This is a genomic window from Aeribacillus sp. FSL K6-1305 (genome assembly GCF_038050115.1).
Classification (GTDB): domain Bacteria; phylum Bacillota; class Bacilli; order Bacillales; family Aeribacillaceae; genus Aeribacillus; species Aeribacillus composti.
The window spans coordinates 288358-346028 of the sequence record NZ_JBBOQV010000001.1 but is presented as its reverse complement, the minus strand read 5'-3'; the positions used below and the strand labels follow the sequence as shown (position 1 = coordinate 346028).

Genomic DNA, 57671 nt, shown 5'->3' with positions numbered 1-57671 from the left:
AGGATTGGTCGTTTTCTTCTTCGATTCTTCCTTCGTTTCAAACAAATGTTGAGCAAAAGGAAGACTCCGTTCCCCGTTGATTTTTATATAACCATTCCAAAACTGCACTTTGCGATGGTCAAAAATCACTCTCGTATCGAGCTTCTCCGGCGACATACCTGTTGCCTGTAAATAAGTGTGAACAAGGGCCCCCCGCAACACATAACCGGGAATGTAATGGAGCGCGTGGGTAGAATCGCTAGTACCAAGAATGTGGCTAATCTTTAGCGGTTCGCAAACATCGATCGTCAAAGTCAAGTACGGATGACTGAAACCAACTTTTGAAGCGGCGCGTGCTTCTATCTTGTCCATCCCTCTATGCCAATGCAACGTGCAGCGAACGTGACCTTTGCCACGATGGCGCATTATCCCCACATATCGCACCAACTTAACGGCCACCTCTAACAACTCTTTCTCCTCGTCGTTAAGCGTTCCTTGAGTAAAAACCGGCGCATAAAATCGATAACCCGGAAAAACAGCACGAACTTGCCGCAACGAACCGTTCTTCGCTGTACCCGTTTCGTCATCAAGGCTTGTCATTGACCGTACCGTTGTCAGCGCACGCAACACTTGCTTGCGATCAATGCCATTTTCCATCACAAAATCGTATAAATGTTGGCTTAATTTCGCATCGCCAAAACGTAAACTTGAATGATTATGTCTGTGAATCGTGCGATCGGACGAATCAGGACTTCCAAATAATTTGTCTAACGCCCTTTTAGCCTTTGTTGAATCTTCAAACTGCGATAGCTTGCTTACATACCAATCAGCCTGTTCTCGCAACACTCCTTTTAACGTTCGGCCGGCATAATAAGGAAACCCATATTCATCCGTTTGCAAATCGATATCGACCGTCCCCGCTTGATTGCTATTGCCGCCAAACACGGTTTCTGACAACAATTCGATTTCCACTGTTGCAATATGATTCACCCTTCTTTCACCTCACTTAACGGGATAAAATAATCCATTACTTCCAAGGCATCATAGTAATAAGCAACAAGCTTTTCTTTTTTGTCATCTTCCGTCCCATAGACCGAAAATCCATCTTTCGGCGCTAAAAACAACTGATTGGGTCCAATGTCAAATTGTTGTTGAATTTTCCACTGCTCCACCGCTTCTACCCCTTGATGATAAACATCTAGCAGTGCTTTCCATTTGGAGCGAGGGTTTTCCATTTCGCCATTAACAATGACGTTCATGGCATTTAAAAAAGAGAATTGGTAGCTGGCATGATGGCGGATTTTATCGGTTTGTCTTTGCAAATAATAAGGGCGCTGCAACAAGTAACTGCCATCTTCGTTTTCATATAACGATCGGCGCATTAAATCAATGTCAAACTGAAAGTCACCGTCTTTGACAAGATGCCAATCAATTAAAGACGTGTCATACGGTCTTTCCTTCGTTCCCATTCCGAGTTTTTCCCAATTTTCCGAATCGGTTTTTAGCCTTTTTTTCGCATTGGAACATAATTGTTCCGACAATTCATAAGCAAGCCAAAAAGGAAACTTATGTTTGACGATAGCAACACCGGCGCAAGCTTCAAAACTTTGTTTTTCGTTTTGTTCTTGTAAGTATTGAATAAATAGACGGGCACACTCAATTCCTAACTGTCCATATGTAATAAAACAAATATCATCTCCCGCTGCGACAATGGGGCGAAGGGGGACGGTACGTTTTAAATTTTCATCATTTGAGGCATCCTCAGTTCCATAAATGACGCTTGCCCAACGATCATAATCATTCATCAGGTGATGAATCATTTTTTTAAACGCTTGTTTGTATGCATCATCAATCTCTTTTGTAAACGCCTTATATTGATTGATATAATCATCGTTGGATTCAAACGTTTGCTTTAAAAAACTTCCCACTTTGTCACCCATGGCATTTCCATCAATATGGACAATCGCCACATAACTTTTCGCCTGATCACTTTTTTGTTGATGAAAAACACTTTCTAATTTTTTTTGATCTAAAAATGAAAAAGTTTCGCTGTTTATCTGTTTATTTAAGTCTTCCAACAAATGCTTCTCAAAAATTGTGTCTCGTGTCTCTCTTCCCATTCTTTCTTTTATTACTAACTCCCTCGCACGCGGGACTTGTGTTTTCATATCTTTATCAAAACTTAATGCACTGGCCGGCAGACCACTATCCGAACAAATGAAATGAATCCCCCACGACAGTTGCTGCACCGCTTGAGAGCGCTTGTTTTTTTTATCCGCCAACGCATCGCGCATTTGAGTAAAAACGCCTTTTTTAACCAATTGACCTTGTTCATTCTTTTTGTCGTACAAGATGTCATTTTCCCAATCGATGCTTTTGGTCACTAAAAATATCTCAATTCCCGGAAAATACTTCAGCGTTCCGCAAGTCAAATGTTTCGCAAACCGCCTCGCATCTTCTTCTTGATCAAAAACGAATACCGCATTCCCGCCACCAACAATTTTTTCCTGTACATTTGGCAATTGAATTTTCACATCTTTAAATAATTGATGGGGCTCTTCCGTTAACTGACGAATGATCGTCGATGCCCCTATATTTTCGATCAATCTGTTTGTGCGAAAAATATAGTTTTGCTTCTGGGAAATTTCATACATCACCAATGTTTTTCGTCCCATGTCAACAACGACCTCCCTTTGTGTATAAAAAAACACCATCAACGATGGCGTTTTAGAGCTTTTGTCGGGCTAACACGTTCATTTCATCAAAAAACGGAGCCAAATTATCTATAAGGTCCGTTAACTCCTTGCTTAACTGATCATAATGAATATCTTCTTTATGTGCCATCTCAGCATGATTGATATTATTTCGGCGTTGGTTAATGAGATCGAGCTTCTTTATATGTTCCACATATTGTTCAAGAAACGAAACAATTCCTTCCATTTCTTTTCGTTGGCTTTCAGTCGGTTCCTTGCTGCCAACATGCCATTGACTTTGATCTATTTTTTTAGAAACAATATTGATGCAACTGCTGACCATATTTCGTTTTTCTTTATCATGGGGATCCAAGCCATTAGCCAAACAAACTGCCGTTAACATATTTTCTTGAAGCAACGTAAACGCTTGTTGCACTAACTGATGTTCCGCGCACCATTTCGTTGCTACGAACGTATCCATAATGATGTTTTGACCTTCAAATTCGGAAATTTTGTCGTGAATTTTATCCAACAATACACCCAACGGCTTAAACTTTTCGATTTCCAACCCTCTAACGTCATCCAACGTTTCTCTCAAGCGCCTAATGCTTTCGGGAATTTTTTTCCACGGCATGTTGCCATATTTTGAGAAAACTCATGCAAATGTTTGGAAAGCATTTTCATTTTTTAAGCTTCTTCATCTCTGCCTTTTGTTTCTTCTAAAATCGGTGATGCTTGATTCATTGTTAATTGCAGAATTAAAGACGTATCCCCAGCCCGCAAAAAGCTGTCCACTCCGTTCATCCAATCTAAAAGCGTCACCATGTTCGTAACGTCAACAATCGGCACAAGACGCTGTTCCGGTGGCATTTTTTCTACTTCTTGCGGTGAACCCAATTGTTCAAAGATACCATAAACGATCTTGCCGATCGTTGCATTTTTCACTAACCGAGCATAATTCAAAACGATGAGAACAATGAACGGAATTGAACGGAAGCTGTGGGTGATATCAAAATAAATTTCATCTCCTTCATGAATTTCTTGAAGTACTGCATCAAAAAGCCGCCATCTCACTGCTTCATCTTGCGAACTTTCTATTTCCACAATTCGGACTTTAGCCTGAGGGCAATTCGTCGAAAAGCAGAAGACAAACCCTCAAGAGGTTCTCCTTTTTTGTTTTTTGAATCTTCCCAATTCTTTTCTTTTGCTTTCTTGGTTAAAAAACCACCACCTCCATATCGCCGTCATCTTTCATTAACTCATAGATAGCGGTTTGCACAAAACGCGTATACGTTGAACGTTTATTTTCATACGTGTAATAACAAGGTTGATACTCCGAAAGTCCCAAAAACGTCTACAACCGTTTACTAGGCATTTTTCCCCACCTCGTTTTTTTTAGTTTTTTCATAGTTTTCTTAACGTCTAACCTGAATCCGTGACATGGCGTTTATCTTTATTCATTTTAATAAATTTTTTGTATTTGTTGTACAACTGTTTCGGTCTTTTTGGTAGGTTTGAAGTTTCGTTATTCTGTTCATCTCTACTAAAGAGTGTAAAACGGCTCCGTATATTCTTTTGAAAGTAGGATAATATGGGCTGTTATTTCCAAAATTCAAATACAACCTTCGCGAATACCAAACCATTTTAGATTTAAGCAGTATTAGATTTTGAATAACGGTTGTCGCTCTTCGACGAAAAACGTTCTTTTTCACAGTTGCATCATGTAACTTAAAGCTTTCTTGCCCAATGAACTGAAAATAACCAAGCAAGATCAATTCATTTGTCGAAAACTTACCAGACGGTCACCGTTCTAAATCTATGTCTGTTTTCAACTCACTATGAAATTGTCCACATGTTCCATATGCATGATAGAGATCCATGATTTCCTCTGGCTCAATCTCCATAGGTCCAGTAATTAATATCAGGAGCGTAAAGGATTTAGATGATTTTATCAATCGTTCGTTCCACAACTTTGTTAGCTTGCCGAAGAGACTTCTTCATTCCTTTGTCTGTTACGGGAACAGAGCTATAAAAGATACGTTTCCCATCACGCGTAGGAACTTGTTTCCCGATTTGCTCGACAATCGATAGCCATGTTTCAGGTTTTTCACGTCGTGGGTTTCGTTTCATAATATGATGGACGTTTTCTTTTTTACACTCTTTTAAAGAGTAGATGCTATCATTTCCACCATACAAACGAACAAGAAATGGAATGTCTGTCAGTTGTTTTGAAAAGTAAATAGATTCTTAGAGGAAGGTATCTGTGGTCTTTGAATGTGCTTTTTTCCATCACATAATTTAACGTTGACGACATCCCTTTCTTGTCCAAGATAGGCAAGTTTGGCACAACAGGGGAATCAAACTGTTTAAGCAACGAGACAGGTATTTTAATATAATGGACTGCCGTCCACCTACTTTCGCTGTTTGATCTAAGAGTTGTCGTAAAGTTACACTGGTGAGAACAGATTGCACGCCTAGTACACGATGGACGAATGGGGAATCTCGAAATGTCTCGATATCTTCTTTACTTTGACAGAGAATACCGATATAGGAAGTCATCACCTCTCCATTCGTCATAGAAGGTGAAGATTTTATGTTAGTAACTTTTAAGTTTGAAAAGTGCTTGGATAGTTTGGTTTTCGAGAAAAGTAAACCAATTAAACCTAACCCTGAATGAGTGGATAGGGTTTCATCAGAGTCTTCTAGTATAAATTTTACCATTGTCATAATGCACCTACCTGGTGAAGAGATTTCATGGATCCAAAAGGATGCCTAAACCTATTATAACAAGGTTAGTTAGTGCGATTTTAATCACGGATTCAGGATCTAAATTTAATAGATAAAAATAGATACATATTACTATTCCACCTTTCCTAACAAATTCCTGCATTATTATTGAAATTTCTACATTTTTTAAATTAATTACATATTTTGTCTCATCACCATATTCTGTGATGTTCACACAATTCCGGCAATAAGTTAGCAAGATTGATACTCAATCTAGAGTAGCTCCTTCGTCAGCTTGCAGACCACTAAGTGGGTAGAATGGAAGAGGTCAAGCGCTTTCCTTGACGGATTCCATTCTACCAACTACAATGCGGAAAGCTGATGAAGGGCATGGTTAAGCAACCTGATTTTTATAAGTTTTACCTGTACATTCCAAAAATACACGTAGCCGAAATCTTTCAAGGTTTCTGAAGCCAAAAGCACGTCTTTTGATGTTCTTACTCTTATGGTTTGTACCTTCAATCCGGCCATTCGTAAAAGGGGTAAGAAAATATTGTAAAATTTGTGCCTTCCAATTTTCTATCGTCTTGGCTACTTGATGAAATGAAGGAAATGGGCTGCTCCATGCGAGTTGAATCCATTCTTCTAAGAGTGAATCAGCTGTATCATAGTCATTCACTTGGTATATTTTTCTAAAGAGTTCTTTTAGAAAATAGGCATATGACAATTCTGAATGCTCTTTGAGCATCTCGTCTAATTGTTGTTTTTCATTAGCCGTTAACTTTTCAGAACCTTTCAAGAGTTTAAACCGTCCCTTTTTTAGTCCAGGAGTTTTCTTTCTAACTTGGTCAAGTGCATGTGTCACCTTTTGCACCACATGATATTTATCAATGACGATACAGGCCTCTGGGAATATAGATTTAACAGCTTTATGGAAGGGATCCCACATATCCATAACAACGGTATGAACACATTTATTAGACAGAATCTTCTTGGCAAGTAAGATCTGAGTTGAATGATAACTCCGTTGATGTTCCATACCAAGCACACTCCCGGTTTGGGTATCCATAAGAACTGTTTCATATCGGTGACCCTTTCGGACAGCGATCTCATCAAGGCTAAGGATTAATGCATCGTTTTCTAAAACACTTTCAAGAGTTTCTAAATGCTCCTTCTCTTTTTCTTTAGCAACGGAATAAAATATTCTTTCAACGGTTGTATAAGGTATTTTTTCCTTTCGACTCACTTCTTGGATAGTAGAGCCAATGCACATTTCGTACAGATATTCTCTGTACCGATTGGTCTGATGCTTATTAGGACAGATAGATTCAAATGTTTGTGAAAATACCTCATTACAGTTGTGACAACGGTATCTATACACTCTGACAAACAAGAAAAGGGGCTTACCTAATACGGACAAGTCACGAACCTTTCTTGTCCGCCAGTCATGGGCATGACTAGAAAAAAAACCGCAGTAAGAACAGCGTTCTTCTGTAGTATTTTTCTCAACATGTAACAAACTGCAATCTTCAAGAAACACTTGTTTAACAACTTCAAATTCTGGCAAATCTAGTGATACGGAAAACACTTTAGAACCTCCTGTTATGTTAAGTGACGCTAACATTATTGCCAGGAATTCGTGAGTGTTTTCCTTATTTTTTGGGTTAAATCACAAAATGTGGTGAAGAATCCATATTTTTTATGTTATACATTTTTGAATGATTCATAGGAAATTGTTGAGGGCTAAAAAAAGGCTTGCGTGGATAATGGGGAAATTGGCATATCAAACAAATAAGAGGTGTTAAGTAGATTCGGAGTAACACGATGAGCTGATCATTAGTCGCCGTTCATATTGCTCATGCTAAAAAGGAGTACGGAAAATGCTTCTGAAAAACAATCAAGGTCTGGCTTGTTAGCTTCTGACATCAATCGTGCCATGTTCAATGAAATTTCCACTATACGTCAAGATCACCATCCATATGGCAGTGTGAAGAAGAGCGATTTGAATCTAAAGAATTAGCTTTCACAGTACAAAAAATAGAGCTTAAGTTTTTAGAATATAAAGAAAAACTCGGGACGGATATACTGTTCCGAGTCAACGGTTTAAAATTGTACACGATCATAAGTGACTTAGAATTAATAGAAAGCGTTACGATGAATTTAAAATTGATGAACATAACACTTGGCTTTCATTACCTATCACCTGCTTAGATAGCTCCGGTAAGGTTCTTTTAATTCCACATCCTCGTACATGAAACTGTTCGATAGCGAGTTCGCTTCAGTTACTTATTTTTCATTCCCCATTATCGTTATATACTTTGCGTACACTTCAGGGATTGTTACTTGTTTTCCCGAAGACTGATAAGTTTTTAATCCCTTGACGGTTCCCCAAAAAGTAATCATTTCATTTTCAAGCAGATGGCTTTTTTTGTTTGCATTTCGGTAATTCACGACTATCGCATTTTTCCAAACGCCGTCTATACTTTTATCGACGTTCACTTTAAAAGTAATGTTGTTCCCATGTTCAATAATTTGAATAACTTTTCCTGTGAATACAACCTTTTTATTTTTGTAAGCACCAGGATTTTTCGCCAAATTTAAGTAATGAATTTGTACTGCTTCATCCATATACTCCTAGAAATCTTCTTTGACAGGAGCAGCCCCAGCCGGGGTCTTTTTACTTTCTTCTTTCATATTTTCATTATTAAGTGTTTCGTCCGTCCCCATAGACCAAAATATTGCTGGAATCACAACGAATAACACCAGGTGAATGAGCGAGGATATACGATTTTTTTCGATATATTTCGCATCACGGTTTTGTCTTATCTTTTCATATTTCTTCATCTGTTAACAGCTCAACACCGCGCAGCTGACCGATTTTTATTGATCTAGCCTGATAAAATCGGATATTCCAAAAGTACAAGCATAAATGACAAATATAGTAATAACAATGAGAAACGTTGAAATCTCACCTATTTGCAGATATACATACAACCCGAGCCGAGCTTCAGCTTTCAGCAAAATACTGAGTTTTGGTTTTCTAAAAAATATCGAAAGATGACTGACAACACTTCCGCTACGATAAACAGTTCCCAATGATATGCCAGAATCGCAATCCTAAGCCCATTCTCCTTTCATTCTATTTATGCTGGCCCGCACTTTTCTTTGAACTTGGCAGCTTTTAATGGATTCGATTTTCAACTTGATTTATCCAGTTTAAATCCGCCTCTAAATGCAATAAAATACCGGTGATCAATAAATATTTGCTTTCGTCACCTTGAAGGAGCAGCTCTGTTTTTAATTTGGTCAATTCCATCACTTCTTTAATCACCACCGCTTTTTGCTGTTCAAGCATTTTCTTTTCCTGAGCAAAATTAATTTTGCGGGCACAGCTCCATTTAAAGAAAAAATCTTCTTTTGTCGTGGTGTATGGCACCGGTTCCAGCAACCATTTTTCCAACTCATCTTTACCTTTTGGTGTTAACTCGTATAATTTTCTTTCCTGATCGTCCATTCCTGCGGACGAGACAAGTTGATCACGAATCAGGCGATCAAGCGTAGTATAGATCTGACCGGGATTAATTTTGCCTTTAATGCCAAAAAGGGAATCCAATTCTAATTTCAATTCGTATCCATGATGTTTTTTTTGGTATAACAATGTCAAAATTCCATATTTAACTGACAAGTTGTCAACCTTCTTTCAGTGATGATTGGATATCTATTTTGCTGGCACTTTGGCTTGCCATCCAAGCGGCGCATAGACTCAACACAACACCGGATATCACTGCCATTATCATATTGCTATATGGCAGCCGGAAAGACATAAATCCGTCCATGAGTTCTGACTGACTTGTTACATAGATTAAGATCAACCCAGCTGCTATTCCTCCGATAACTCCGGATAACCCAACGAGCAAGCCTTCGGCGATAATCATATTTCTAACCTGTTGTTTAGTAAACCCAAGAGCACGCATCGTTCCGATCTCGAAAACGCGTTCCAGCGTGTTCATCAAAAGGGTGTTGGCTGTGCCGATACTGGCTAACCCGATGATCATAAACAGCAACATCAAGATCAGTTCATTCATACCGGAAATTGTTGAAGTAGTGGACTCAATTTCATCTTCAACCGTTTGAACCTTTGACAGATGATCGCGGAAATCAGACCATACCCGATCTCGGATGGAACTGGTCGCTTCGTTGTCAACAGTAAGCAGCAAATCAAAGCCTTTTGTCCATCCAAATTCCTCCTTGAGACGTTCCTCATCCATAAACGCGACATAACCGGAATAATGCGATGTTTTGACAACTCCAACCACCTCATAAGATTGTTCACCATTTGGCGTATTCATCCGAATGCTCTGCCCGATCTCCCCGCCCCATTCATCAAATGCGCGTTCACCAAGAAGCACAGCATTTTGCTGTTTTAACCGGTTATACAGTTTTTCCTCATGTTGATCGGCAAATAACGACGGACCATCTTCACTTACGGCAAAAACAGAAAATTGTCTGCTTACGCCGTCAACCGTTTCCCACGTAATCGGGGTCGCTTCCATTAATGGCTCAACGCCTAGAACTCCATCATAAGAACGCAGTTTCGTTATATCTTCTGTAGACCAAGGCGCTTCAGACGTAAGTCTCATATCTCCCCCATACGTATTCCTGATTTCTTGTTCATATCCTTCCGGAGCTGATTCCACCACCGCACCTAGCAATAAAATAACCGAAATTCCGATGCCGAGTATCGCGGCCGTATTTGCATTTCGATTGATTTGTTGAAAGAGGCTTTTGGCAGCCAAACTCCCCGCATAATGAAAAAGAAAATTTAAAACAGGCTTTATAATTCTGCTTAAACCGGCCAACAACAAAGGAAACAAAAGAATGACACCTGCCAAAACGGCTGCATAAGTTACAGAGTGGTCGATAAACACAAAGCATAGAAGCACCAAGCCAACTACAGCTCTAATCAGCAGAGGTCTTGATGATTCCTTCGATTGGCTGGCCATTTTTAACGTCAATAAAATCGATGTTTTGCCTGCATGATAAATAGGGAAAAGCGAAAACAGAACGGGGAACAGCACTCCAACAATCACCGCCATAATCGCCGGCAATCTCCAATTTAAAGTATAAACTATATCAAATTGGAGCATGCTGAGCAGTTCCTGCATAAACAGATCACCGAGCCATATACCAAGAGGAACACCGATGACTGTACCGATCAATGACAAAAGTACGATTTCAATGAGCACAAGCTTAGACACAGAACGTTGTGTGTAGCCGAAGCTTTTCATTATAGCAAATTCTTTTTTTCTTTCGATCACGCTTGTATAAATTGTGTTAAAGACAATAAAACCGCTGACTAACATCGATAAACCGGCAACAATATAAAAGAAGGTATAGAGGCCGCTAATATCGTTGTTCTGAAGGTCATCTGCTACAACAGGCTGTATGAACACACCTGACCCACGGAACTGCTGCTGTAAGGAATGAAAGAGGTCCTTGCCATCGCCGTTGACCTGAAACCGCATATAAGAAATCTCATCATGTTTGCCTGTCCATTCTCTTAACATATCGAGTGGAACTAAAACCCGAAAACTAGTTGATTCAGCACTGTCCCAATCACTAGGACTTGCAAGCAGCTGCGTATACTCAACAATAGCAGAAACTTTTGCCTCTCCCAAACCTTCAAACCGAACCGTATCCCCAACCTTTTTTCCTAAAAGGGTTGCAACAGTTTTCGGCAATATGACCCCTTTATTATCCAAACTGCCTTTAATCACAGGAAGAACCAGTAACGGGCTGTTTTGGTCACTGACTCCGATAATTCGTACAGATCTTTGACTTAAAGAGTGATCGTCTTCAAGTTCAAAGAACGCTTGCTTTTGGAGAACAAGCAGCATATTCGTAACATCGGGATCATCTTGAACAGGCTCAATCATTTTTTCCGGATAAGTATGCTTATCGCTTAAAACCCAATAATCTGCATTGGCTACATACATATCTGTGTAGTAATTAAAAACGTCTCTAGTTGTTCTATCGGCTACCAGCATAGCGGTGATAAAAGATGTTCCCAGTATAATCGCAAACAAGGTAAAGAAAAAACGCTTTTTGTTATGAGTGATATTACGCCATGAAATTCGCCAAATATTTAGCATAGTCGCCCTCCTCCCTCGATACCACCTGATCGATGCCTCCGTCCCTGAAAAGAATAATCCGGTCCGCAAATCCGGCTGCAAAAATATCATGAGTAACCATCACGATCGTTTGTCTGTTTTCACGATGGAAGACTGTCAATAGCCGCAGAATTTCTTCTGCATTCGCTCTGTCCAAATTCCCTGTCGGTTCATCCGCTAATAAAACAGTCGGGCTATTTACGAGTGCCCTGGCGATAGCAACACGCTGCTGCTGACCGCCACTGAGCAAGTTGGCGCGTTTGCGATGAAGTCCTTCCAATCCTACCGCCTGAATCAATTCTTGGATCACCCGACTCTTCTCCTTTGTCAGTTTGCCGTCGGCATGAAGTGGAAACGCAATATTTTCTTCTACAGTTAAAGTCGGAAGCAGTTGATAATTTTGAAAAACGAACCCCAGTTTTTGTCTTCTGAATATCGTTCTTTCTTTTTCGCTCATCTTATTTAAATATTTCCCGTCAATTTGTATATCTCCAGCGGTCGGTACGTCAAGGCCTCCCATCAGCTGCAGCAAAGTGCTTTTTCCGGAGCCACTGGGTCCCATTATTGCTACGAATTCGCCTTTTTTAATATTCAAATCGACGCCTTTCAACACCCGTGTTCTCTCTTGCCCCTGCAAAAATTCTTTAGTGAGATTGCTAACTTTAATCATAGCGTTCGCTCCATTCTATTATTCGTATTGTCAAAAATTTTCATATAAAATCACTATATTTCATTATCGTCAGTGCCTCGCTCTATCAATTGTCCACAGCGCGACGCTCCCTCCGATTTTCTGTATGCCACCAGCACCGAAAATAGTGTGTAATCGTCTTAATGGCTGATAGAACAAATGACCTACCTTTTGGTTTAGGTTAGCCCTTAAAACCCTCCACAGATGAAGTGAACTCTGAATTCGACAATGGTTTTAAAAACTTTTTGGCATGCTTTTCTGTTCCCTTTGCCCTTGACGTCAATGTCAAAACTATTGGCGCTTTTGCCAATAGTAATTGCATGGCATTTCCACCTAATTAATGGAAATAACTATGAACATCTACTGAGTTTTCAAGGACTTTTGACACTACCTCAATTATTTCATCTGCTTTTATACACTCATTATATACTAAGTATATATTATAAACAAGCGGATTTATTGTAAAATCATTATTGAAAGTTATTTTAAAGGCTAAAATAATATATATCTAGTATATATAATTTCAATATATGATTAAGTTCATACGAATGTGAAAATTCATTTTCGGTCAAAAAATCAAGTTGACAGTCTACAGGTTCATTACTGGGATTGTGTGTCAATCACAGAAAATGGTGAAGAGACAAAATCAGAAGTATAGTCATAGAGGATAATCAAAATATCGTGACTAAAAATAAAAACACATGTGTAGCTGAAGAGTAAAGTCCATATCATTGTGTAAAAAAAGAAAAAGAGTCATGCTGCTTCCCCTTTGACAGATAAAAACAGTACCACCAAGAGATATGCAAACATGACTCAATATCATATTACCGCAAATAATGAACTTTTGCACGGGTTATTGATGCGAGACAAAGGATTACCAAGCTGCTTAAGCAAGTCGTGAAGCAACTTCTCTAAATATTCGTAACTTTTTCTTCCGTTTCCAAAATTCCATACCGTTCTTTTTCAATTTCCCGCTTGCGTGTTCGGTGCCAAGGCAATCCCGAACCGAACAATCCTAAGGGCACTAAAAATACGGCCAGTATAAATGTAATGGTCGGTCCGATTGACCAAGCGAGTTGGGTTGCTCCCACTCTGAATGCCTGTTTATCTTTTTCAGAAATTCGATCAAAACAGAAAAGCAGATGGCAAAGAAACTGTCGTTTACTCTTTTTTTCGGGACTTTTCAGACAGCTCTTACTATGTTAGTATGTTTTGGTCTTTATTGACATGGAGTTTTAAGTTAGTTCAAAAAACAGATAGTCGAAAAAAGCTGCTGCAGAACATGTTATAATATGATATTCATGTACAAATATGAACAATAAAGGTGGGATTCGTCATGAGATTTGGCATTATAGGAACAAACTGGATTACCGACCATTTTATAAAAGCTGCAAGCGCACACCCAGAATTCTCCCTCGGCGCTGTTTATTCGAGAACAATGGAAAAAGCAAAAATGTTTGCCGAAAAATATCAGATAAAACACGTGTACACCAACCTTGAAGAAATGTTTCAAAGCGGCAATATTGACGCCGTTTATATTGCATCCCCCAACAAATTCCATGCCGAACAAAGTATTTTGGCCATGAAAAATAGAATTCACGTTCTTTGCGAAAAGCCGGCAGTAACGTCCGTGCAAGAAATGGATGAGGTCATTCAAACGGCCAAAACTTACAATGCCATGTTTATGGAAGCGATGAAATCAACCGTTACACCGACCTTTTTAAATTTAAAAAAACATCTTGACGAAATCGCTCCGATCAGACGATTTGTTTTCCATTACAATCAATATTCTTCACGATATGATAAATATAAAGAAGGAATTATTGAAAATGCCTTTAAACCGGAATTAGGAAACGGTTCGAAAATGGATTTGGGTGTATACTGCTTAGCACCGATTGTTCATCTAGTCGGCGAACCAAAATCCATAGTAAAAAATCACTATTACTTATCCACCGGTGCAGACGGTCAAGGAAGTATGATTTTAAATTATGATAATTTTGAAGCAGTCGTAATGTATTCCAAAATAACAGACTCCTTTTTCCCTAGTGAAATCCAAGGAGAAAAAGGTGTTATTGAAATTGACAAAATCAGTGATCCGAAGAAAGTTGTCATCAAATATCGAAACGGTGAAATAAAAGATTTGACCGTGGAACATAAATTTGAAACGATGTATTATGAAGTAGAAGAATTTATAAACTGCGTGAAAAACGGCAAAATTGAATCCGATATAAATAGTCATGAACGGACAAAACAAGTTGTGAAGCTGTTGACGATGTAGTGAAATTCCTAACGCCAGAGGAAAAATGCTAATGAAATGAATCGCAATCGACTTAGACGTCACAATTTTAACAAATGATCATATGATTAGCGAAAAAAACCGTGAAGCAATTGTAAATGCACAAACAAAGACAAAGCCTCTTTACCCATTTAAAGGCAGAAGAGGCTTTCTGTTTTTCTTTCCGCTATTTTCTTTTCCGCACGTTCAATCATTGTTGGCACGTCTCTTTTGAAACATAAATAATTGGCAATTTGGCTGTATGATAAATAATGGCCTCCAGACGTCAAACAAACTTCTCTCTTTCGTCTTGCTTGCAATTCCTCATAGTGAAGATAAAAACGGATACGGGCATCACGTCATTATTGGTCATGGAGACTTGCAATTCCTCATAGTGAAGATAAAAACCCCAAAAAAGTGTTATATACGCATTTCATTTTTAATGCTTGATTGATTATTTCCAGGGAAACTTTGCCAATCCTTTGATTTGCATCGGTTCAACAGAGATTTTTGCACGATTGGGGGAGACGACAGTTGGCATATTCAAATCACTGAGACCGTCTTCTGTAAAATAACCACCATCTCGGAATATGAACTGATTTTTGTCGCGATTGACGGAGAAAAATATTGAAAAAAATGGCTTGACTTAAACATCCAATTCGGTAGAATAGAAAAAATATTGAATCTTTAAAATTTTGAAGTTAGGAGACTAAACTAAAATGATGTTACGATTTCACTATGCTTGGGTGATTTTATTTGTCACGTTTTTATCTCTTTTAGCTGTTCAAGGTGTTCGTCTTTCTTTCGGGGCTTTTGTTGAACCTTGGGAAAGGGAATTTTCAATGGACAGAGGGACAGTATCGCTAATTTCGACATTAAGCTTTATCGTTTATGGACTTTCCCAACCATTTATAGGAAGGTTAGTTGATAAATTTGGGCCTCGTATAATCCTTTCTGTCAGTACTTTTTTGGTGGCAGTTAGTATTCTATTAACAGCTTTTGTCCATCATCCATGGCAATTGTTTATTCTATATGCCATATTTGTATCACTTGGGGTTGGCGGAGCGTCAAACGTGGCTGCAACAGTAGTCGTTACAAACTGGTTTAATGAAAGACAAGGATTTGCTTTAGGGATTGTCGAAGCAGGGTTTGGAGCCGGACAAATGCTGTTGGTACCAGGATCTCTATTATTAATTCAATGGTTGAATTGGAAAGCAACGGTCATCATCTTGGGATGTTTTTTAATGATTGTTGTGTTTCCAATTGTCCTGTTAATTTTACGAAACCATCCTAATGAAAAAGGTATGTTGCCAATTGGCGGAATGGATCAAGAAGAAAGCACAACTGAACAGCCAAGTAAATTCAATGATTTTTCAATTTGGGATGCTTTCGTAAAAAACAATTTTGGTTCTTGATTTTACCATTTAGCGTTTGCGGTTTTACCACTACAGGTTTAATGGATACACATCTTATCCCTTATGCCCAGTTGTGTGGAGTTCCAACAAGTGCGACTAGTGCAGCAGTAACTATATTGGCTGCTTTTAATATTATAGGAATACTATTTTCTGGTGTGTTAGCAGATCGCTGGAGCAGTCGAAAAATGCTCATCTGTCTATATGTTATACGGGCATTATCGTTGTTTATTCTATTCTATAGCTATAACCCTCTGCTTTTAATTATTTTCGCTATCGTTTTTGGATTGGTTGATTTTTCCACTGTTGCTCCTACGCAATTGTTGGTCACGCAATACTTTAAACAACACTCTGTTGGTTTTATCATTGGTTGGCTATCTTTCAGCCACCAAATTGGATCAGCACTAGGAGCCTATGTGCCGGGTTTACTATACAGTTACCACGGGAATTATAATGTTGCTTTTTATTTTTCAATAATCATATTAGTCATTTCAGCAATCCTCACCTTCTTTCTTCCTGAATTTTCTAAAGAAAAGGTAACGATTTAGGAGAAGGCATCTATGCGATTTTTTGGAGACCTCGAACCTGTTGTCACTCGGCAAAAAAGCTGAACAAATTCGTAAGACTGACCTATTCATTTATTTATTGGGCCAACCTCAATATTCGCAGATCCCCTGTTCACATTTTTATTTGCCTAACCAAACTTCCTGTTTCGGTTTTCCGACAAGTCCTTTAAGGCTGCAGATAACGTGCTAAAAAATTTTTTGAAAACTTTTCACGGAACATGATTGCAAAATGGAGGATACGGAAAACGTTCAAAAAAAAGCTGTCCAGAAAGTCAAAATCCATTGAAAACGAAACATTATAAACATTGATATATCAACGTTTCTAAAACATTAAAGGGGCGTTTATAAGCCGGAAAATCGACTTATTAGACAGCCCCCTTACCCTTTCCATCATAACTTCAGCCATTGGCCAAGAGCCTTGGAAGCCCGTATGCGCCCGTTGTCAAATACCAATTTCCCCCGTTGAAATGTCGCAAGGATTTTGCAAGGAAATGTATGATTGACATATAAACTATGCTTGTGTTTTTGAAGCAAACTGTTTTTCTCGACTGTGAAGGAATCTTTTAAACTTATAATCACAAAATCTGCGTCTTTTCCTTTTGCAATTTCCCCTTTTTTCCCGTCCAATCCAAATCGTTTGGCGGGTCTAGCAGATGTCCAATGAATCAGCTTCGGAAAAGGAATGCGATAGCGAACCGCTAGTTCGATCATCGCCATCAATGTAAATTGCCCCCCGCTGATTCCTCCCCAAACATTGAAAAAATTCGTTTCATCTTCTTTCAAGCTCCATGGCGACGGGGAATGGTCGGATGCGACAAAGTCAATCTGATCTTTTAAAAACAAATCAACCAATTTTTTTTGGTCGCTTAATTCGCGCAATGGGGGAGCGCATTTTGCAACCGCTCCAAGCTTTTTCGTATGTTCATGGTCAAACAAAAGATAATGCGGGCACGTTTCCAATGTGACATCAAGTCCTCTTTTCTTCGCTTGCTGGATTTCTTCAACGGCTTCTGCACTGCTGATATGAACGAAATGCAAAGAACAGCCGGTCTGTTCCGCAAATGTAATGGCTTTTCTGACAGCTAGCCATTCCGCAGCAATCGGTCTTGATTGCAAATAATCGTCCGGACCGAATTTTTCTTGCCGCTCTTTTTCTCTCTGCAAAAATTGCACCATTGCACCGTCTTCTGCATGAAGAGCCAAAATTTTACGCAAGCCGGCGATCGTTTTCATTCCATTCAAGAGCGTATTATCATCAACCGCTGCGAACTCTTTATTGCCGCTCGGAGACATGAAAGCTTTAAATCCGACAACTCCTTTTTCGGCAAGAGGCGCTAAATCATTTTCATTGCCCGGAACAAGCCCGCCCCACAATCCAAAGTCAACGAATGACTTTTCCTCGCCTATTTTTCCTTTTTGTCGAAGAGCTTCAAGATCAGTTGTAGAAGGGACACCGTTCAGCGGCATATCAAAAAACGTTGTACAGCCGCCCGCTGCAAGCATAGATGAACCTGTTGAAAAACCTTCCCAATCCTCTCTGCCCGGTTCATTGAAATGAACATGGACATCAATCAATCCGGGAAAAACGTAATGGCCTTCCGCATCCCAAACGACATCGGCTTCCCCGTCAATGTCATCGCCAATTTCAACAACAATGCCGTCTTTAACAGCTAAATTTGTTTTTTTCACTTCGTCATGAAACACAACGCTGCCGTTTTTGACTATAAGATCGTAGATCATTTTTATCAAACTCCATTTAAAATAAAAATTTTTCCATCAGTGCTTTTTTCATGTTATTTGTTATTCATAAGTTCCGGTTCAACTTCTTCTAATAATGAAAAATCAATATAATCTTTCTTATTTGGGATATTTTTGATATTTCCTACACTCAATAAATATTCTCCTACTTCAGAACCATTGCTTTTGTTCATAAAGGAATCGTCGACTTGCATTGTATAAACATTTCTATTCATAATTTCCTTTAACTCGCTTTCTTCTAAATGAAGTTCAGGCGCTAAAATTTTAATTGCTTCTTCTCTATTCTTATTAATGTAATCTGTAGCTTTTATTAAAGCCCTAATGATTGCTTTTACCGTATTCGGATTTTCTTTTAGGAAATCATCCGTTACTTGCAGTGTTGTATGAACACTCATCCAATCAACAGATTTTTCTTTTCCATCAAAATTGTCAACCGTACCGCTAAATAGTAGTTTTCCTCCGCTATTGATAGCCTTCGTTATAAACGGTTCCCAAGCAGCCATTGCATCAATATCACCTTTTTCAAGAGCAGTTAAAGCATCGCTAGGAGCTAGGTTCACAAAATTTATCTTTTTTATGTCAACATTATAATCGTTGGCCATATTTTGAATGGCAATCATTACATCAGCACCACTAGGAATACCTATTGATTTTCCTTCCAAATCTTTTGGAGAATTAATTTCAGCATGCTTGCCCGCTACGACCGCTTGTGTTCCTGCAATTTGTGCAAGCGGAGCTACGATTTTCACCTTAACGCCTGAGGAAGCTAAAATAATATCCATAAAATTTGTTTGTAAACTAACCGGAGCACTTCCACCAGCAATCATAGGTCCAATATCTGGTCCGCTTTCAATTAATTGGTTTGTTACGTTTAGCCCTTCTTCCTTAAAAAATCCTAACTTATCTGCAATGATTTGTTGTGAAGAAATTTGCGCATCTCTTACCCCTACTAATGTTATATCCTTCACTTCTAGTTCATCACTCGCTTTATTACTATTTTCACTAGTTGTTGTCGAACTGTTTGAACCGCACGCAACGATTGCAAACATTGTCAAAAAAACTAGGCAAAAAAGAAAAATTTTTCTCATTTATAATTCCTCCCTTATTATTTTTCTACAGCATTTTCAAATCCGCCTGTTCTCCATTTCAATAGTTTTTTCTCAATCACTTTTAATAACAAGGAAAAAAGACTATATTCAATACCTATTAAAATAATAGCTACATACATATTTAAAATTTTCATATAGTTTCGAGCGTCCACAATAATATACCCTAAACCACTTTTTGCACCCATCATTTCTGAAACCACTAATGCTGAAAAAGCCAATCCTAAACTTATTTGACATCCAGTAAAAATATTTGGTAATGTTGACGGAATAATAATTTTCTTAAATATTTGTCTATCATTTGCGCCTAAGCTTAATGCAGAACGAATATAAGAAGAATGAACACTTTTAATTCCATCAATTGTATTCGTCATAACTGGAAAAAATGTTGTCCAAGCAATTAATATAATTTTTGGAATTTCGCCAATTCCGAACCAAATAATAAATAAAGGCAGCAACGCTAAAGCTGGAATAGGACCGATCATGTTAAAGACAGGCATAAACCAAAATTCAATCTTCTCTACCCTTCCTATCAATAATGCGGCAATCACCCCGAGAAGAACTCCGATTGCAAAGCCAATTACTATTCGGATCGTACTCGACACAATACTGTCTATAATTAATCCTGAATGAAATAGTTCTACACCATTTAGAAATATAAGTGAAGGCGGTGGAAAAAAAACGGGATTTACTATGGAAAAATTTATATTTAATCTTGTAATGACTTCCCATAAAACAAAAAAAGCAATTATTGGAATAGCATGTAAATATTTTTTATTTCTAACCTTGCCCACTTTTTTCGTATAGACAGAAACTGCTTCTTGTCTGGCCGCCATATTTTTCATAAGCTTCCTCCTAACTAGCTGACAAAATGCTCTTCTAAATTCTCCATCAAAATACTAAATTCAGGATCACGATAATTTCGAGGACGGGGTAAATGAATCTCTAATTCTGTAGCAATCATTCCATTTTTCATGACAATCACTCTATCTGCAAGATAGACAGCTTCAGCTAAATCATGGGTAATAAATATAATAGTAGGCTTTACTTCTTTCCATATACGAATTAGTTCAGTTCTCATATTTTCACGGGTAAACATATCTAACGCTCCAAAAGGCTCGTCCATTAACAAAATTTCAGGTTCTCCGGCTAAAGCTCTTGCAATGCCGACGCGTTGTTTCATACCTCCTGAAAGTTGTTCAGGATAATGGTTTGCATAGTCTGATAAACCAATTAATTCTATATAACGTAATGCTTTTTCCAATGCTTTCTTTTTTGGCATCCCTTGCACGATTGGTCCAAAAGCGATATTTTCTAAAACAGTGAACCAAGGGTATAGTGCATGATCTTGAAAAACGACTCCTCTTTCCTTGGAAGGTTTTGTTACAAAAGATCCGTTTACCTTAATCACTCCTTCATCTGGTTTAATAAATCCCGCAATCAAATTTAATAGAGTTGATTTTCCGCCGCCACTGCTTCCCAATACACAAATAAATTCATGCGGTTGAACAGTAAGGTTTATCCCTTTTAAAACAAGATGATCATTATAAAACTTTTTTACATTTTCAACTATCAATGTCATATTTCTCATCCCTTTATGTAACTTTTATTAACGCAAAATGAAACTATATTGGTATATTATACGTAATTCTTTGATTTATCCACTGTCAAAATAAATAAAAATTAAAAAAGATTTTGTGTAAAATATCAAAAATTAAAAAAATCGAACAACTGTTTTTGGTAACAATTGTTCGATCAACATGTTAAAAAGTATCATAAATATCTAAGATGATACTTTACTTTTTTGTTTCCCATACATATTCAGCGCTGCTTGTGCTCCTTCACCTCTGTTTATGCGAACACCGTGATAGATGAGAACTGCCTCCAATGCTGTCAGCAGCTTGAGAATATTTTCTTTGCGGCAGCTGTAGCCCATTGTACCGATCCTCCAGATTTTTCCGTGGAGCGGGCCAAACGAGCTGGCAATTTCAATCCCGAATTCATCCAGCAGCATGCGGCGCACGGATTCTCCATCGACGCCCTGCGGTATGTTGACGCATGTGACGGTCGGCAGTTTAAAGCGTTTATCGCCGAACAATGTGAGCCCCATTGCTTCCAGCCCGGCCATTAATGCCCGTTCATGGAGGCGGTGGCGTGCAAATCGATTATCCAATCCTTCCTCCATAATAAGCCTCAAGCCTTCACGCAATGCGTAAAGCATTGATGTAGCTTCCGTATGATGATTTAATCGCCGCGGGCTCCAATAATCTTGAAGCTGGCTTAAATCAAAATAGTTGCTAATAATTGTTTGACCTGTGGCCATTTGCTGATCCAATTCCGTCCGAATTCCTCTTTCTACCTTTTTACGCGACAAAACGATTTTTTCAATTCTGTCATTATATGTGATGGGAGCCATCCCTGATGGAACCGATAAGCATTTTTGCGTCCCGCCGATCACGCCGTCAAGCTGCCATTCGTCGACATTCACGTCCGTTCCTCCAATTGTCGCAACCGCATCGACTACAAGAATTACATCCATCTCCCGGCAAGCTTTCCCGATCTCCTCAAGCGGCTGCATGCACCCCGTTGAGGTTTCCCCATGGACGATCGCGACTATTTTCGGCTGAACCTTCTTTATTTCTCTAATTACATCCTCCGGGTCAAACACCGTTCCCCATTCACGCTCAATTGTAGTGACATCAGCCCCGTAACGTTCGCATATTTCGGTTAATAAATAGCCGAACCGGCCGTATATCGGGATCAGCACTTTATCGCCCTGTTCGATAATGCTCGCCAGCATCGCTTCAATGCCCGATCTGGAGGTTCCATCGATAGGGAACGCCCATTGGTTGTCCGTACGAAATAAATAGCGAAGCATTTCCATTACTTCATTCATGATCGAAGTAAATGCAGGATCAAATTGGCCTAAAATCGGCGTACTCATCGCCTGCAAAACTCTCGGATCGACTTCAACAGGCCCCGGTGTCATGATCGTTCTATTAGGTGTCTGTAGAGGCAGAAATTTCATTTCGTCCACAATCCTTTCTTTTAATATGCCAATCTATATAAATAATGGATTAAAAACTTAACGCCGCTTTCTAAATGAGCCGCTGCGGTATATTCCTTCGGCGAGTGGCTGATTCCGTTATGACTCGGGACAAAAAAAAGCGCAGTCGGACAATAGGTTCCGAACATTTGCGAATCATGTCCCGCTCCGCTAACCAAGATTTCATGAGACAGATTTTGCTCTTCTGCAATTTCTTTTGACAGTCTCAGCAATTGTTGATCCATTTTGACCGGCTTGACGTTCAGCCATTCATTTAACAAAATATCGACATTGTATTGTGCGCTCACATTTTTAAAATGACGTGAAAATGTTGAACAAAATTGCTCCAATAGTTCTTCTTCGTGATGACGGATATCGATCGTAAAAACGACTTCACCTGCAATCACATTCGGAACGTTAGGTTCAACCTTTATTTTGCCGACGGTCACTCTTAGTTGGTCGCACACCTGTTTGGCTTGTTTCATTAAATAGGTAATCAGTTCAGAGGCAATGGCCACCGCATCTTTCCGGCAGGACATCGGGGTTGTTCCTGCATGGTTGCTTTCACCGACAACCTTTACTTGATAGCGGCGCTGTCCAACAATGTCGCTGACAATGCCCAACGATTTTTTCTTTTTTTCTAACACAGAGCCCTGTTCGATGTGCAGCTCAATAAAGCATTGAATATCGTTTCGAAATGGCTGGCGAAATCTTTCCTGTCCAAAACCGCATTCATTCATTGCTTGCACAAACGAAATCCCTTTAGAATCAACAATTTTTTGTATATGTTTAAAAGAGCGCCTCCCCGTTACAGAGCCTGACCCCCAAAATGTAAGCGGAAACCGGCTGCCTTCCTCTTCACATAAGGATACGACCTCAATCGTTTTTTTTGGTGTTCCAAAACGCTTTAATAAATAATGAGTCGCCAACAAGCCGGCAATAATGCCGTATGCGCCGTCATATTTTCCTCCTTCAATAACCGTATCGATATGCGAACCAGTTAAGATTGTTTTGGAGGATGGAGATGATCCTTCTGCTCGGCCGAACAAGTTGCCGACGTCATCAAAATATGGAGCTAATCCGCATTCCTCCATTTTCTCCTTCAACGCTTCCTGCGCTGACAGCCATTGTTCGCTATATAACAGCCGGGTAACTCCGCCTTTTTCCGTTTTACCGAATGTTGCAAGCCATTCGATCAGCCTTTCAACTTCCTCTTCAAGCTGAATGGGCCCAAGTAAATGAACTGTCATATCTCTTCCCTCTTTTCTATTCAAAATGAGCAAATATCCTTGTTACATTTTGTTCCATAAAATGTGAATTTACTTTATTTTATCGTTATTCTTTTTCATATACATTGGCAATTTTGATATAAATTTCACCATCTTTTGTGCATGTTCACTAAAATTTGAAGACAAAGGGGCTGAAAAAATGAAAATTTCCGAAATATTAAAAATTCCCGTTATGAAAAATGCCAAGCTCATCGCCGGCCATAACGGAAAAGATCGAGAAGTTTTCAGCGTCAATATGATGGATGCACCGGATATCATCGATTTCCTTAAAGCGAATGAACTGCTTGTAACAACTGCCTTTCATTTAAAAGACAATCCGAATGATCTGCTCGCACTCATCAAAAATATGGCGGATCAGCAATGTGCAGGGTTGGCAATTAAAATGAAGCGATTTTTGGAAGAAATTCCGGAGGCTTGCCTGAAGTATGCAAATGAAAAAAATTTCCCAATTATTGAATTGCCGATTGAGGTTACGTTAGGGGAAGTTGTGAACCAGACATTAAGCTATATATTGGACAAACGGACAAACGAATTGCTCAATGCGATTGAAATCCATCAGCAATTTACAAACCATATTTTAAGAGGAAAAGGGCTCGTCTCATTACTGGAAAATTTGGCAAACTTGATCGGCTGTCCAATTTTACTGTTGGATCAGCACTTTCAAATGATTGCTTCTTCATCTTCCGTTACATCGAGTCTGCCGGAAATCGAGGAAATGTACACAGACGGATTTCGCTTTTTCTTACAGCCAAGCTCTTACACTTGTTTTTCCATTATTTCTAGTAAACGAACTGTTTCCGTTTTTCCCATTTACACTCATGAAAGCAACAGCGGATGTTTAATTGTTTTTGATGCCATTCCTTTTCACAGTCCTTCGCTTGTGTTGACGATTGAACAAGCGACAAATGTCATTTCATTTGAATTGATGAAAAAAAATGCTCTTAAACAACATAAACGAAAAGTTCAAAATGAATTTTTTATCAATTTTACAGATGGCGCCTTTCAATCAAAAGAAGAGATTGTCATTAAAGCAAAAGAATTTAAAATTCGCAATGATCAATCGTATTTTTGTGCAGCAGGAAAATTGGATGAAAGAAAAAAATCATTAACGTTTACACAATTCCATAAAGAAAATGAACGGATTTTTGAATTTATGGAAAAAGAAGCTGATGCGTTCCCAAATCCTGTTCATTTTTTTGTGAAGGGGAACGTAGGCATTTTGCTCTTCCCGATTCAAAAATCATGGCTGGAGCTTCATTCTTCCATCATGCCGTTTTTAAAGGAATTGCAAGCGAAAATTAGAAGCAGGTTCCAACGGACTGTCTCATTCGGCATCGGCAGTCTTTGCCAACAATTTTTAGATGTAAAAAAAGGCTATAAAGAAGCGTTGGAAGTGCTGGAAGAAGAACAGTATTCCGGAAATCAAGAATTCATTCAAATTCATAAGAAAAAAGATATTTATACGTTATTGAAAATGATTCCAAAAGAAGAGCTGATTGATTTTTACGAACAGATTTTGACAAACCTTTCAGACCCGGCAGACACTGAAAAACAGGCTCTGCTGCAAACGTTGTTTTTATTTTTGGAAAATCATTGTCAAATTTCTGAAACAGCCAAAAAGCTTTTCGTTCATCGCAATACGGTGATCTATCGATTAGAAAAATGCGAGGAGCTCATCGGAAAAAGCTTAAAGGATCCAGAAGCCACTATTAGCCTCCGCTTGGCATTCCGCATAAAAAATTTGCTTCAATTATAAAAAAATTGAGGCAAGAGCTTTAGTAAATGAAAATGTAATTTGTCTATAAAGTTTTAGATACATTAACTAAATTTTGCAAAAACGATTATGTAATTCAACCAATGACTTCACTACATCGTTCTTTTATTATGAAAAACAAATAACATCTAATGTTAGATTTTTTTACATAAGAGGAGGAGAGGTCACTTGACAAATAAAAATGGAGGAATTCATCTTTTTTCACTTGGTTTGCAGCATGTACTGGCGATGTATGCAGGCGCCATTGTTGTTCCTCTTGTTGTCGGAGGAGCGTTAAACCTTTCGACGCAGGAGCTGTCATATCTAGTTGCGATTGATTTATTGACATGCGGAATCGCCACCCTGCTGCAGGCGTTCAAAACAAAATATTTCGGCATTGGTTTACCTGCCATATTAGGTGCTTCATTTGTTGCTGTTACACCGATGATCGGGATCGGAAAAGAGTACGGCATCAATGCAATCTATGGATCGATCATTGCCGCAGGAATATTCATTATTCTTTTTGCTCCGCTCTTTGGCAAAATAACAAGATTATTGTTCCCGCCGGTCGTGACAGGTACAGTTGTCACCCTTATAGGGCTGTCCTTAATACCGGTCGGGATTAAAAACATGGCGGGCGGTGCAGGAAGTCCGAAATTTGGCGATCCGGAAAATTTGCTCCTTTCATTTGGGGTTTTTCTTTTGATTTTGTTTATGAATCGATTTTTCACAGGCTTTTTTCGGGCAATCTCTGTGCTTATCGGGATTATCGCGGGTACGATCGCCGCGGCTTTTATGGGAGAGGTTGATGTGAAAGAAGTAATGCAAGCTTCATGGATTCATTCTCCGAAATTTTTGTATTTCGGTCCACCTACTTTTGAGCTTGTGCCGATCTTAACAATGACATTAGTGGGCATTGTCATCATGATTGAATCGACTGGCGCTTTTTTAGCCCTAAGCAAAATTTGCGGAAAAGATCTTAGCGACCAAGATCTTGCGCGCGGATATCGTGCCGAAGGATTGGCTTTCATCATCGGCGGTTTTTTGAACGCTTTCCCGTACAACACGTTCGCTCAAAACGTCGGACTTGTGCAGCTGACAAATATAAAAACGAGAAGCGTTGCGATCGTTGCCGGCTTTATACTTGTCACCCTTGGATTTATTCCGAAAATTGCTGCTTTTGCTACGATGATCCCAACATCTGTATTAGGGGGAGCAATGGTGATCATGTTTGGCATGGTCGTTTCTTCAGGCATTAAAATGTTAAGCACTGTTGATTTTCAACAGCAAAGCAATTTGTTAGTAATTGCCTGCTCCATTTCCCTCGGATTGGGTTCCACAGTTGTTCCTGATTTGTTTGCACAGCTGCCGCCTATGCTGCGAATTCTTTTTAGTGATGGGATTATAACAGGCAGTCTTACAGCCATCTTTTTAAACTTATTTTTTCACCATTTCTCACTGAAAAAATCTTCTGCTGCCGAACAGTTAAAACCGACAACGATCAAATTTTAAAAACGAAAGGAGAAAGCCGAATGGACATAGAACAAGTTAACCAACTCAGTGCGGCTGAATTTATTGAGAAGCTAGGCGGGATATTTGAAGATTCAACATGGGTGGCAGAAAAAGCAGAAAAATTCCGCCCGTTTTCTTCCGTGCAATCGCTTTTTTCCAAAATGGCTGAGATCGTGGATCAAGCTGACGAACACGAAAAATTGGCGCTTATTCGCAATCACCCTGCTTTAGGCGCAAGAACAAAAATGACCCGATTTTCGCAAACAGAACAACAAAAAGCGGGGCTGCAAAAACTGACAGATGAAGAATTCGATCGATTGTTAAAATTAAACGAAACGTATATGGAAAAATTTCAATTCCCGTTTATTTTGGCTGTGCGCGGCAAAACAAAGCAGGAAATATTTGCATCGATTGAACAGCGAATCAAAAACAATGCGGAAGCAGAGATAGAGCAAGCAATAGCAGAAATTAAAAAAATTGCCTATTTTCGACTGAAGGATATAGTGAAAGAAGAGAGAAACCTATGCTGACACGTACATTCCATTTTGATAGAACAAATTGACTTTCGTTATTTTTGATCTTTTGCACAGTACGAAGCCATATTCTTTTTAAGCGCCATAAATGGCGGTACAACTGAATCTGCTGAGAAATAATAACCAAAGAAATTACACGCTTGTTAAATAGTGAAAGAAAGCCGTGATTCAAATGCCATGCCCCGTCAGACAAGCGCTTCCAAAGTAACAAAACGGGCTTCCAAAATGAAAAACGAGGCAAATAAAAAGGTCAATAAGGAGATGGAATATGAAAGGATTAACAACACATATTTTAGATTTAACTCACGGTACGCCTGCACAAAACGTCAAAATCGAGCTATTTTCTGTTACAGATCAAAACGAAACGGAAAAACAGCTGCTCAAAACCGCATTCACAAACGAAAACGGTCGGGTTGACGAACCGCTCATCACTGAGCAGCAATTAACACCGGGAACTTATGAACTTCTGTTTTACATTGGAGATTATTTTAAAAACAAAGGTTTATCCTTGAAGGAGCCGCTGTTTCTTAATCACGTCGTCGTCCGCTTCGGCATTTCTGATGCAAATGCCCATTATCATGTTCCATTGCTTATTTCACCGTGGGGGTATCAAGTGTATCGGGGAAGTTAATCGGATACAAATACTTTCTTCAACAACGTCATGAAAAAACGGGGCCTTCCAAAAGTCAGCGTTACTGACTTTTGGGAGGCTCCCTTTATTTAAAAAAGCAAAAAAAATCGTCCCTTCTAGTAAAAGAAAGTTGCCTCACAATATTTCAGAAAGGACGATTTTATGAGCAACAATTGGAAGCTGGAGCGAAACAAAAGAAAAACAATCAAAACAGATAAAGATGAGAACCAAACCTAGAGGAAGCCGCTAAGAAATTAGAAGAAAAAGTGGAAAAGTTATCAGAAGAAATCGAAAAGGAAACAGATACAAACATACATAAGGACAAGCAACATAAGCGCAGTCAATGAAAGAAATTTGTGAAGCAAATTCGAGAAGATTTTATCCTACGGCAGGTTAAATACAAGGAACAAAAAGAAATCTTTGGCAACCGTAACAGCTATTCTAAAACGGATAAAGACGCAACCTTCATGCGCATGAAAGAAGACCATATGAAAAACGTGAAAAAACGGAACTCATCAATATATATTCAAATTTACTATTTACGTTCATCTCCTCTATAAAATACATCAGGCTATCAGCAAACAGGCTTACGCCCATAATAATGCGGTTCGCTACTTTTATTTTACATTCAACAAACACTTTGGATATGAGGATAAATTTTTTAATATTGTAAAAAGACTAGTAAATGTGTTAATATTTTAAAAAATCAGAAATAAGTAGGATTTTAAAATGCTTAAGAAAATAGGTTTATGTAATTGCATTTTTATTTTCCCTAAATTTAGTAGAATTTGCTGCAGAAAACGATGCAAATGTTAATGAAGAAAGTCTTACACAAGAAGAATTAAACTATCTGTAAATGAAGTTGGCAACACTCAAGAAGAAGCTGATGCTCTGCCCATTGAAGTTGCTAGACAATTAATTGAAGAGGAAGCTAAAGTTATAGATTCTGGATCAGAAATTATTACTATATATGAACCAAAAGATGTTAAACCAGGACAAATTAGTACTATGGGAACTATTGCTTCTTCAACTTTAAAATTAGGTGGAACAGTATATAAAGTAACTAGTGATCGTTCAAAAGAAGATAAATTTTATATATATGGTAACTTTCAATGGTTAAAAACACCTTCTTTTCATTTAGTTGATAAAATGACTATTGGTTTCCCTTCAAATTCAGGATTATATCTACCAACTAGCGGAGGAACAGTAAAACAGCACCAACATAGATATTCTCAAGATCCTCAAGGAAATGGACGTTCGATTGATTATTCAATTAAGTATTCTCCGAGTAATTGGGAGCCAAGTGCTGGTGTGGCTGGCTCATATGATTTAAAACCTTCTACTAGTCATACAAAACACAAAGGGTACATTGGTCAATATGTATATGTTCCTAAATCAAAAAATGCTAAAAACGGAATATGGTCATCAAAGAATTGCTGGAACACCTAGTATATCAATTTATCCAGCAGGTTTATCAATCACGTCAACTCCAAAAACAGATACAAAATCATACGCATTAACTTTATCTTATTAATCTAGTTGGAGTGGTAAATCTATGATACAAACGATTGCCAACTTTATTCTTATTCTAGTTGTATCGGTCATTTTATTTTATATACTTAATTATGATACTTCTTTAGATAGTGAATTAATACTATCTCTTTTAATTATCATTTCTCTACAAACATCATTGATATTAGCTATTTTATTAAAAAGAAAATAACTTTCTTAAAGGGATTGTCCAAAAGTTGAACTGTCCCCTGTCAAGCAGACAATGGAAATCATAAAATTGCTTTAAACGGCTTGAGCTCTAAATTCTAATGGGCTTAAGCCGTTTAATTTTTCTTGATAGCGTTTGTTATTATAAAACTCTTAATCGCTTGTTGTAACGCTTTAAACGTTTCATATCGCTTCAGATCATACCTTTCACACGTTCAGGTTGCCCAAAAAGATTCCATTGGGTCGTTTTCCATGCAGCGTCCCACTCTTGACATACTATGTGTTCGCTTTGCTTCGATTATTCGCTTCTCAAGCCCATGAGATGTACTATAAATCAAAAGTTGTTTATGTTCTTTTAAACTTGTGATAGATTAAGTCCTGAATGTTGTGTAAAAAAAGCAGCGGTTTGATTTGCCAGGAATCTAGGGCAGGGTTGGACTTGACCCTTGCGATAGCGTGATCAACTGTTTGAAACACAAGTTGATGATTGTTCGAATGCCCTAATACATAACTATACAGATCTAGAATTGCACTCAAATACGCTTTTTTACCGTTTCCTTTCTTGAATTCCGTGACATCCGTCAGCCATTTTTCATTTGGCTTACTTGCTGTAAATTTGCGATTTAATACATTCTCAGCCACATGCACCGCTGATGATGAAACGTAACGGTTCTTTTTACAACGAATCACAGATTGAATACCGTCTGTTTTCATCAGGCATATATTCGTTTATGAGCCACTTATTTTCGATGTATGACGAATTTCATTCGGCGATAGCCATAAATTTTTAACGCTGCAGACAAGGAAACAAGCCGAAAAACGCTAAAATCTATAATTTCTTTCAACTGATCATGTTAAAAAAAATCGCCGAACTGCTCCGCCTTCTTAACATTTGCTGTCTAAGCGAGAAGTTTCTTTTTCAGCAAGCTTTTGAACTGCTCTAATAATACCGGAGTAGCCTGTGCATCGGCAAAGATTTCCTGATAAACCGTCAACTATTTGCTGACTAGTTGGATTCGGATATTGATCCAAAATCGCTTTGACAGCCATAATCATTCCTGGGGTGCAATATCCGCATTGGAAACCTCCCTCTTCCAAAAACGCCTGCTGAATCGGATGAAGCCCTTTTTCCGCAAGTCCTTCAATTGTAACAATTTCTTTTTCATTTGCTTGATAAGCTCTAACTAAACAGGCATTCACTAGCCTGCCGTTCATGATGACAGAGCAGGCGCCGCAGCGGCCAATTCCGCAGGAAATCTTTGTGCCAGTCAGATGCAGCTGCTCTCTTAAAATGTCAACTAGCCGAGCGGCCGGATGAATCTCAAGCTCTTTCTTTTTGCCATTCACAAAAATCGACATGCGCATTCGTTCTTCAGACGGTAATTTTATGCTTGCGCTCATTTGCTTGTCAGCCATTTGCTCATCTCCGTTTCCATCATCTTATTGACGATTTCTTCCCTTGATACCGGCAGCCTATTCACCCAGATGCCAGTCGCATCATAAATGGCCATTGCGATGGCAGGGGCAACAGCAACCGTGCCAATTTCCCCGACGCCTCTTGGCCCATATTCATCCTCTTCGCACAACTCCTCGATTGCGGTGATGTCAATCGAAAGGGGGACATCTTTTATCGTCGGAATTAAATACGTATCAAAATTTTCCGTTACATATGTTCCGTTTTCTATCAGCGCTTCTTCCGATAATGTATAGCCTAACGCCATCACGGATCCGCCTTCAATTTGTCCCAAATATCCTTGCGGAAAAATAACAGGACCAGCGGCAACGGCTTGCTCTAAATGTTTTACACGAACAAATCCAGTTGCCAGATCCACTTCCACCTTAACGGCACAAGCTGCAAACGAATATAAAAAATGTCCGCCTGGTATGGAGCAAGGGGTTGCAGGAAAGTCAAATCGAGTTTCAATGATCAGCGGCTTGTCTATCGTTTGTTTTGCCAGTTCTTTGTATGAAATCAGCAGCTCATCTTGGTGCCAAACACCTTTTTCGCCTATTTTTAATTGACTGACGGGCACATCCGTACATTGCGAGGCTCTTTCCAACAAGTTGTTTTGAAACGGAGCTTTCATCCGTTGAATGGCTTGCCAAACCATGCTCGTACCCCTTGAAGCAGTTGATGAGCCTGAACGCGGGACTTTGTCCGTATCGCCGATGACAATGTGTAAATCCTCTCGGGAGCAGCCTATTGCTTGAATGGCAATTTGTTCAATCACTGCGAGCAAGCCTTGGCCAAATTCTTCAAACCCAAAAGCAATTTCGATTTTTCCTTCCTCGTTCAATGAAATTCTCCCGCCAGCCGGATCTAAACGTCCATAGCCCAGCCCTCCGCCGTGCATGGTGATTGCCACCCCCACGCCTGTCTTAATCAAGCCGTTATGATCTTGTTTTCGGCGGCTGTTTAATAGTTTCGATTGGCTGATCTGTTTTAAAACTTGTTGAGCGCCGTCAGTTGGGGCGATTTTTTGCCCGACAGGCCCGGGATCATGTGCCTTGCGCAGATTTTTTTGTCTGAGTTCAAGCGGACTCATTCCAAGCGTGACCGCCAAGCGATCGATTTGCCCTTCCAATGCGAAGGTTACTTGGTTTCCACCAAAGCCTCTAAATTCACCGGCAACGCCGTTATTCGTAAAAACCGAATAGCCTTCAACTTGAATATTCGGGATCATGTATGGGCCTGCTGCATGTTCAACCGCAAAATCCAATACTGCGGGGCCTAACGTTGCATATGCGCCGGTATCCGCTATAATTCGCACTTGATGGGCGATGATTTTGCCGTTTTTTTTCGCACCTGTTTTCATTTTAATTTTCATCGGATGCCTTTTGATACCTGACCGCACCGATTCCCTTCTCGTTTGATGAATTTTTACAGGAAATCCCGTTTTCAGCGCCAATAAGGCTCCGTACGGCTGGATGTTTAATTCGTCTTTTCCGCCAAAAGAGCCGCCAAGCGGGCTTGAGACGACGCGGATGTCTTCTTCCGGCATATTTAAAATGCGGGCTAATTGATATCGGTCTTTATATCCATGCTGAGTGCCGGCATACACCGTCAAAGTGCCGTCTTTTTCCGGAACAAACACCCCGCCCTCTGTTTCCATGTACGCATGCATTTGCCTTGGAAGTTGATACGTTTCCTCTACAATACAGTCGCATGATTGAAATGCTTCTTCCACATTGCCGCTTTGATAAGATGCTTGGTGTAGGATATTCCCGTTCGGATGGAGCTGCGGAGAAGAAGGGAGCATAGCCTGTTCCGGATCATCAACAACCGGCAGCGGCTCATATTCCACTTCGATCAGCTGAAGCGCCGCTTCGGCGATTTCCTCTGTTTCCGCAGCAACAGCCGCGACAGCATCGCCGACAAAACGAACTTTATCTTTGCATAAAACAGGCTGATCAGGAAAGATTAAGCCAAACCCGTTTAAACCTGGAACATCCTTGCTAGTAATGACAGCCCGAACTCCCGGCAATTCCTCCGCTTTTTCCGTTGAGATCGAAACGATATTGGCATGCGGATATTCGCTTCGCAAAATTTTTGCAAACAGCATATTCGGAAACGAAAGATCTGTTAAAAACTTTAAATGTCCAGTTACTTTTTCTACTCCGTCAGGTCTGATGCACACTTGTTTCAATCTCAATCCCTTCCCTTCTTCATAATCCAAATTGAAAAAGCTCGTATCTGAATATATTAATCTTTCTCCTCTAATTTTTTTAATTCTGCTATGACTATGTTGGCGGCGACCCGCCTGCGGTAATCCGCTGAAAAAAATGCATCGCCGGCAGGTTGAAATTCAGAAAAGACCGCCTCATGCACCTTTTTTAGCAAAGCGGACTCAACCTTGCGTCCGGCCAGCAATTGCTCCGTTATTCTTAATCGCCTTGGACGATTCTCGCCTCCGCCTGCTGCCAACCGCGCAAAGTCAATTGTTCCGTTGTCATTTTGGCCGATTATCCCTGCAATGGTGACGACAGAGCCTGAAAACGCCTCTCTCCTCCCAATTTTTTGATAAAAATGGACATATGATGGCGGAGCTGAAATTTCCGGCACCACTATTTCCGTTATAAGATCATCCTTGAATTCTTCATTCAACCAATGGTCTAAATCGATTTTTTTTATGTCGTCCCCATCAAAACAACCGATTTTCGCTTCCATCACTAACAGGGCGGGGATGGCATCACCAATTGTTGAGGCGACGTTTCCGCCAATCGTTCCAAGATTGCGCACGGCTGGTGCAGCAATGGTCTTGACAGCTTTGGTCAATAAAGGCCATTTCGCTTTTATAATGGGATAGCGGAGGCAGTCAGCCAATCGGATAAGCGCCCCCAAGTGAAGAAAGTTTTGGCCGCCATCTTCTTTTTCATATATCGCTTCTAAAATTTTTATGTTCTCAAGGCTGATTAAATGAGATGGCTGCGGTGCTCCTTTTTCCCATTTTGTTTGCCATAATGTTCCGCCGGCTATAAAGTGTGATTCTAATTGCAATAGCTGCCGCAATCGCCATGCTTCTCTTAAATCTGTTGGCATCCATATTTTTGAGGACAATGTTTTCAACTTCATCCCCCTTCCTTTGATAGTAAAATAACGTGCTTTTGCAACCATATTGCGATAGGAAACGGAAATGCCTTGTGGACGTCCGCATTTGACCGATTGTGCACCATTATCGCCTGTCCGCTTCCTTAAATAGGGATAACAAAATCGGCGGACTCGGCAAGCGATCCAGCTTGGCAGCATCCTCATCAAACAACTTATTGCTGCGTATCAAGTTTCGTATTGAAAAATGAGATCGTTGATGATTTCCAGTTGAATAAACGGCTGTTTTGTGCAATTGCACCGCTTGCTCTGCTATCGACTTTTCCAAGCCGCCTTTAAAAGAACTCTAAAAAGGGGCTTGACAAGTTTAGATACCGCGTCGGTACATAACCATCGGTTCGTCTATTGGTCAAGTGACTTTGGCATTCCGATTAGCGCCTGGTTTTTTGTGAAATGTGATTGCGGCTTCATTATGCACGCACCTTCTGAGGAGATCGAAGCTTTGTCAATTGAATTAATTCTGCTAAAATGCTGATCGCGATTTCTTCAGGGCCTTCTGCCCCAATAGACAAGCCGACAGGTGAATGAACGTTTCGGGGAATTTCCTGATCTCCCAGCAAGCGTTTTGTCCGTTCTTTTGAACCGATGACCCCGATATATCGCAGGTTTTGCTGCAACAACAGCTTTAAAAGCTCTTGATCCTGTTGAAATTGGTGAGTCAGCAGCACAACAAAATCGCGGGGGGAAAAAGATATTTTCGTTGCCGCTTCCCGCGGGAAAGCGATGATAAGCTGATCGGCATCAGGAAAACGCCATCTATTGCACAACGCTTCTCTCCAATCACTAACGATAACCGAAAAACCGGTCCGCGAAGCGAAATGCGACAGTGGTACAGCATCCGAACCGGCACCGAAAATAATCAATCTCGGTTTAGGCTCAAATCGCTGAACATATACATATGAGGACAGTTCATTGACCCAAACTAATCCGCTTTTCTCTTGCGCAGCTATGGCATCGATTTGTTTCGGCACCGCACCAGCCCATTCCCCGAACGTTTCCGTGTCTTCTGTAAAAAATAAATAATTGCTTACGGAAAAATTTTTGCCGAGTTGTTTTAGGATGAAAACGTCCTTGCCGTTTTGAAGCAAATCATGCAGCCGGGATAAATGCTTTCGCAAACGGTCATCGATGCACTCCAACAGGATGCGTATGACGCCGTTGCAGCCGGCGCCTTTTCCCCACGACAAGTCATCTTCGCTTTTCAAGTCATATACGATACATTGCGACTCGCCCTCAAGCAAAAGCTTCGCCCTTTCTTGCAGGTCATTTTCAAGGCAACCGCCGCTTATTACGCCGATTGTTTCCCCATCCTCCTGAATCAGCATTGCTGCTCCTTCTTTTCGGTAAGAGGAGCCTTCCACATCAATAATAGTGGCAAGCACAGCTTTTTTTGGCTCAGTTGTTGCAATCTTTAAAATTTCATGGATATAGTCCATAACAATTCCCCTCTTATGAAAGAAAAGTAATGAGAATGATTGTTTTGTTCAAACGCAATCATCAACTGTTTCTTTCTCTTTGCATACACAATGCGTTGGCAATATACGCCACGTTTCTCCCCAGGCGACCGGCCATTTTTAATTCTTCATCAGACGGCTTTCGCGAACCATCAGGGCCGGCTAAAACTGTTGGTCCATACGGAGTTCCGCCAATGGGGGCGTCCGTTAAATATTCCGGATTTTGAGTATAAGGTAATCCGATAATGATCATTCCGAAATGGAGAAGCGGTACGATGGATGTTAAGATGGCCGCTTCATGCCCGGAATGAATGGAACCAGCGCTTGTAAAGATGCCCGCGGGCTTTCCCTCCAGTACGCCTTCCACACAAAGGTCGCCGATAGTTTCTAAAAAATATTTAACTTGGGACGGCATCGATCCAAAATACGTCGGAAATCCCCATATCACTCCATCTGCCCAGTGGAAATCTTCTATTTCCGCTGTTTTAAATATTTTCTGCTTTTCGCTTTCACGCTCATAATTTTCTTTTCTCTTTCCAATTTGAAATGTTGCGGAAATTCCTTTTTTATCAATCATCAACGGATTTTCTCTAATAGCCGGAATTAAACGATCAGTAAATTCGGGAATTTTTACACATCGTACATCTGTTTTCTCAATCGCCTTTGCTCCTTCGCAAACTGATTGCGCCATTTGTCTTATATGTCCGAAAGCACTATAAAAAACAACTAAAATATTTGCCATAAAGCTTTCTGCTCCTAACCTTTTAAAATTACAAATAAAAACCGATTTGAATATTTCTATATCAGTATTGGGACAGAATCAAAGCCTTTTAAATTACATATAAAAAACGGTTTCCATCGGATTGGTGTGAAGCAAAACTCTGCCCTTCTTTATCACATAGCGGCAATGGGGCTGAAGGCGAATCAAATCTATAGCATGATCAACCGGGAACGTAATGATATTTGCTTCATTTCCTACCTTTATTCCGTAATCGTTAATTTGCAGAGCTTTGGCTCCGTTTATCGATATCATGTTAATCAATTCCTCCAATTCCTTCATTCCCGTTAAATGACCTGCATGAGCAGCCATATGTGCAGCCTGCAATATATTCCCGTTACCTAACGGATAAAACGGGGTCATGATATCGTCATGGGCGATGCAAACATTGATATTTTTTTGCAGCATCTCTTTTATTCTCGTAATCCCTCGCCCTTTAGGATAGGAATCATATCTTCCTTGCATTGCCGTGTTGATCAGAGGACAAGCTACAATATGAATTTTGGAACTCGCAATCAAATCTAATAATTTGGCAGCATAATTATCCGGATAATAGGCCATTGCACACGCATGACTTGCAGTCACTTTGTCTTCCAGTCCTGATGAAATCGCCAATGATGCAACTGTTTCAATAAACCTCGATTGCGGATCATCGATTTCGTCACAAAAGAAATGAAGAAATAGGCCGTATTTTTCAGCCAAAGAAAAGCAGAATTGAATGGATTCGATCCCTTCCTCCCTCGTTCTTTCCAAGTGAGGAACAGCACTGACCCCGTCAGCGCCCAGCTTGATTGCTTCAAGCATCCGTTCCTGATTTTCCGGACAAGAGAGTAAACCATTTTGAGGAAAAGCAATGATTTGCAAATGGATGATGTCCTGCAAGTCTGATTTCAGCTTCAGCAATGTTTTTAAAGCAACGAGGCGTTCATCGGAAATATCCGCGATCGCTCTTACATATAAAACACCGAATTTCATCAATTGATTCAGCGCCTTCCTGGCTCGCTCGTAGACATCTTCCATCGTCAAAGTTTGCTTCCGTTCGTTCCATAATAAAATTCCTTCTAATATCGAGCCGCTTTGATTCCAGCTCGGCTCTCCGGCAGTAAATGCCGTATCAAGATGAATATGTGTTTCGACAAATGGCGGCATGGCTAAATCTCCACAGCCGTCTATCACTGCTTTTCCTTGCAGGGGATAAGGGGAAATTTCAGCAATGATCCCGTTTTGAATCCCGATAAAATGATGCCTTTCTTGATTGGGCAGTCTGATATTTTCTAATACAAGGTCATACATATTGTAAATTCCTTTCAAATTTTACATATTGGCTTTCCGTCTCGTGCTGATACATCAACAACTGGCGATCGTTCCAATGTTCAGCTTTTTTAGATTGATAGAGCAGTTTTCCGTTTCGGAACACATATCTTTCAACAGGCAGATTCGTAAAGATGTCTTCTACTGATCTAGCTTTTAATAGAACGAAGCTTGCCTTCGCTCCGCATCTTACACCGTAATTATTTAAATTTAATAATTTGGCCGGATATTCGGTAATCATCCGAATAATTTGTTTTAGGCCTTCACCGCTTCCTAAATGGGCAACATATGCAGTTAGCAAACCGATTTGCAGCAAATCCGCCTTCCCGAATGGATGAAATGGATCATGAACATTATCGGAAGCAGTTGCAAGCGTCGCCCCGCTTTGCAAAATTTCATGAATTCTTGTGACGCCGCGGCGGACAATCCCTTGATCAAATCGACCTTGCAAGTACATATTGGCACCCGGCAGCGTCACCGCTCCAATTTGTGCCGCCGCCATCCGTTTAATTAAAGAAAGAGCTTTTTCTTGTTCCATTGGTGCCAAAGAGCAAAGGTGGCCGGCTACAACGCGATTGTGATATTGCCGCTCCATTGTTTTTTGGATAATATAATCCAGTGTGCATACGTTCGGATCATCACTTTCATCTACATGCAAATCAATCGGTTTGTCGTACTTTTCCGCCAATGAAAATAAACCGTCAATTTGCTTCTCAGGGTTTTCAGCTAAATGAGGAGCTCCGCCAATTCCATCAGCCCCCATTTTGATCGCTTGTTCAATCCATTCCAGCTCTCGTTTCGAATCGTCGTCAGGCAGTAAAAACATTGGAATGACTTGAATCGTAATGTATTGTTTTAATTTTTCTTTTACGTTTAAAACAGCTGTCAACGCCCGGAACACGACGTCTTCCCCTAAAGGCAATTCAAAATTGACATGTGTGCGAATGGCTGTTGTACCATGGCTTAGTGCATTCAGTGCAGTTTTCATCGCCCGATACTCAATTTCTTCCACCGTGAAATGGGGAGATTGCTTCCGGTAATTTATTACTGCTTCTTGAAGCGTCCCGCTTGCGTTCGGAACTTTCCTGAGAGAATAGGCTTTATCTAAATGCATATGAGCATCAACAAAGCCGGGCAGCAACACATATCCTTGACAATCAATGAATGAATCGGAGGATGAGTTAAGGGCCTCTAAAGTTTTAAAGTCTTCGCGCTGAAGATAAGAAGGCTGCTTTGTGATTTTTTCATATCGATCATCGTTAATGATGATTTCAAAGAGAGAACCAGGATCTTCAAGCGGCAGACAAACATTCAGCAAATGCAGTTGACTCATAGCTTTCTCCCCTTTTTGCCCAACTTGCTCCGAGGCGCATTTTTAATTTTTCGCCAAAAACTCGTTTGTGTAGGCATTGGCGATATCTTCTTTCTTTTTAATTAAACCTAGTTCATAGAGTTGATTTTGCAAGGTGTTCCACCGTTCTTGAGACATATAGCCGAAGCCGTGGTCTTTCGCATCGTGCCCGAAAATTAAGTTCAGCTGCTGTTCAGCCCCATATTCGAGCGCCTCCATTGATAAATCAGGATTATATTCATGTATAAATGGATTTACTTCATCCGAATGATCTTTATAATACTCCCACCCTTTCGTTGTCGCTTCCATAAACCGTTTGACGAGTTCAGGTTTTTCTTTGACCATTTTTTCGGTTGTAAATATTACATTGCCATAAGGCTGGTAGCCGGAATCGTGAATCAGTAAATATTTCGTTTCGATTCCTTGCTGCTTTAAAGCGAAAGGCTCCGCCGTAATGTAGCATTGGGTAACTGACTCTTTATTCTCTATAAATGGAGTCAACTGTCCGCTATATGCCATTTCTTTCGCATTGTCGAGCTGATAAGCCTTTTTTATATATGCCCAGTACCCTGTTCCAGGTGCCGTGTACACCGTTCGCCCATTCAAATCGGAAAAATCTTTAATATTTTGATCAGCCTGGTACAACAACGCCTGCGGATTCACTTGAAAAATGGCTCCGATCGCCACAATGGGTATTCCTTTATCGCGAGCTAATAAAATATCGTCAGCTTGAGTGATTCCAAAATCGGCTTCCCCAGATGCCACTATTTGAATGGGGGAAACTTGCGGCCCGCCTGGCTCTATTGTCATATCAATGCCTGCTTCTTTATAAAAGCCTTTCATCAAAGCTGCATAGTTGCCTCCATGTTCCGGTTCGGCAAACCAGTTCGTGACTTGCTTCACTTTTTCCAATTTTTCTGAGTCCTCTTTGACTTCTTCGTTATTAGTTGAAGCTGATTGGCTGCCGCATCCAGCTAAAAGAACGAGTAGAAATAAAATGAAGATTTTTGTATATCCCTTCCCTTTTGCCTGCATACGAATCCTCCTACCATTTTTGATATTTTTCTAGTTACATTTCTGCTTCATGCCAAGAACCTAGTGCCGATAATAAGAACTTTTTTCGGTATATTTCAGCCGTTTCAATTCATTTTCCCATCGTTACACTTGTGCATAAGAGGTGACGTCCGCTATTTTTCCTGGATTCAGCAAATGAAACGGATCATTTTTTTGCTTGATTTTTATGATTTCATCCATTCGTAAACTCCAACCGCCGAATCCCAACAAATAAGTATGCGGATCATGCACTTTAGCTCCTATATTCAGGAAAAATTGTATGATTTCATACAGCCGTTTCTCGCTTGTAAAGCGAACGACCGGCAAGGCCGTTGGAATAATTGCTCCGTTTCTTTTTATAAATTCAAAATGAAGAAGAACTTCTTCACCAAATTCCTTTTTTAACAAATGGACTTGATGATAAAGGTGTTGAATATCAAACTCAACTTGCAAGTAAGTAATATTGTCTTCATTTTTGCAGGCCCACAGCGTGGAGTGGTTCCAAGTAAAATCCGAAAGGCGGACCCCTTTTCGATACTGCTTGGCAGGAATGGTATGTGCCAATATTCCTTTATGTTCGGCAACGAGTTCGACAAATTCACTTTTTGCTTTTTCATCGACCTCAATCATCGTTAACGTTTTTTCAGGCAAAATATATTGTTTTAAAGGAGCGAAATGCTTTGTCAAAGCTCCTTCACATACTGATAAGAGCCTTTTTTTCATAGTTTCTATGCCCGAAAATTGATGGGCGAAATTTATCGCTTCATCTAAATGGTCATGAAAAACCATTGCTTGCATCCAATCTGTTTTCTCCTCGATCGGCAATTGCAGCTCTGTCATGACACCTAAAGTTCCGTAATTGTGAATATATTGCTCGAGTTTATCGCCTGAAACAACAATTTTTCTCGGCTTTTCCTCAATTGTGTAAACCGAAGCGCTGTGCACATTGCCATCCCACAAATTGCCCCATGTAATGGAGCCGATTCCTCCCGATCCTCCCGCCACAAAACCGCCAATCGTTGCTTGAATATATGTGCTCGGCATAATTCGCAGCTCTTTTCCGTTTCGCTCTAATATCCGTTCAAGCTTGCCGATTCTTATTCCCGCTTGTACCGTTACAGCGTTTTCGCCGATTTCAAGTACTTGATGAAACCTCGTCATGTCGATCACAATACCGCCTTGAAGAGGTACGGCCTGACCATAATTTCCTGTTCCAGCACCTCTGACCGTAATCGGAATTTTTCTTTTTACGGCGAATGATATTAACGAAACTAATTCCTCTTCTGACTCCGGAAAGGCGATGCAATCGGCCAGTTTATCCTTTAGCTTTTGTGTGAGAATGGGTGAATACCAATAATAATCTTTAGAAAATTTTCCTCTTGAAGCTGCATCGAACAGAACTTTTTCCTTCCCTAAAAGCTGCTGTATTTCTTTTTTCCAAGCCATACTTCCACACCTCCAAAGTTTTCTTTTTGTTTGAAACAATTGATCATCCTTTCTATGTCAAAGGACTGTACTGCTTTTCGGTAGAAATGTTGATGAGATCATCCATTTCGAATTCCGCCATTTCCCGCAAAACAACCGCCAGCTTTTCACCCAAACGGTTGGCGATGATTTCTCCCGTTTCTTTTGAAGCTTTTTTTGCATTTCCTAAAACCCCGGATTTCGAAATATCTTCCATCCTCCAAGCAACATAATGGCTGCCTTTTAATTGAAGATGCTTTGCGCTTTCCGGAAACTGGATGAACTCATCGGGACAAAGCTCTTTTTTCACCCAATCGGTTTTGAAGGAAAGAATGAAGGATGTTTCGATTTCTCCCCCGTGGATTCCGTATGCAGCCTCTTTTTCCTCAATGAGATCCTCTGAGACATTGAAGTCATAGCTGTTCAACCGGAAAGTCATCAAACCTGTTTCAATGCGGATATCGCGGGCAACGGAATTGAGTAAATCATGGTTTCCTCCATGTGAATTAAATAAGACGAATTTTCTAAATCCACTTTTTTTCAGACTTGCGGCAATATCCTTGATCATTGCCTCTAAAGTGCTCCCAGATAATGAGATGGTTCCTGCATATCCGAGATGTTCGATGCTTTTGCTGTACGCAATTGGAGGCAAAATCCAAATATTATCTTCTTCTTTTAAATGTTTGCAAGCTGAATGCAAAATCCCCTCCGCTATTAAAGAATCAGTAAATACCGGTAAATGAGGCCCATGTTGTTCAACTGCGCCAACCGGCAAAATGATTAAAGCATTTTGCTTTGGCAATTCAGCAATTTCCTTACTCGTTAGTCTTGCAAAAAATTTCTGTTCAAATGCTTCTCCCCGGTAGCGAAATTCCATGCCGTTTCCCCTCCGAACAAATGATTACTTTTGTGAAAAAAGAAAAGCCGCAGGAAAAGAAAAACAATAAGTTTTTTCTTTCCTACGGCTTGTTTCCATCCCGTAAACAGGATCAAAACAATACCGAATGATCTATGGATAGCCTAAAGGACGGAAAACGTCCTTCAAGCTAACTCATTTTTTTTAAGAATAATTGTCATGCATGCTGAGCCAGTGGAAGGATCATAATCTTTTAAAACCGAAAAAACGTTAAGTCCGACAATTGTTTCCATTTTATATTTAAATCGCTTTTTAAATTCATCAATTAATAACGAATCTGCCCACATCGTCAAAGCCCCATCTACTTTTTCAAGAATTTGCAAAGCAGGATCCCGTTTATGCAACCCGAAAATTAAAATTTTTTCATCCGTTACTTCAACTCGCAGTTGAATCACACCTGTTTGAAAAATTTCTTTATTTACTTCGTTGTAAATTCTCGCAATATCTTTTTTTAATGATTGCCTCTGTTCTGTCAAAAGGCTTTTGTCTTTCAAAAAACCACCTCTTTTCTTAAAAATGATTTTACAATTTTTCAAAATGTTTGATTATTTCTTTGTTAACTTTTTTTCCACATTTTTTTATTTTTGTCATAAATTCTTACATTTTTATTGAATTTACCTGCATACATTCTTAGAATGAATTTCAATACTTATAGCAAGGAGAAAGGAATATGAAGAGCCTGTTGATCAAAAACGCACAAATTATTACGATGAATCATGCGGATGAAATTTTCACGGGAGATATTTTCATAGAAAATGGCATCATAAGCAACATAGGGAAAAATCTTGCATGCGACGCCGATCAAATCATCAATGCAGAAAATCGGACCGTCATTCCGGGCTTCATTCAAACCCATGTTCACTTATGCCAGACACTTTTCCGCTCACGGGCGGATGACTTAGAATTGTTAGATTGGCTGAAAAAACGAATTTGGCCATTGGAAGCAGCACATGATGAGGAATCGATCTATTATTCCGCATTGCTCGGCATTGGAGAATTGATTGAAAGCGGGACCACAACGATTGTCGATATGGAAACCGTTCACCATACAGAAGCAGCGTTTCAAGCGATTGCAGGAAGCGGAATCAGAGCTTTATCAGGCAAGGTGATGATGGATCGTGGCGACGATGTGCCAATGGAGCTTCGCGAAAAAACAACTGATTCTCTCCAAGAAAGCGTTGATTTGCTTGAAAAATGGCATATGTTTGCAAACGGAAGAATTCAATATGCCTTTTCTCCCCGATTTGTCCTTTCATGTACAGAAGAACTGTTAAAAGAAGTTCAACGGCTTTCTGAAATATATCAAGTAAAAGTTCATACTCATGCAGCGGAAAATCAGGAAGAAATCAGGCTGGTTGAACAGCAGACAGGGATGCGAAATATCGAATATCTTGACTATCTTGGACTTGCCAATAAACGATTGATTTTGGCGCACTGCATCTGGCTGGATGAAAAAGAAAAGAAAATCATTAAAGACAGAGGAGTAAATGTTAGCCATTGCCCCGGGTCTAATCTAAAATTAGCTTCAGGAATTGCGGATATTCCCGGGCTGATGGAAATGGGAGTTTCGTTAAGCTTAGGCGCAGACGGAGCGCCTTGCAACAATAATTTAAATATGTTTCAGGAAATGAAGCTTGCAGCCCTCATCCAAAAGCCGAAGCACGGCCCTTCCGCAATGAAAGCAAAAGAGGTATTTAAAATGGCGACCATCGGCGGGGCAAAAGCGGTCGGATTGGAAAAAGAGATTGGCAGTATTGAAATCGGCAAAAAAGCAGATTTAGTGATTCTAAATTTACATCATTTTCATACTTTCCCTTCCTTTGAAGCTGATCCGATTTCGCGGATCGTTTATTCTGCTTCAAGGGATAATGTAGAAACAACCATTATAAATGGGGAGATTGTAATGGAAAACAAAAAAATAAAAACACTCGACAAGGAAATTGTTTTAAGAGAAGCAGACCGCTCGATCAAAAGAATGCTCAAAAAAGAAAAAGCAGTTTTCCACTGAAATCCGAAAAAGGGGGTGTCTAATAAGTCGTTTTTACGGATTATTGACGCCCCCATTAATGTGTTAGAAACGTTGATATATCGGTGTTTATGATTTTTTGTTTTCAATGGGGATTTGACTTTCTGGACAGCCCCACTCTCCCTATGACAATCTATTATGATTGTTTTGCAAAAGCTTCGCATAATATCGGCCATGAAAATTTTCCACCTCGATGCCTGCTTCAAAAAAGTCTGACAATCGTTCACTTGAAAGCAGCTCTTCTGTTCTTCCCTCAGCAAAAACCTTTCCTTCCTTTAATAACAGGGAATTGGTGAAGCAAGGCAAAATTTCTTCAACATGATGCGTCACGTACAGGATCGTTGGCGCATTTGGCCTTTTGGCAATTGTTTCAATCAGCCCTAAAAGTTCTTCTCTCGCCAATATATCAAGACCATTGCACGGCTCATCTAAAATAAGGAGCTTCGGCTGAGGCATAAGCGCCCGCAAAATCAGCACTTTTTGCTTTTCACCTTGGGAAAGGCTGTCATATGTACGCCCGCTTAGTTTTTCCACCCCGAATAGCGTCATCAATGACCCCATCTCTTCTAAATCGTGTTCATCCGGTGTTTCATATAAGCCGATTGACGCGAATTTTCCGCTCAAAATAACTTCTTCAACAAGATCATGTCCGTAAATTTTTTCTTGGAGCGATGAGCTGACAAGGCCGATTTTTTTTCGAACCTCGCGAAAATCTGCCTTTCCAAAAGTAAATCCAATGACGGAAACCGTTCCTTTTGAAGGAAACAAATAGCCGTTTAACAAATTGAGCAATGCTGTTTTCCCCGCTCCATTTCTTCCTAAAATACACCAATGCTCGCCTTCATCAACATTCCAATTTATATTCTCCAAAATATATTTTTTGTTGCGAATGAGCGAAACATTTTCAAGTGCAATCACCATACGCTTGCTCCTCTCCATACGTTACATTATAATTATTATTCCAAAAATTTCTGTTGAAGGGAAGAGAGGATCATTGAAAAATCTGATTTTTCCATCAAAAGTGTTTTCTTCTTTCTTCAGATTGGTTTAGTTCCATTAGGTATTTATGCGAGTGAAACATTTGTAAGATAAAACCGTAGAAATAATCAAAATGTTTTGTAAAGCGTAAGGGGGAACCATTGTGTCAACAGATACGATCGTTTTTTTAATCACTATGGGGTTCACACTTATCATACACGGGGGCCTGACGTATTTAGTCGTAAAGAAGCAAGATTACAGCTTAATATCGGGCTTCTACAACAGACCAGAAGAAGAACAGCAGCAATTAATTGAAAATGGTTATCCGCAGGCAATTGGTAGATTGCTGTTTTATACGTTCATCATTTTGTTCATTTCGGTCATTTTAGCACTTTTTCAAATCCCATATGGATTTGAAATAGGCATGCTGCTGTTTCTCATCGTACTGCTCGGCGGTTCGATCTATGTACAAAAATATGAACTAAAGCATAAACGGAAAAAATATTATTGGATTACCGGAATTGTTGCGGCTATTGTGATCACATTCGTTATCGTTTTAGGCTATTTGGGACTTAAGGAGCATGATGTGATCATAAATGACCGACAGTTGAAGGTAACGGGTTTATATGGGGTGGAATGGCCGATTGATGAGATTGACCGTGTGAAGCTGTTGGATGAACTTCCCGAGGTCGTTGCCAAAAGTAATGGCTTTGCGGCTTTTGATCGTTTGAAAGGATCTTTTCGGCTAAAAGAGCCATACGGTGGAGGAGGAAAATTGTTTGTTTACAAAGGGCGTGCACCGTATGTATATATCGAAAAAGATGATGATTATATCATTTTGAATCAAAAAGACAGGGACGAAACGCAAAAGCTGTATGACCAATTACTGGAAAAGATAAGCGAATGATAATAGTGCACATGGAACCCTGATCTATAAATATATAACTGGAAACTTTACAGCAATTCTCTTTTTCATGCCCGATATCCGAATATTCATTAACAGTGCATTGGAACATGTATTTAGAGGCTCCCCATTCAGGAAGCCTCTTAAATTTTCAATCATTGCTCAATCCTATCGGAAAACCTATTAATCTACTACTTTTAAAACAATTTGACCATCCTCTACTACCGCGATTTTTCGTTTCACTTCCAATCTTCCGTCATCACCGATTGATGGAATCTCGTATACGCGTTTGTCTTTTGGCAGATTATCCAGTCCATCTTGCATATGTTTGCGAATAGCTTCCGCATCGTCAACAGTTTTTGCCGCTTTCATCGCTTCAACGAAAATATACGTAGCGATATAGTTGAGCCCTGATTCAGAGCTAGGTTCATCTTTAAACTTTGCTCGATAGTTTTCGGCAAATGCCGGCGCTCCCGGATCATTAGATTTTACGAGCGGCAGCACTCCAACAGAACCTTCTAATACGTCATAGGAACCTGTTATTTTTTCCATAAAATCCAGTTTTGCCTGATCCATGATAATGAATCCGCCTTTAAATCCTAGCTCTCTAGCTTGCTTTGCCACTTTTGCGGTAGGTTCTGAAGCTCCGCCTATAAATAGAACATCCGTTTTTTCTTTAAGAGCATTTGTGACAATGGTGAAAAAGTCGGTTTCCTTTGAAAAATCAATGGATGAATGATATACAACCTTTCCGCCCTTCTTTTCCCATTGTGGAAGCAAAGTTTTTGCCCAGTCTTTCCCATATTGTGTAGACGGCGGAAGAGCGGCTAATTTTTTGCCAAACCGTTTCATAGCATAATCTGTAAAAGGTTCCACGTAGCCGTCATAACGCGGCGGTATGCCGATCGTAAGGGAGTTCCCGGCATCAGTTACATCCGGTTCACTCGTATAGGCACCAATCAAAAACTTTTCAGTCTCATTAAATACTTGAAGCGCCATCACTCCACCGCTGTGCGGCGTAAAAATAATAGGTGTTTTAATAATACTTTAATAATTTTGTAAATAATCCCAATACACATGAAAAAACCCCATTTGGATGGAGTGATCCAAACGAGGTTTTAAGCAATTAATCGATTTATATAAACAATCCGTCTTTAAAGCCGATTTCATAAATATAAAAGATGCCGTATAATATACTAATTGCTCCGGCAAGCGAGCAAATGAACGGAACATATTTTTTCACTTTGCTTCCGAGAATAAACGGCAGGCCGAGAATGGTTGTAAAACAAAACATGCCGATGATCGTCCCGACTCCGAAAATGCAGATGTATAAAAACGCTTGAAAATAGCTTTCAACAGTTGTCATCGTTAACAGCACCATTGCCGCGCTTCCTGCCAAACCGTGAATAAAACCGATGATCAATGATTTAATATTTGTAAATTCCGTTTCATCGTTTCGCGCCAGTTTGTGCCTGCCATCGCGAAGACTTAAAATTCCTAAAATCACTAACATAATCCCGACGAATAATTCCAATGTCAATGAAACCTTCTCCGGAATAGCTGTTTTTAATCCGATCACGATCATCCCGATCAACAAAAGGGTAGCGGTGTGTCCAATTCCCCAATATACTCCTGTTAAACTGGATTTCTTTAAAGTTTTTGTCCTGCTGGCAATTGTGGACACAGCAATCACATGATCCGGTTCAGTTGCATGTTTCATCCCGAGAATCAATCCGAAAAAAAGCACGGATAAAAAATTGACTGACACATTTTTCACCTCTTCTATTTATCTCTTTAATATTTTCGTAATAGGATTGGAGGTTCTTTTAATAGATAAGCTCTCGCCAATCGGTGAACTTCCAAAAACAGCCCCTCAATGTGATCGGTATGGTTTCCTAAAATTCTAATCATAAAGGCAGATGGCAAAAATCTTGAAATGCCGATCCGTCCATCAAACGGTCCTCCCTGCAAATGGCATGAAATCTTTTCCATTAATTTATCATCCACTTCGTCAGAAATAACGAGGAACGAACCGTAATGTGTATAGCCTTCCATATTCAATAATTGATCAATTCCCCGATCCCCTTGTTGATAAAAATGATCGAACAAAATCAATCGATTTTCCTTATAAACTTTTAATTTTAGCCGAATTGCATCGAAACAGAACGGCTGCCCGGTTTCAGACCAGCCCGGCGTAATAATTTCTTTGTACAAAAAGGCTGCACCCTTTTCCATATGGACGATGGTTTCCTGCTCAAAGCGAGCCTGTTCATAAACGATCAACGGATCTGACAAACATTCCAGCACGCTGTCTTTTTGCAATGTAAACAAGAATTTCTGCTTGACAGGTTTTTTCGGTGTTTTATAAATTTTCGTTGAAGATTGTGACGTCACCGCAAGCCTTGCCTTTTCACCTAAGGAAATTTCTTGTGCGTATTCATCCCCGTCTACACATCCGCCGCCGACATGAATCACATAAACGATCGGTATCGACGATTCCGTATAGACCGGCTTTGTCATTTTCAAAGCTCCCTGAAAAAAGTGATCCGTAATTACGGTCCGCTCCCCTTTTTGCTCCGCGCGAATCTGCAAAATTCCTTCCATTTCTACAACCCTGCCAGCAGCGCATTTCGTTTAATCCAATTGATCACATTATCTAAACCAATTTCTTCCTTTAAATTAGTAAAAAAGAACGGTCGCTCCCCCCGCATCATTTTCGTATCTTGTTCCATGATTTCAAGACTTGCACCGACATAAGGAGCGAGGTCGATTTTATTGATGATAAACAAATCAGACTTAATCATCCCTTGTCCCCCTTTTCTTGGGATTTTTTCCCCTTGGGCAACATCAATGATATAAATGGAGAAATCGACTAATTCCGGGCTGAAGGTTGCCGCTAAGTTATCTCCGCCGCTTTCAACAAAAATCATATCTAAATCCTCGTGTCTTTCTTTTAACTCATCAATTGCCGCAAAATTCATCGATGCATCCTCACGAATGGCCGTATGGGGACAGCCGCCTGTTTCGACGCCGATAATCCGATCCTCCGGAAGAACGCTGTTTTTTATTAAAAATAAGGCATCCTCTTTTGTATAAATATCATTAGTGACAACGGCAACACTGAATTCCTTTGACAAATAGCGAGTCAATTTTTCCACTAGCAGCGTTTTGCCGGCTCCTACCGGCCCTCCAATTCCGATTCGTATAGGTTCCATTATGACTGATTCGGGATTAGCCCCAAATCTTTCCCCCCTTATCTTTTGATCAAGCTTTGCAGTTTTTTTTGAAAAGAAGCAGATCGCTTCTTTCGCTTTCCAGCCTTTTCGCTTCAGCCAAGCAAGCAGAGAGTTTGTAAAAATAATGAAACTCTGAAAACAGTCTGTTAAGACATAAAAAGTCTTACATGCAATTGCTCATGCCTCATTTGTGCAATTTCAAGGCCAGGTGATTGCGCACCTAAATCGTCGATCGATAGTTTGCCAATTTTTAAAACAGCTCTCCTCACATCCTCCTGCAAATCTTTTAATAGCAGCTGCCCTTCTTTTTGACCGATCGGAATGCCGCGGACTCCGTTTTGTACAAGCGTTTGAATAGTGGAATACAAATACGTTACAAGCGTTGTTTTTTCATCCGCTCCTATTTTTATCCCGACAATGGCAAAAACGAGAGCCGCATGTCCGTAAAGCTCCTTCGCTTTTATTTTTTGAGCATATTGTTGCAGTGTTGGATGAGGGTAAATATTTAAACAAAGCTTCAGCATTTGCTCGCCAATTCTTCGGTTCCCTTCTTTCGTTTCTTTAGCCATTGAGCTGGCGTAAAGAATCTCATCCAGCTTCCAAAGCTCCTCTTGTTTCCCTTCTTTTTCAAATTGATATGCAAGCCGGCAAGCCAGTCCGTCCGTATAGACGAGCTGCTTGTCAATGTACGTTTTTAAAAAACTTTTAAATGTACTTGCATCTTTTATTTTCTGCTCAACAATATATGTTTCGAATCCGAACGAGTGGGAGAAGGCTCCGGAAGGAAAGTTTGAATCGCTTATCTGCAATAAAGGCAGCCAATCAATCATGGTGATGATGTCCGACATATCGAAAGGGTTGTTTTATTTTTCGTTTCTCCCGTTTGCAAGGAATGTTCAGCTCGTTTGCAAGTTGTTCTACAAGATGATCGTATTGCACGATCATTTCATTTCCTTCAAACTGAGCCGGCAAATGTCTGTTGCCGATTTGATGTGCAATTTCTCCCATCTCTTTCAGCGTAGCCGGACAAATGACAAGGACATCTTCAGGCAGGACAGAAATAATGATCATATTGTTTTCATCTTCATATAAAATGTCACCATCTGCCAGCTTCTTTTCCTCCTTTAAACGAATCCCTATTTCGTTCCCGTGGTCTGTTTTCACTCGTTGAATTCTTTTGAGCAGATCATCGCTTCTTAAATAGACGCGCTCCACATGTTTTTCCTTTACTGCTTTTGCATAAATATTTCCAAGTGTTTCTTTAATAATCATCCGTCTTCACCTCAAAACAGAAAATATCTTTGCGCCATCGGAACAACTTCAACCGGCTCACAATTGATCAATTCACCGTCCACCTTTACCTCATACGTTTGTGGATCGACTTCGATAGAAGGAGTTTCACCATTAAAAACCATGTCCTTTTTCGTCAATGTACGAACTCCTTTGACGGGTTTCACGATTTTTTGCAACTTTAACTTTTCGGGAATGCCGGCTTTTATTGCTGCTTTTGACAAAAATGTGATCGATGTTTGTGAGACAGCTTTGCCAAATGATCCGAACATCGGACGGTAATAAACAGGCTGCGGAGTTGGAATGGATGCATTTGGGTCTCCCATCAAACTATAGGCAATCATTCCGCCCTTGATGATCATTTCCGGCTTCACCCCAAAAAAGGCCGGATTCCAAACAACTAAATCCGCCAATTTGCCGACTTCTACAGAGCCGACATATTCAGATATTCCGTGGGCAATCGCAGGATTGATCGTATATTTTGCCACATATCTTTTCACTCTGAAATTGTCATGATCTTGGCCGTCTCCCTTTAAGGAGCCCCGCTGCTTTTTCATTTTATCTGCGGTTTGCCATGTCCGCGTAATCACTTCGCCGACCCTTCCCATCGCTTGCGAGTCGGAACTGATCATGCTGAATACGCCAAGGTCATGAAGAATATCTTCCGCCGCAATCGTTTCTTTGCGAATGCGGGAATCGGCGAAGGCGATATCTTCAGGAATAGCCGGATCCAAATGATGGCAAACCATCAGCATATCTAAATGTTCCTCGAGCGTGTTGACTGTAAACGGTCTTGTCGGATTTGTCGAAGAAGGCAAAACGTTTGGCAGGCTGGCCATTTTCATAATGTCCGGGGCGTGTCCCCCGCCTGCGCCTTCTGTATGGTATGTATGAATGACCCGGTCTTTAATCGCTGCAATGGTGTCTTCTACAAAACCGGCTTCATTTAACGTATCTGTATGGATGGCAACTTGCACATCATACTCGTCAGCTACGGATAAACACTGATCGATCGCCGCCGGTGTTGAACCCCAGTCCTCATGCAGTTTTAAACCAACTGCACCTGCTTTGATTTGCTCCTCTAACGCTTTTTTTCCGGATGAATTTCCTTTCCCTAAAAAGCCGAAATTCATAGGAAAATGTTCAACTGACTCCAGCATTCTATAAATATTCCATTCACCCGGTGTGCAAGTCGTTGCATTTGTCCCTGTTGCAGGCCCCGTTCCTCCTCCTATCATTGTTGTAATTCCAGATGTCAAAGCTGTTTCAATTTGCTGAGGGCATATAAAATGAATATGGGTATCGATTCCGCCTGCCGTAACAATCATTCCTTCTGCCGCAACGATTTCGGTTGAAGCTCCGATTACCATTGTGACGCCATCCATTAATAATGGATTTCCCGCCTTTCCGATCGCGGCTATTTTCCCATCCTTTATGCCGATATCCGCTTTATAAATACCTGTATAATCAATAATAATGGAGTTTGTGAGAACAAGATCCATCACGTCTTTCCTTTCGGCAAATGGATGCTGTCCCATTCCGTCGCGAATCACTTTCCCACCGCCGAATTTTACTTCATCTCCGTATACGGTAAAATCTTTTTCGATTTGAATGAAGAGTTCCGTATCAGCCAATCTAATGCTGTCTCCAGTTGTCGGGCCGAACATATCGGCATATTGTTTGCGCGGCATTTGAAAACTCATTTGTCCGCCTCCTTTGTCAACGGTCCGTTCGTCAAATTATTTAAACCGTACACTTCTTTTTTTCCCGAAAATTCAACGAGCTCTACGATTTTCGCATCGCCCGGCTCAAACCTTACCGCCGTTCCGGACGGAATGTTTAAATGCCTGCCGAACGCCAGCTGCCGGTCAAATTCGAGCGCCCTGTTTACTTCAAAAAAATGAAAATGCGAACCGACTTGTACTGGACGGTCCCCTCTATTGACAACATTGAGCTTGATCGCCTCTTTCCCTTTATTGCAAACAATCGGAGCTGATTTTAATCGATATTCCCCTGGAATCATTTTTTCACCTCTTTTACCGGATCGGATCATGGACGGTTACAAGCTTCGTTCCGTCTGGAAATGTTGCCTCCACCTGGATATTTTCGATCATTTCCGGAACGCCTTCCATCACATCATCTCTAGTTAAAATTTTTGTGCCATATTGCATCAACTCCGAAACCGTCCGTCCTTCCCTTGCGCCCTCCATAATCTCATATGTGATGATGGCCACTGCTTCCGCATAGTTCAGCTTCAAGCCTTTTCTCTGCCTTCTGCGCGCTAAATCTGCAGCAACAACGACCATCAATTTTTCCTGCTCTCGGGCTGTCAGCTTCATAACACCCTTCCTTTCTAACAGACAATCAAAAATAACACGATTTTCTTACATTCCATTTCCCTCAATGGGTTGAAGATAAAAGGTGTTTTTATGTTATTTTTTATTACAAATATAATTCACACTATGTGAAACACCAAGTGTTATGTTATATTTTTTAACATGGAAAATTTAAAAAAATTTTTCTAGGGGGAGGAGGAAGTTTTAAATTAAACTACTAAATATTGTTGAATGTCTTCAATATTTGTGTTTTTTACTACACCCTTTGATACAACAGTTCTTTTGTCCAAAATATAGTATTCATCAGAACAGGCAAATGCTGAATCTATGCTGTGCTCAACTAAAACGACGCCAATTCCTTTTTTGGACGCAATTTTTACAATGACCTCCTGTATTTGCTCTACTATAGATGGTTGAATCCCTTCCATCGGTTCGTCCAGCAATAATAGCTCGGGCTGCCCGGCAAGAGCCCTCGCAATGGCCAATTGCTGCTGCTGCCCGCCGCTTAAATCTCCTCCTTTTCTCTTCAACATTTCCTTTAAAACAGGAAAAAGCTCGAAAATTTCCTCTAAAACAAGCGTTTTTTCTATCTTTTTCGAAACAGCTTCAAAGCCTAAAATGAGATTTTCTTCCACAGTCAGCGAAGAGAAAATCTCCCTGCCTTGGGGAACATATCCGATTCCTTTTTTTGCCCTCCTTTCCGGAAGCTCATGTGTAATTTCCTGATCATTCCAATAAATAGTCCCGTCCATCGGCTTTAACAATCCAATAATCGTTTTGATCAATGTTGTTTTTCCCGCCCCGTTTCTTCCAAGAATGGAAACGACCTTTCCTTTTTCAACTTCAAGATGGACATTATTCAACACCATCGTTTCATCATATCCTGCTTTCAAACTAGATATTTTTAGCACACCTTTGCCTCCCTTCCTAAATAAACCTCTGCAACAAGCTCATTTTGCTGCACTTCCTCCATGGAACCTTCACACAAAATTTTCCCTTCATGCATAACTGTTACCTGTTCAGCAAAATTCCGAACAAAATCCATATCATGTTCAACAATCAGCACTGCGCATTTCTCAGCTATTTCTTGAATAAACAAGCCGGTTTTTTCCCTTTCCGCCCCAGTCATGCCGGCAATCGGTTCATCAAGAAGTAAAACTTCCGGTTTTTGCAGCAGCTGCATGCCGATTTCAAGCCATTGTTTCTGGCCGTGGGACAGCAAGCCTGCTGGGTCATAAGCTCGATCTAAAAGATCGGTTCTCTCAAGCATTGCCGTAATTTCGTCTTTTTCATCCGCGGTTAATTTCGCCTTCATAACGGAAAAAAGATTTCTATTTTGTTTGATCGATAACTCCATGTTTTCAAATACGGTTAATTCAGTAAAAACGGACGGATTTTGAAATTTTCTAGCGATTCCATGCCGAACGATTTCGTGCTCTCTCCGCTTTGTCAAATCTACTCCTTGAAACATCACTTTTCCATCTGCTGCTTTTGTTTTGCCGCAGATGACATCAAGAAGAGTCGTTTTGCCCGCACCATTCGGACCAATTAAAAAACGAATTTCTCCGTGATGAACATCTAAATTGACACCTTGAAGCGCTTTAAAGCCGTCAAAATCAACAATAATATCATGACACGACAGAATCGGATTCACCTTTTTTCACACCTTTTTCAAAAAATTTCGCAATACGCTTTGGAAAAGCTTCGAACAACCCGGCAATTCCTTTCGGGAAAAAAACAACGATCAAAATGAATAGAATGCCTAAGCAGAAAAGCCAAACATCCGGATATGTTTCACTGAAAAAGCTTTTGGCTCCGTTTGTTAAAATCGCTCCGATTATGGCGCCGAATAACGAATGACGGCCGCCGATGGCTACCCATAAAACCATTTCAATTGAAGGGATAATATCCATCATCGAAGGAGAAATGAGACCGACCTGCAAAACAAACAACGCGCCAGCTATTCCGGCAAACGAAGCCGATAAACTGTAAATAAACACTTTAAAAACAGCCGGATCAAATCCTAAAAACCGAAGGCGGTTTTCGCCGTCCCGAATGGCAATTAATACATGGCCAAGTCTGCTTTTGGTAATCCAAACAGATAACATAAAAATGGCAAACAAAGCGAAAACGGTAATAGCATATAAAACAATTTGTACTATTGGTGAGGATAAAGAAAACCCAAAAACGGTGCTAAAATTGGTTAATCCGTTTGTACCGCCTGTCAAATCCTGTTTGGCAATTAAAAGTGTGACGACGACAACAACGACTGCCTGTGACAAAAGAGAAAAATAGACGCCTTTGATCCGGTTTTTAAACGTAAGCATGCCCAAAACCGCTGCCAGCATAGCTGGTATGAAAATTGCTGCCATTATGGAAAAGAAAGGATTAAAGAAGGGCTTCCAAAACCACGGGAGCTCCTGCACCCCGTTCCATTCCATAAAATCCGGCAACGCTCCTTTTGAAGCCTCCAATTTTAAATACATCGCCATGCAATAAGCTCCAATCCCAAAATACACGCCGTGACCTAAGCTTAATATCCCAGTGTACCCCCAAATAAGACAGATTCCTACTGCAATGATCGCATAGCAAAGAAACTTTCCGAGCAACGCTAAGCGGAATTCGGTTAAATAAAACGGGGCCAGAAGTAAAATCAGGAAAAATAACAGATAAATCATTTGTTTTCTGCGCATAATCCGTCCTCCTAATCCAATGCCCTTGTGCGATAAGAGAAAATACCTAACGGTTTCCACTGCAAAAATAAAATGATCACTGCAAATACAATGACTTTTGCCATCGTGGCGCCGAAGGAATATTCAACAACAGTGCTAAGCATTCCAATGCCAAATGCGCCGATAATCGTCCCTTTCAATCCGCCAATTCCTCCTAAAATGACAACCATAAACGCATCGACAATATAGTACGTTCCAATTGTAGGGCCGATCGGTCCTAATAAAGTTAAGCTACAGCCAGCGATTCCGGCTAATCCAGCTCCGAGAGCAAAGCCTAGAGAATCTATTTTTCTTGTAAAAATTCCTAAACAAGAGGCCATATTTCTATTCATCGTGACCGCTCTTATTCTCAAACCGGTAGACGTTTTGTTTAAATAATAATAAAGCAAAGCGATACAAACGATTGACAGAGATAAAATCAACAACCTTTTATAAGGCAATGTAATGCCAAATATTTGCCAGCCTCCATCCATCCAAGCAGGTGCAACAACCGCAACATTCGGAGCGCCAAATATGGATCTGGCAATCTGCTGCAAAATCAAACTAATTCCCCAAGTGGCCAAAAGACTGTCTGTTGGTCGATTATATAGAAAACGAATGATTCCTTTTTCAAGCAGATAACCGATAAACGAAGCAACGAGAAATGAAATCGGTATAGCAATAAAGTAGTAATAATTAAACAAGCTTTCCGGCAAATATTTAGAAAAAATGAGCTGCATTACATAGGTTGCATACGCACCGACCATAATTAATTCACCGTGGGCCATGTTGATGACATTCATTAAGCCAAACGTTATAGCTAAGCCAAGGGCGATCAATAACATGATCGACCCAAGGCTCAACCCGTTAAACAGTTGACTGATGAAAATTGACAAGCTGTTCACTCCTATCAATTTAGATTATTCATTATTTTTAGATAATTTTTCCGCCCAAGAATAGCTTTTTAAATACGGATCCGGCTTCACCGGCTCACCAGAATTCCAAATTTCTTTAAATTGGCCGTCCGGTTGAATTTCGCCGATTCTTACTGTTTTCCACAGATGCTGATTCTCACCTTCTATTTTTACCGTGCCGCCCGGAGCTTTGTACTCGATTCCCTTCGCAGCTTCCTTGACCTTTTCAACCTCAAAAGATCCCGCTTTTTTTACTGCTTCTGCCCATAAATGAACAGCTATGTAAGCCGCCTCAATCGGATCATCCGTTACACGCTCTTCACCATAAGCTTCTTTATATTTTTCAACAAACGCTTTGTTTTCTGGTGTATCCGTTGTCTGGAAATAATTCCATACCGCTAAGTGGCCAGCTAATACTTCACCGCCGATTCCTCGAATTTCTTCTTCAGCAATGCTGACCGACATCACAGTAACATCCTTCGATGT

53 protein-coding genes and 3 pseudogenes (2 of these 56 only partly in view) are annotated in these 57671 nt (G+C 40.1%); 10 read left to right on the top strand and 46 right to left on the bottom strand.

What is annotated here, in order from left to right; genetic code table 11:
- From NST97_RS01560 to NST97_RS01510, 11 genes are all read right to left on the bottom strand, one after another.
- Positions 1 to 969 carry the 5' portion of an RAMP superfamily CRISPR-associated protein gene (locus NST97_RS01560; protein WP_339229133.1) on the bottom strand. Its footprint begins 1290 nt before the window's first position, so the window shows 969 of its 2259 coding nt (coding positions 1–969); the start codon lies at positions 967 to 969; its stop codon lies off the left edge, out of view.
- On the bottom strand, positions 966 to 2654 hold the full coding sequence (locus tag NST97_RS01555) for a Cas10/Cmr2 second palm domain-containing protein (protein ID WP_341342824.1): 1689 nt from the start codon (positions 2652 to 2654) through the stop codon (positions 966 to 968). Before NST97_RS01555 ends, NST97_RS01560 begins: the two co-directional genes overlap by 4 nt.
- A 52-nt stretch (positions 2655 to 2706) precedes the next feature.
- Positions 2707 to 3258, bottom strand: coding sequence for a hypothetical protein (locus tag NST97_RS01550; RefSeq protein ID WP_445684573.1), 552 nt, complete (start codon positions 3256 to 3258; stop codon positions 2707 to 2709).
- A 101-nt stretch (positions 3259 to 3359) separates the two neighbouring features.
- Positions 3360 to 3776, bottom strand: a complete 417-nt coding sequence (gene csx2, locus NST97_RS01545) for a TIGR02221 family CRISPR-associated protein (protein WP_341342822.1) — start codon at positions 3774 to 3776, stop codon at positions 3360 to 3362.
- 2017 nt (positions 3777 to 5793) lie between these two features.
- A complete protein-coding gene (locus NST97_RS01540; protein ID WP_340807229.1) occupies positions 5794 to 6987 on the bottom strand; it encodes an ISL3 family transposase in 1194 nt (397 codons plus the stop codon).
- Between the two features lie 698 nt (positions 6988 to 7685).
- Entirely contained in the window at positions 7686 to 8027 is a 342-nt protein-coding gene (locus NST97_RS01535; RefSeq protein WP_339212509.1) for a hypothetical protein, read from the bottom strand.
- Positions 8028 to 8033: 6 nt separating this feature from the next.
- Positions 8034 to 8243, bottom strand: a complete 210-nt coding sequence (locus tag NST97_RS01530) for a hypothetical protein (RefSeq protein WP_339212506.1) — start codon at positions 8241 to 8243, stop codon at positions 8034 to 8036.
- A gap of 337 nt (positions 8244 to 8580) precedes the next feature.
- Entirely contained in the window at positions 8581 to 9084 is a 504-nt protein-coding gene (locus NST97_RS01525) for a PadR family transcriptional regulator (RefSeq protein WP_063386906.1), read from the bottom strand.
- 4 nt (positions 9085 to 9088) lie between these two features.
- A complete protein-coding gene (locus NST97_RS01520) occupies positions 9089 to 11551 on the bottom strand; it encodes an FtsX-like permease family protein (protein ID WP_341342821.1) in 2463 nt (820 codons plus the stop codon).
- Positions 11520 to 12239 (bottom strand): ABC transporter ATP-binding protein, encoded by a 720-nt coding sequence (locus NST97_RS01515; protein ID WP_066249014.1) that lies wholly within the window; start codon positions 12237 to 12239, stop codon positions 11520 to 11522. The genes NST97_RS01520 and NST97_RS01515 overlap by 32 nt, the downstream gene beginning before the upstream one ends.
- 929 nt (positions 12240 to 13168) lie before the next feature.
- Entirely contained in the window at positions 13169 to 13348 is a 180-nt protein-coding gene (locus NST97_RS01510; protein WP_340881292.1) for a hypothetical protein, read from the bottom strand.
- A gap of 245 nt (positions 13349 to 13593) precedes the next feature.
- Between NST97_RS01510 and NST97_RS01505 the strand changes: the two genes are divergently transcribed.
- The 3 genes and pseudogenes from NST97_RS01505 (at position 13594) to NST97_RS01500 (ending at position 16492) form a co-directional block, all read left to right on the top strand.
- The gene (locus NST97_RS01505) at positions 13594 to 14535 is read left to right on the top strand and encodes a Gfo/Idh/MocA family protein (RefSeq protein ID WP_063386903.1); all 942 of its coding nucleotides are present in this window, start codon (positions 13594 to 13596) and stop codon (positions 14533 to 14535) included.
- A 40-nt stretch (positions 14536 to 14575) separates the two neighbouring features.
- On the top strand, positions 14576 to 14767 hold the full coding sequence (locus NST97_RS19165; protein ID WP_445684587.1) for an HAD hydrolase family protein: 192 nt from the start codon (positions 14576 to 14578) through the stop codon (positions 14765 to 14767).
- Positions 14768 to 15251: 484 nt separating this feature from the next.
- A pseudogene (locus NST97_RS01500) lies at positions 15252 to 16492 on the top strand (MFS transporter).
- A 408-nt stretch (positions 16493 to 16900) separates the two neighbouring features.
- On the opposite strand, the gene NST97_RS01495 reads toward NST97_RS01500, so the two are convergent.
- From NST97_RS01495 to allC, 6 genes are all read right to left on the bottom strand, one after another.
- The gene (locus tag NST97_RS01495) at positions 16901 to 18250 is read right to left on the bottom strand and encodes an allantoinase (protein WP_341342820.1); all 1350 of its coding nucleotides are present in this window, start codon (positions 18248 to 18250) and stop codon (positions 16901 to 16903) included.
- Positions 18251 to 18303: 53 nt separating this feature from the next.
- Positions 18304 to 19356, bottom strand: coding sequence for an ABC transporter substrate-binding protein (locus NST97_RS01490; protein WP_144597876.1), 1053 nt, complete (start codon positions 19354 to 19356; stop codon positions 18304 to 18306).
- Between the two features lie 17 nt (positions 19357 to 19373).
- On the bottom strand, positions 19374 to 20219 hold the full coding sequence (locus NST97_RS01485; RefSeq protein ID WP_339195139.1) for an ABC transporter permease: 846 nt from the start codon (positions 20217 to 20219) through the stop codon (positions 19374 to 19376).
- A 14-nt stretch (positions 20220 to 20233) separates the two neighbouring features.
- Complete coding sequence (locus NST97_RS01480; RefSeq protein WP_066249032.1) at positions 20234 to 20956, bottom strand: ABC transporter ATP-binding protein; 723 nt, start codon at positions 20954 to 20956, stop codon at positions 20234 to 20236.
- Positions 20957 to 21157: 201 nt separating this feature from the next.
- Entirely contained in the window at positions 21158 to 22402 is a 1245-nt protein-coding gene (locus tag NST97_RS01475; RefSeq protein WP_339195136.1) for a pyridoxal-phosphate-dependent aminotransferase family protein, read from the bottom strand.
- A gap of 20 nt (positions 22403 to 22422) precedes the next feature.
- Positions 22423 to 23670 carry an allantoate deiminase gene (gene allC / locus NST97_RS01470; protein ID WP_066249038.1) on the bottom strand — a complete coding sequence of 416 codons (1248 nt, stop codon included), beginning with the start codon at positions 23668 to 23670 and terminating at the stop codon, positions 22423 to 22425.
- A gap of 178 nt (positions 23671 to 23848) precedes the next feature.
- On the opposite strand from allC, the gene NST97_RS01465 reads away from it, so the two are divergent.
- The 5 genes from NST97_RS01465 to NST97_RS01445 all read left to right on the top strand — a co-directional run bounded on the left by NST97_RS01465 (position 23849) and on the right by NST97_RS01445 (position 29587).
- The gene (locus tag NST97_RS01465) at positions 23849 to 25465 is read left to right on the top strand and encodes a PucR family transcriptional regulator (protein WP_094245587.1); all 1617 of its coding nucleotides are present in this window, start codon (positions 23849 to 23851) and stop codon (positions 25463 to 25465) included.
- 186 nt (positions 25466 to 25651) lie between these two features.
- Positions 25652 to 26974, top strand: a complete 1323-nt coding sequence (locus NST97_RS01460; protein WP_341342819.1) for a nucleobase:cation symporter-2 family protein — start codon at positions 25652 to 25654, stop codon at positions 26972 to 26974.
- 20 nt (positions 26975 to 26994) lie between these two features.
- Positions 26995 to 27504 carry a 2-oxo-4-hydroxy-4-carboxy-5-ureidoimidazoline decarboxylase gene (uraD, locus tag NST97_RS01455; RefSeq protein ID WP_094245586.1) on the top strand — a complete coding sequence of 170 codons (510 nt, stop codon included), beginning with the start codon at positions 26995 to 26997 and terminating at the stop codon, positions 27502 to 27504.
- A gap of 271 nt (positions 27505 to 27775) precedes the next feature.
- Positions 27776 to 28138 (top strand): hydroxyisourate hydrolase, encoded by a 363-nt coding sequence (gene uraH, locus NST97_RS01450; protein WP_094245585.1) that lies wholly within the window; start codon positions 27776 to 27778, stop codon positions 28136 to 28138.
- A 1008-nt stretch (positions 28139 to 29146) separates the two neighbouring features.
- Entirely contained in the window at positions 29147 to 29587 is a 441-nt protein-coding gene (locus tag NST97_RS01445; protein WP_117016829.1) for a hypothetical protein, read from the top strand.
- 345 nt (positions 29588 to 29932) lie between these two features.
- Here NST97_RS01445 and NST97_RS19160 read toward each other — a convergent pair.
- The 14 genes and pseudogenes from NST97_RS19160 to NST97_RS01380 all read right to left on the bottom strand — a co-directional run.
- A pseudogene (locus tag NST97_RS19160) lies at positions 29933 to 30004 on the bottom strand (IS3 family transposase); the annotation flags it as partial.
- 198 nt (positions 30005 to 30202) lie between these two features.
- Entirely contained in the window at positions 30203 to 30571 is a 369-nt protein-coding gene (locus tag NST97_RS01440) for a hypothetical protein (RefSeq protein WP_339211675.1), read from the bottom strand.
- Between the two features lie 171 nt (positions 30572 to 30742).
- Entirely contained in the window at positions 30743 to 31273 is a 531-nt protein-coding gene (locus tag NST97_RS01435; RefSeq protein ID WP_082829479.1) for a (2Fe-2S)-binding protein, read from the bottom strand.
- On the bottom strand, positions 31255 to 33510 hold the full coding sequence (gene pucD, locus NST97_RS01430; protein ID WP_341342818.1) for a xanthine dehydrogenase subunit D: 2256 nt from the start codon (positions 33508 to 33510) through the stop codon (positions 31255 to 31257). Before pucD ends, NST97_RS01435 begins: the two co-directional genes overlap by 19 nt.
- Before the next feature lie 50 nt (positions 33511 to 33560).
- Positions 33561 to 34430, bottom strand: coding sequence for an FAD binding domain-containing protein (locus NST97_RS01425; protein ID WP_340881279.1), 870 nt, complete (start codon positions 34428 to 34430; stop codon positions 33561 to 33563).
- Between the two features lie 100 nt (positions 34431 to 34530).
- Complete coding sequence (locus tag NST97_RS01420; RefSeq protein ID WP_341342817.1) at positions 34531 to 34731, bottom strand: hypothetical protein; 201 nt, start codon at positions 34729 to 34731, stop codon at positions 34531 to 34533.
- Positions 34732 to 34873: 142 nt separating this feature from the next.
- On the bottom strand, positions 34874 to 35899 hold the full coding sequence (locus NST97_RS01415) for an XdhC family protein (protein WP_340881277.1): 1026 nt from the start codon (positions 35897 to 35899) through the stop codon (positions 34874 to 34876).
- 61 nt (positions 35900 to 35960) lie between these two features.
- A complete protein-coding gene (gene wrbA, locus NST97_RS01410) occupies positions 35961 to 36659 on the bottom strand; it encodes an NAD(P)H:quinone oxidoreductase (protein WP_063386893.1) in 699 nt (232 codons plus the stop codon).
- 93 nt (positions 36660 to 36752) lie between these two features.
- Entirely contained in the window at positions 36753 to 37988 is a 1236-nt protein-coding gene (locus NST97_RS01405) for an amidohydrolase family protein (protein WP_066248770.1), read from the bottom strand.
- Positions 37981 to 39339 (bottom strand): amidohydrolase family protein, encoded by a 1359-nt coding sequence (locus NST97_RS01400; RefSeq protein ID WP_340733541.1) that lies wholly within the window; start codon positions 39337 to 39339, stop codon positions 37981 to 37983. Before NST97_RS01400 ends, NST97_RS01405 begins: the two co-directional genes overlap by 8 nt.
- 42 nt (positions 39340 to 39381) lie before the next feature.
- On the bottom strand, positions 39382 to 40392 hold the full coding sequence (locus tag NST97_RS01395) for an ABC transporter substrate-binding protein (protein ID WP_327848060.1): 1011 nt from the start codon (positions 40390 to 40392) through the stop codon (positions 39382 to 39384).
- Positions 40393 to 40515: 123 nt separating this feature from the next.
- Positions 40516 to 41856, bottom strand: coding sequence for an FAD-binding oxidoreductase (locus NST97_RS01390; RefSeq protein WP_339211318.1), 1341 nt, complete (start codon positions 41854 to 41856; stop codon positions 40516 to 40518).
- A gap of 52 nt (positions 41857 to 41908) precedes the next feature.
- The gene (locus NST97_RS01385; protein ID WP_144597859.1) at positions 41909 to 42751 is read right to left on the bottom strand and encodes a creatininase family protein; all 843 of its coding nucleotides are present in this window, start codon (positions 42749 to 42751) and stop codon (positions 41909 to 41911) included.
- A gap of 164 nt (positions 42752 to 42915) precedes the next feature.
- Positions 42916 to 43284 (bottom strand): Na-translocating system protein MpsC family protein, encoded by a 369-nt coding sequence (locus NST97_RS01380; protein WP_063386888.1) that lies wholly within the window; start codon positions 43282 to 43284, stop codon positions 42916 to 42918.
- A 176-nt stretch (positions 43285 to 43460) separates the two neighbouring features.
- Between NST97_RS01380 and NST97_RS01375 the strand changes: the two genes are divergently transcribed.
- Positions 43461 to 44798, top strand: coding sequence for a 5'-deoxyadenosine deaminase (locus tag NST97_RS01375; RefSeq protein WP_339199658.1), 1338 nt, complete (start codon positions 43461 to 43463; stop codon positions 44796 to 44798).
- Positions 44799 to 44939: 141 nt separating this feature from the next.
- On the opposite strand, the gene NST97_RS01370 is transcribed toward NST97_RS01375, so the two are convergent.
- Positions 44940 to 45737 carry an ABC transporter ATP-binding protein gene (locus NST97_RS01370; RefSeq protein ID WP_340881267.1) on the bottom strand — a complete coding sequence of 266 codons (798 nt, stop codon included), beginning with the start codon at positions 45735 to 45737 and terminating at the stop codon, positions 44940 to 44942.
- 220 nt (positions 45738 to 45957) lie between these two features.
- On the opposite strand from NST97_RS01370, the gene NST97_RS01365 reads away from it, so the two are divergent.
- On the top strand, positions 45958 to 46701 hold the full coding sequence (locus tag NST97_RS01365) for a DUF3784 domain-containing protein (protein WP_242009367.1): 744 nt from the start codon (positions 45958 to 45960) through the stop codon (positions 46699 to 46701).
- 180 nt (positions 46702 to 46881) lie between these two features.
- Here the strand turns inward: NST97_RS01365 and NST97_RS01360 are convergent.
- From NST97_RS01360 to urtA, 14 genes and pseudogenes are all read right to left on the bottom strand, one after another.
- A pseudogene (locus NST97_RS01360) lies at positions 46882 to 47733 on the bottom strand (ABC transporter substrate-binding protein); the annotation flags it as partial.
- A 100-nt stretch (positions 47734 to 47833) separates the two neighbouring features.
- Positions 47834 to 48466 carry a HoxN/HupN/NixA family nickel/cobalt transporter gene (locus NST97_RS01355; protein WP_327859255.1) on the bottom strand — a complete coding sequence of 211 codons (633 nt, stop codon included), beginning with the start codon at positions 48464 to 48466 and terminating at the stop codon, positions 47834 to 47836.
- Between the two features lie 26 nt (positions 48467 to 48492).
- Complete coding sequence (locus tag NST97_RS01350) at positions 48493 to 49302, bottom strand: urease accessory protein UreD (RefSeq protein ID WP_339211317.1); 810 nt, start codon at positions 49300 to 49302, stop codon at positions 48493 to 48495.
- Positions 49303 to 49304: 2 nt separating this feature from the next.
- The gene (ureG, locus tag NST97_RS01345) at positions 49305 to 49913 is read right to left on the bottom strand and encodes an urease accessory protein UreG (protein ID WP_063386865.1); all 609 of its coding nucleotides are present in this window, start codon (positions 49911 to 49913) and stop codon (positions 49305 to 49307) included.
- 167 nt (positions 49914 to 50080) lie between these two features.
- Entirely contained in the window at positions 50081 to 50764 is a 684-nt protein-coding gene (locus NST97_RS01340) for an urease accessory protein UreF (RefSeq protein WP_339195099.1), read from the bottom strand.
- Positions 50757 to 51206 (bottom strand): urease accessory protein UreE, encoded by a 450-nt coding sequence (gene ureE, locus NST97_RS01335; RefSeq protein WP_063386864.1) that lies wholly within the window; start codon positions 51204 to 51206, stop codon positions 50757 to 50759. Before ureE ends, NST97_RS01340 begins: the two co-directional genes overlap by 8 nt.
- Before the next feature lie 11 nt (positions 51207 to 51217).
- Positions 51218 to 52927, bottom strand: a complete 1710-nt coding sequence (gene ureC, locus NST97_RS01330) for an urease subunit alpha (RefSeq protein ID WP_341342816.1) — start codon at positions 52925 to 52927, stop codon at positions 51218 to 51220.
- Positions 52924 to 53247, bottom strand: coding sequence for an urease subunit beta (locus NST97_RS01325; RefSeq protein WP_063386862.1), 324 nt, complete (start codon positions 53245 to 53247; stop codon positions 52924 to 52926). The genes ureC and NST97_RS01325 overlap by 4 nt, the downstream gene beginning before the upstream one ends.
- Positions 53248 to 53260: 13 nt before the next feature.
- Positions 53261 to 53563, bottom strand: a complete 303-nt coding sequence (locus NST97_RS01320; RefSeq protein ID WP_063386861.1) for an urease subunit gamma — start codon at positions 53561 to 53563, stop codon at positions 53261 to 53263.
- A 206-nt stretch (positions 53564 to 53769) separates the two neighbouring features.
- Positions 53770 to 54471, bottom strand: coding sequence for an urea ABC transporter ATP-binding subunit UrtE (urtE, locus tag NST97_RS01315; RefSeq protein WP_066248741.1), 702 nt, complete (start codon positions 54469 to 54471; stop codon positions 53770 to 53772).
- Entirely contained in the window at positions 54465 to 55214 is a 750-nt protein-coding gene (urtD, locus tag NST97_RS01310) for an urea ABC transporter ATP-binding protein UrtD (protein ID WP_063386859.1), read from the bottom strand. Before urtD ends, urtE begins: the two co-directional genes overlap by 7 nt.
- The gene (gene urtC, locus NST97_RS01305) at positions 55189 to 56253 is read right to left on the bottom strand and encodes an urea ABC transporter permease subunit UrtC (RefSeq protein ID WP_311067166.1); all 1065 of its coding nucleotides are present in this window, start codon (positions 56251 to 56253) and stop codon (positions 55189 to 55191) included. Before urtC ends, urtD begins: the two co-directional genes overlap by 26 nt.
- Before the next feature lie 11 nt (positions 56254 to 56264).
- A complete protein-coding gene (urtB, locus tag NST97_RS01300; RefSeq protein ID WP_063386857.1) occupies positions 56265 to 57167 on the bottom strand; it encodes an urea ABC transporter permease subunit UrtB in 903 nt (300 codons plus the stop codon).
- A 24-nt stretch (positions 57168 to 57191) separates the two neighbouring features.
- Positions 57192 to 57671, bottom strand: partial view of an urea ABC transporter substrate-binding protein gene (gene urtA, locus NST97_RS01295; RefSeq protein WP_063386856.1) — the 3' portion only. It continues 768 nt past the right edge of the window; only the last 480 of its 1248 coding nucleotides appear in the window; its start codon lies beyond the right edge, outside the window; its stop codon occupies positions 57192 to 57194.

Bases quoted from the DNA above. Each gene is read 5' to 3' on its own strand.
- NST97_RS01530 (WP_339212506.1), bottom strand. From the start codon at position 8,243: ATGAAGAAATATGAAAAGATAAGACAAAACCGTGATGCGAAATATATC.
- NST97_RS01395 (WP_327848060.1), bottom strand. From the start codon at position 40,392: ATGCAGGCAAAAGGGAAGGGATATACAAAAATCTTCATTTTATTTCTA.
- uraH (WP_094245585.1), top strand. From the start codon at position 27,776: ATGAAAGGATTAACAACACATATTTTAGATTTAACTCACGGTACGCCT.
- NST97_RS01445 (WP_117016829.1), top strand. From the start codon at position 29,147: ATGGGAACTATTGCTTCTTCAACTTTAAAATTAGGTGGAACAGTATAT.
- urtC (WP_311067166.1), bottom strand. From the start codon at position 56,253: ATGCGCAGAAAACAAATGATTTATCTGTTATTTTTCCTGATTTTACTT.
- NST97_RS01480 (WP_066249032.1), bottom strand. From the start codon at position 20,956: ATGACATTGATAGTTGAAAATGTAAAAAAGTTTTATAATGATCATCTT.
- NST97_RS01320 (WP_063386861.1), bottom strand. From the start codon at position 53,563: ATGAAGCTGACAGCCCGAGAGCAGGAAAAATTGATGGTCGTTGTTGCT.
- ureC (WP_341342816.1), bottom strand. From the start codon at position 52,927: ATGAGTTTTCAAATGCCGCGCAAACAATATGCCGATATGTTCGGCCCG.
- NST97_RS01515 (WP_066249014.1), bottom strand. From the start codon at position 12,239: ATGATTAAAGTTAGCAATCTCACTAAAGAATTTTTGCAGGGGCAAGAG.
- ureG (WP_063386865.1), bottom strand. From the start codon at position 49,913: ATGGAACCTATACGAATCGGAATTGGAGGGCCGGTAGGAGCCGGCAAA.
- NST97_RS01370 (WP_340881267.1), bottom strand. From the start codon at position 45,737: ATGGTGATTGCACTTGAAAATGTTTCGCTCATTCGCAACAAAAAATAT.
- NST97_RS01400 (WP_340733541.1), bottom strand. From the start codon at position 39,339: ATGAGTCAACTGCATTTGCTGAATGTTTGTCTGCCGCTTGAAGATCCT.
- NST97_RS01325 (WP_063386862.1), bottom strand. From the start codon at position 53,247: ATGATTCCAGGGGAATATCGATTAAAATCAGCTCCGATTGTTTGCAAT.
- NST97_RS01405 (WP_066248770.1), bottom strand. From the start codon at position 37,988: ATGTATGACCTTGTATTAGAAAATATCAGACTGCCCAATCAAGAAAGG.
- uraD (WP_094245586.1), top strand. From the start codon at position 26,995: ATGGACATAGAACAAGTTAACCAACTCAGTGCGGCTGAATTTATTGAG.
- wrbA (WP_063386893.1), bottom strand. From the start codon at position 36,659: ATGGCAAATATTTTAGTTGTTTTTTATAGTGCTTTCGGACATATAAGA.
- NST97_RS01435 (WP_082829479.1), bottom strand. From the start codon at position 31,273: ATGGCTGACAAGCAAATGAGCGCAAGCATAAAATTACCGTCTGAAGAA.
- NST97_RS01340 (WP_339195099.1), bottom strand. From the start codon at position 50,764: ATGATTGATTGGCTGCCTTTATTGCAGATAAGCGATTCAAACTTTCCT.
- NST97_RS01555 (WP_341342824.1), bottom strand. From the start codon at position 2,654: ATGGGACGAAAAACATTGGTGATGTATGAAATTTCCCAGAAGCAAAAC.
- NST97_RS01475 (WP_339195136.1), bottom strand. From the start codon at position 22,402: ATGAAATTTCTGCCTCTACAGACACCTAATAGAACGATCATGACACCG.
- NST97_RS01440 (WP_339211675.1), bottom strand. From the start codon at position 30,571: ATGAAAACAGACGGTATTCAATCTGTGATTCGTTGTAAAAAGAACCGT.
- NST97_RS01415 (WP_340881277.1), bottom strand. From the start codon at position 35,899: ATGGACTATATCCATGAAATTTTAAAGATTGCAACAACTGAGCCAAAA.
- NST97_RS01485 (WP_339195139.1), bottom strand. From the start codon at position 20,219: ATGAAAAATATGGCGGCCAGACAAGAAGCAGTTTCTGTCTATACGAAA.
- NST97_RS01505 (WP_063386903.1), top strand. From the start codon at position 13,594: ATGAGATTTGGCATTATAGGAACAAACTGGATTACCGACCATTTTATA.
- NST97_RS01390 (WP_339211318.1), bottom strand. From the start codon at position 41,856: ATGGCTTGGAAAAAAGAAATACAGCAGCTTTTAGGGAAGGAAAAAGTT.
- NST97_RS01490 (WP_144597876.1), bottom strand. From the start codon at position 19,356: ATGAGAAAAATTTTTCTTTTTTGCCTAGTTTTTTTGACAATGTTTGCA.
- NST97_RS01465 (WP_094245587.1), top strand. From the start codon at position 23,849: ATGAAAATTTCCGAAATATTAAAAATTCCCGTTATGAAAAATGCCAAG.
- NST97_RS01535 (WP_339212509.1), bottom strand. From the start codon at position 8,027: ATGGATGAAGCAGTACAAATTCATTACTTAAATTTGGCGAAAAATCCT.
- NST97_RS01425 (WP_340881279.1), bottom strand. From the start codon at position 34,430: ATGAAGTTGAAAACATTGTCCTCAAAAATATGGATGCCAACAGATTTA.
- allC (WP_066249038.1), bottom strand. From the start codon at position 23,670: ATGACAGTTCATTTACTTGGGCCCATTCAGCTTGAAGAGGAAGTTGAA.
- NST97_RS01375 (WP_339199658.1), top strand. From the start codon at position 43,461: ATGAAGAGCCTGTTGATCAAAAACGCACAAATTATTACGATGAATCAT.
- NST97_RS01520 (WP_341342821.1), bottom strand. From the start codon at position 11,551: ATGCTAAATATTTGGCGAATTTCATGGCGTAATATCACTCATAACAAA.
- NST97_RS01495 (WP_341342820.1), bottom strand. From the start codon at position 18,250: ATGATCTACGATCTTATAGTCAAAAACGGCAGCGTTGTGTTTCATGAC.
- NST97_RS01350 (WP_339211317.1), bottom strand. From the start codon at position 49,302: ATGGAAGGAATTTTGCAGATTCGCGCGGAGCAAAAAGGGGAGCGGACC.
- NST97_RS01385 (WP_144597859.1), bottom strand. From the start codon at position 42,751: ATGGAATTTCGCTACCGGGGAGAAGCATTTGAACAGAAATTTTTTGCA.
- ureE (WP_063386864.1), bottom strand. From the start codon at position 51,206: ATGATTATTAAAGAAACACTTGGAAATATTTATGCAAAAGCAGTAAAG.